At 69.7% G+C, this 57671-nt stretch carries 46 protein-coding genes; 20 read left to right on the top strand and 26 right to left on the bottom strand.

What is annotated here, in order from left to right:
- Positions 1–2: 2 nt before the first annotated feature.
- The 3 genes from AB0M67_RS39485 to AB0M67_RS39475 all read right to left on the bottom strand — a co-directional run bounded on the left by AB0M67_RS39485 (position 3) and on the right by AB0M67_RS39475 (position 2932).
- The gene (locus AB0M67_RS39485) at positions 3–1241 is read right to left on the bottom strand and encodes an MFS transporter (RefSeq protein WP_365752786.1); all 1239 of its coding nucleotides are present in this window, start codon (positions 1239–1241) and stop codon (positions 3–5) included.
- A 246-nt stretch (positions 1242–1487) separates the two neighbouring features.
- Entirely contained in the window at positions 1488–1685 is a 198-nt protein-coding gene (locus tag AB0M67_RS39480; RefSeq protein ID WP_365752785.1) for a ferredoxin, read from the bottom strand.
- The gene (locus AB0M67_RS39475; protein ID WP_365752784.1) at positions 1685–2932 is read right to left on the bottom strand and encodes a cytochrome P450; all 1248 of its coding nucleotides are present in this window, start codon (positions 2930–2932) and stop codon (positions 1685–1687) included. Before AB0M67_RS39475 ends, AB0M67_RS39480 begins: the two co-directional genes overlap by 1 nt.
- Before the next feature lie 181 nt (positions 2933–3113).
- On the opposite strand from AB0M67_RS39475, the gene AB0M67_RS39470 reads away from it, so the two are divergent.
- Positions 3114–3737: a TetR family transcriptional regulator gene (locus AB0M67_RS39470; protein WP_365752782.1), complete on the top strand. Its 624-nt coding sequence runs from the start codon at positions 3114–3116 to the stop codon at positions 3735–3737.
- 15 nt (positions 3738–3752) lie between these two features.
- Here AB0M67_RS39470 and AB0M67_RS39465 read toward each other — a convergent pair whose 3' ends face one another.
- Together AB0M67_RS39465 and AB0M67_RS39460 are read right to left on the bottom strand one after the other, a co-directional pair.
- Entirely contained in the window at positions 3753–12068 is an 8316-nt protein-coding gene (locus tag AB0M67_RS39465) for a type I polyketide synthase (RefSeq protein ID WP_365752780.1), read from the bottom strand.
- Between the two features lie 200 nt (positions 12069–12268).
- Positions 12269–13177 (bottom strand): aminoglycoside phosphotransferase family protein, encoded by a 909-nt coding sequence (locus AB0M67_RS39460; RefSeq protein ID WP_365752778.1) that lies wholly within the window; start codon positions 13175–13177, stop codon positions 12269–12271.
- 203 nt (positions 13178–13380) lie between these two features.
- Here AB0M67_RS39460 and AB0M67_RS39455 point away from each other — a divergent pair, with 203 nt between their 5' ends.
- Positions 13381–14103: a VOC family protein gene (locus AB0M67_RS39455; protein WP_365752777.1), complete on the top strand. Its 723-nt coding sequence runs from the start codon at positions 13381–13383 to the stop codon at positions 14101–14103.
- Positions 14104–14159: 56 nt separating this feature from the next.
- Here AB0M67_RS39455 and AB0M67_RS39450 read toward each other — a convergent pair whose 3' ends face one another.
- Positions 14160–14510, bottom strand: a complete 351-nt coding sequence (locus tag AB0M67_RS39450) for a hypothetical protein (RefSeq protein ID WP_365752775.1) — start codon at positions 14508–14510, stop codon at positions 14160–14162.
- 76 nt (positions 14511–14586) lie between these two features.
- Complete coding sequence (locus tag AB0M67_RS39445) at positions 14587–17976, bottom strand: tetratricopeptide repeat protein (RefSeq protein ID WP_365752774.1); 3390 nt, start codon at positions 17974–17976, stop codon at positions 14587–14589.
- A gap of 140 nt (positions 17977–18116) precedes the next feature.
- On the opposite strand from AB0M67_RS39445, the gene AB0M67_RS39440 reads away from it, so the two are divergent.
- Together AB0M67_RS39440 and AB0M67_RS39435 are read left to right on the top strand one after the other, a co-directional pair.
- Positions 18117–19022 carry a hypothetical protein gene (locus AB0M67_RS39440; protein WP_365752773.1) on the top strand — a complete coding sequence of 302 codons (906 nt, stop codon included), beginning with the start codon at positions 18117–18119 and terminating at the stop codon, positions 19020–19022.
- Between the two features lie 289 nt (positions 19023–19311).
- Entirely contained in the window at positions 19312–19851 is a 540-nt protein-coding gene (locus AB0M67_RS39435) for a putative immunity protein (protein WP_365752771.1), read from the top strand.
- Between the two features lie 150 nt (positions 19852–20001).
- On the opposite strand, the gene AB0M67_RS39430 is transcribed toward AB0M67_RS39435, so the two are convergent.
- The 6 genes from AB0M67_RS39430 to AB0M67_RS39405 all read right to left on the bottom strand — a co-directional run bounded on the left by AB0M67_RS39430 (position 20002) and on the right by AB0M67_RS39405 (position 25398).
- A complete protein-coding gene (locus AB0M67_RS39430; RefSeq protein ID WP_365752770.1) occupies positions 20002–20691 on the bottom strand; it encodes a restriction endonuclease in 690 nt (229 codons plus the stop codon).
- Complete coding sequence (locus AB0M67_RS39425) at positions 20688–20897, bottom strand: hypothetical protein (RefSeq protein WP_365752768.1); 210 nt, start codon at positions 20895–20897, stop codon at positions 20688–20690. Before AB0M67_RS39425 ends, AB0M67_RS39430 begins: the two co-directional genes overlap by 4 nt.
- Before the next feature lie 670 nt (positions 20898–21567).
- Positions 21568–21987 carry a hypothetical protein gene (locus AB0M67_RS39420; protein ID WP_365752766.1) on the bottom strand — a complete coding sequence of 140 codons (420 nt, stop codon included), beginning with the start codon at positions 21985–21987 and terminating at the stop codon, positions 21568–21570.
- Positions 21988–22628: 641 nt separating this feature from the next.
- Positions 22629–24455 carry a hypothetical protein gene (locus tag AB0M67_RS39415; RefSeq protein ID WP_365752764.1) on the bottom strand — a complete coding sequence of 609 codons (1827 nt, stop codon included), beginning with the start codon at positions 24453–24455 and terminating at the stop codon, positions 22629–22631.
- Positions 24452–24823, bottom strand: a complete 372-nt coding sequence (locus tag AB0M67_RS39410) for a hypothetical protein (RefSeq protein WP_365752762.1) — start codon at positions 24821–24823, stop codon at positions 24452–24454. The genes AB0M67_RS39415 and AB0M67_RS39410 overlap by 4 nt, the downstream gene beginning before the upstream one ends.
- 5 nt (positions 24824–24828) lie before the next feature.
- Complete coding sequence (locus AB0M67_RS39405; protein ID WP_365752760.1) at positions 24829–25398, bottom strand: hypothetical protein; 570 nt, start codon at positions 25396–25398, stop codon at positions 24829–24831.
- Between the two features lie 39 nt (positions 25399–25437).
- Here AB0M67_RS39405 and AB0M67_RS39400 point away from each other — a divergent pair, with 39 nt between their 5' ends.
- Positions 25438–25788, top strand: a complete 351-nt coding sequence (locus tag AB0M67_RS39400) for a helix-turn-helix transcriptional regulator (protein ID WP_365752758.1) — start codon at positions 25438–25440, stop codon at positions 25786–25788.
- A gap of 200 nt (positions 25789–25988) precedes the next feature.
- Here AB0M67_RS39400 and AB0M67_RS39395 read toward each other — a convergent pair whose 3' ends face one another.
- Together AB0M67_RS39395 and AB0M67_RS39390 are read right to left on the bottom strand one after the other, a co-directional pair.
- A complete protein-coding gene (locus tag AB0M67_RS39395; RefSeq protein ID WP_365752757.1) occupies positions 25989–26354 on the bottom strand; it encodes a hypothetical protein in 366 nt (121 codons plus the stop codon).
- Between the two features lie 438 nt (positions 26355–26792).
- On the bottom strand, positions 26793–27377 hold the full coding sequence (locus AB0M67_RS39390; protein ID WP_356518328.1) for a TetR/AcrR family transcriptional regulator: 585 nt from the start codon (positions 27375–27377) through the stop codon (positions 26793–26795).
- 81 nt (positions 27378–27458) lie between these two features.
- On the opposite strand from AB0M67_RS39390, the gene AB0M67_RS39385 reads away from it, so the two are divergent.
- From AB0M67_RS39385 to AB0M67_RS39335, 11 genes are all read left to right on the top strand, one after another.
- On the top strand, positions 27459–28319 hold the full coding sequence (locus AB0M67_RS39385; RefSeq protein ID WP_365752756.1) for an enoyl-CoA hydratase/isomerase family protein: 861 nt from the start codon (positions 27459–27461) through the stop codon (positions 28317–28319).
- Between the two features lie 469 nt (positions 28320–28788).
- Positions 28789–29577: a DeoR/GlpR family DNA-binding transcription regulator gene (locus AB0M67_RS39380; protein WP_365752755.1), complete on the top strand. Its 789-nt coding sequence runs from the start codon at positions 28789–28791 to the stop codon at positions 29575–29577.
- 626 nt (positions 29578–30203) lie between these two features.
- On the top strand, positions 30204–31808 hold the full coding sequence (locus AB0M67_RS39375; RefSeq protein ID WP_365752754.1) for a beta-N-acetylhexosaminidase: 1605 nt from the start codon (positions 30204–30206) through the stop codon (positions 31806–31808).
- Between the two features lie 780 nt (positions 31809–32588).
- The gene (locus tag AB0M67_RS39370) at positions 32589–33860 is read left to right on the top strand and encodes an extracellular solute-binding protein (protein WP_365752752.1); all 1272 of its coding nucleotides are present in this window, start codon (positions 32589–32591) and stop codon (positions 33858–33860) included.
- A 268-nt stretch (positions 33861–34128) separates the two neighbouring features.
- Positions 34129–35010, top strand: coding sequence for a sugar ABC transporter permease (locus AB0M67_RS39365; protein ID WP_240045926.1), 882 nt, complete (start codon positions 34129–34131; stop codon positions 35008–35010).
- Between the two features lie 65 nt (positions 35011–35075).
- Positions 35076–35945, top strand: coding sequence for a carbohydrate ABC transporter permease (locus AB0M67_RS39360; protein ID WP_365752789.1), 870 nt, complete (start codon positions 35076–35078; stop codon positions 35943–35945).
- Positions 35946–36013: 68 nt separating this feature from the next.
- Complete coding sequence (locus AB0M67_RS39355) at positions 36014–36964, top strand: sugar isomerase (protein ID WP_365752751.1); 951 nt, start codon at positions 36014–36016, stop codon at positions 36962–36964.
- Positions 36957–37940 (top strand): ROK family protein, encoded by a 984-nt coding sequence (locus AB0M67_RS39350; protein ID WP_365752749.1) that lies wholly within the window; start codon positions 36957–36959, stop codon positions 37938–37940. The genes AB0M67_RS39355 and AB0M67_RS39350 overlap by 8 nt, the downstream gene beginning before the upstream one ends.
- A complete protein-coding gene (locus AB0M67_RS39345; RefSeq protein ID WP_365752748.1) occupies positions 37928–38872 on the top strand; it encodes a 1-phosphofructokinase family hexose kinase in 945 nt (314 codons plus the stop codon). Before AB0M67_RS39350 ends, AB0M67_RS39345 begins: the two co-directional genes overlap by 13 nt.
- A complete protein-coding gene (locus tag AB0M67_RS39340; protein WP_365752747.1) occupies positions 38850–39695 on the top strand; it encodes a class II fructose-bisphosphate aldolase in 846 nt (281 codons plus the stop codon). Before AB0M67_RS39345 ends, AB0M67_RS39340 begins: the two co-directional genes overlap by 23 nt.
- A 473-nt stretch (positions 39696–40168) precedes the next feature.
- Positions 40169–40672 carry a hypothetical protein gene (locus AB0M67_RS39335; RefSeq protein ID WP_365752746.1) on the top strand — a complete coding sequence of 168 codons (504 nt, stop codon included), beginning with the start codon at positions 40169–40171 and terminating at the stop codon, positions 40670–40672.
- 185 nt (positions 40673–40857) lie between these two features.
- Here AB0M67_RS39335 and AB0M67_RS39330 read toward each other — a convergent pair whose 3' ends face one another.
- From AB0M67_RS39330 to AB0M67_RS39320, 3 genes are all read right to left on the bottom strand, one after another.
- A complete protein-coding gene (locus AB0M67_RS39330; protein WP_365752745.1) occupies positions 40858–41031 on the bottom strand; it encodes a hypothetical protein in 174 nt (57 codons plus the stop codon).
- A 415-nt stretch (positions 41032–41446) separates the two neighbouring features.
- Entirely contained in the window at positions 41447–41887 is a 441-nt protein-coding gene (locus tag AB0M67_RS39325) for a VOC family protein (protein WP_365752744.1), read from the bottom strand.
- A gap of 175 nt (positions 41888–42062) precedes the next feature.
- Positions 42063–42692 (bottom strand): SMI1/KNR4 family protein, encoded by a 630-nt coding sequence (locus AB0M67_RS39320; protein WP_365752742.1) that lies wholly within the window; start codon positions 42690–42692, stop codon positions 42063–42065.
- Between the two features lie 225 nt (positions 42693–42917).
- On the opposite strand from AB0M67_RS39320, the gene AB0M67_RS39315 reads away from it, so the two are divergent.
- From AB0M67_RS39315 to AB0M67_RS39305, 3 genes are all read left to right on the top strand, one after another.
- Positions 42918–43190 (top strand): hypothetical protein, encoded by a 273-nt coding sequence (locus AB0M67_RS39315; protein ID WP_365752741.1) that lies wholly within the window; start codon positions 42918–42920, stop codon positions 43188–43190.
- A gap of 103 nt (positions 43191–43293) precedes the next feature.
- A complete protein-coding gene (locus AB0M67_RS39310; protein WP_365752739.1) occupies positions 43294–44799 on the top strand; it encodes a hypothetical protein in 1506 nt (501 codons plus the stop codon).
- 160 nt (positions 44800–44959) lie between these two features.
- A complete protein-coding gene (locus AB0M67_RS39305) occupies positions 44960–45550 on the top strand; it encodes a TetR family transcriptional regulator (protein ID WP_365752738.1) in 591 nt (196 codons plus the stop codon).
- Between the two features lie 118 nt (positions 45551–45668).
- Here AB0M67_RS39305 and AB0M67_RS39300 read toward each other — a convergent pair whose 3' ends face one another.
- A complete protein-coding gene (locus tag AB0M67_RS39300) occupies positions 45669–46019 on the bottom strand; it encodes a VOC family protein (RefSeq protein WP_365752736.1) in 351 nt (116 codons plus the stop codon).
- A 271-nt stretch (positions 46020–46290) separates the two neighbouring features.
- Between AB0M67_RS39300 and AB0M67_RS39295 the strand changes: the two genes are divergently transcribed.
- Complete coding sequence (locus AB0M67_RS39295) at positions 46291–46725, top strand: VOC family protein (RefSeq protein ID WP_365752734.1); 435 nt, start codon at positions 46291–46293, stop codon at positions 46723–46725.
- A gap of 253 nt (positions 46726–46978) precedes the next feature.
- Here AB0M67_RS39295 and AB0M67_RS39290 read toward each other — a convergent pair whose 3' ends face one another.
- The 7 genes from AB0M67_RS39290 to AB0M67_RS39260 all read right to left on the bottom strand — a co-directional run bounded on the left by AB0M67_RS39290 (position 46979) and on the right by AB0M67_RS39260 (position 57656).
- The gene (locus AB0M67_RS39290) at positions 46979–48553 is read right to left on the bottom strand and encodes an MFS transporter (RefSeq protein WP_365752733.1); all 1575 of its coding nucleotides are present in this window, start codon (positions 48551–48553) and stop codon (positions 46979–46981) included.
- A gap of 43 nt (positions 48554–48596) precedes the next feature.
- Positions 48597–49316 carry an alpha/beta fold hydrolase gene (locus tag AB0M67_RS39285; protein ID WP_365752731.1) on the bottom strand — a complete coding sequence of 240 codons (720 nt, stop codon included), beginning with the start codon at positions 49314–49316 and terminating at the stop codon, positions 48597–48599.
- A gap of 86 nt (positions 49317–49402) precedes the next feature.
- Complete coding sequence (locus AB0M67_RS39280) at positions 49403–50584, bottom strand: class II histone deacetylase (RefSeq protein WP_365752730.1); 1182 nt, start codon at positions 50582–50584, stop codon at positions 49403–49405.
- Positions 50581–50889 (bottom strand): hypothetical protein, encoded by a 309-nt coding sequence (locus AB0M67_RS39275; RefSeq protein ID WP_365752729.1) that lies wholly within the window; start codon positions 50887–50889, stop codon positions 50581–50583. Before AB0M67_RS39275 ends, AB0M67_RS39280 begins: the two co-directional genes overlap by 4 nt.
- A gap of 134 nt (positions 50890–51023) precedes the next feature.
- Complete coding sequence (locus AB0M67_RS39270; RefSeq protein WP_365752727.1) at positions 51024–55064, bottom strand: bifunctional SDR family oxidoreductase/pyridoxal phosphate-dependent aminotransferase family protein; 4041 nt, start codon at positions 55062–55064, stop codon at positions 51024–51026.
- Positions 55061–56182: a DNA alkylation repair protein gene (locus AB0M67_RS39265; RefSeq protein WP_365752726.1), complete on the bottom strand. Its 1122-nt coding sequence runs from the start codon at positions 56180–56182 to the stop codon at positions 55061–55063. The genes AB0M67_RS39270 and AB0M67_RS39265 overlap by 4 nt, the downstream gene beginning before the upstream one ends.
- Complete coding sequence (locus AB0M67_RS39260; RefSeq protein ID WP_365752787.1) at positions 56175–57656, bottom strand: type I polyketide synthase; 1482 nt, start codon at positions 57654–57656, stop codon at positions 56175–56177. Before AB0M67_RS39260 ends, AB0M67_RS39265 begins: the two co-directional genes overlap by 8 nt.
- Between the last annotated feature and the right edge of the window lie 15 nt (positions 57657–57671).

The raw sequence follows: 57671 nt of genomic DNA, 5'->3' as shown, positions 1-57671 counted from the left end.
CCCTAGCCCACGGCGTGCCGGGAGCGGGCCATGACGGCGATACCGACGGTCGCCACAAGGCCGTACAGGGCCGGTGCGAGGAACACGAGCGGCAGCCCGAACAGACCGACGCCGAGGCTGCCCGTCAGCCCGCCGAGGGCGCTGGCGATGGCGGTGGAGCTCATGAAGATGGCCGAGGCGGTCGCGACGGCTTCGGGCAACAGCCGCTGGGCGACGATGATTCCCAGGGCGGCGAAGACACCCCACACACCGCCCATGAGTATCTGTCCGGCGAACATGCCGACCGCGCTGCCGGTCAGGGCGAAGCAGAGGTTCGCTCCTACGCCGAAGGCGGCGGCGAAGACCATCAGGCGCATCATGCCGATCCGGCGTGCGACGATCACGGCCACCGGCATCAGGATCAGTTCCACGAAGGGCTGGATGCCGATCACCGCGCCACTGACCGCCGTCGGCAGGTGCATGTCGTTGTGCATGTAGAGCGTCAAGTAGCCGTACTTGATCGGCTCTCCCGCGTAGACGAGCACATACAGCCCGGTGAAGGCCAGCAGGGGCAGCATGGCGCGCGTGCCCGGGCGCTCGGCCGGCGGCTGTGGTGTGGCCGTGCTCGTGGTGTCAGGGCGTGCCGAGCGGGTGCTCCTCATGCCCATGGGGACGATCTGCGCGAGGGTGCACAGTCCGGTGGCCACGAACATCGCGCGCGGTCCGGCGGCGGCGGCCAGCAGCGCGCCTGCGACCGGGCCCACGATCCAGCCGGCCGTCAGCGCCATGCGCACGATCGAGACGATCCCGTCACCGACGGGGCTGGCGGTCGCCTGCAAGTCGTCGTGCACCGCGGCGAACAACTGTGATCCGGCCGCACCGGAGAAGGCCAGGACCACGGTGCCGATCGCGAACGGCATCCACACCTGGTCCGACAGGGCCATGGCGGACCAGCCGAGGAATCCCATCAGGGCGCACAGCCGGAAGAGCCCGAGCCGTCTCCCCGTACGGTCCGAGCGTGCGCCGATGAGGTATCCGGCGACCGGGGCGGTGATGCTCGTGAGGTAGTACAGACCGGCCGTGGTCAACGAGACGTGGAGCTCGTCCACGAGGAACAGGGTGATCTGCGGGGCGGCGGCCGAAGCACCCAGCCCGGACAGGAACAGCGCGAGGGTCGCCCCGCGGTAGAGGGGCGAGTTCCACACCGCGCGCACCGCGGACGGAGTGGCCGCGACGCCGTCGGCGGCGAGTGCTCGTGACAAGGCAGGCCCCCCGGGCAGATCAAGCACAAGAGGTCACACACCATATCTATGAACAGTCAGGACATCAACGATGTTCATAAGACTGCCTTTAGATCAGGATCCTTGTTTGTTATCGGCACGGCGATTCCACGCCTCCGGACGGATCACCGCTGCTTCCCGCGACGGCCGAACAGAGCGGAGCGCCGCCCTGTTCGGCCGTCGCCGAGGGAAATGAGACTCTCTGCGGAACGCCCGACCGGACCGTCCTCACGCGTCCGCGGTCAGGTGGATCACGGCCGCCGGACAGCGGGCTGCCGCGTCGAGTACCACCTCTCGCCGCTCGGACGGGGGGCTGTCGTCGAGTACGACGACCAGGCCGTCGTCGTCCTGGTCGAACACGTCAGGGGCGGCGAGCACACAGACTCCCGCCGCCACACACTTCCCGGTGTCGGTGTGAACACGCATCAGAGCACCTCGTCCCAGGTGACCGGGAGCGCGGCGGGCCCGGTCACCACGGTGTCGGTCTTGAACTCGATCTGCTCGAACGGAACGGCCAGACGCAGGCTGGGTATCCGGCGCAGCAGTGTTTCGAGCACCGTTCTCAGTTCGAGTCGAGCCAGCTGCTGGCCGGCGCACTGGTGCGGGCCATGGCCGAATCCGATGTGCCTGCCTGCCTCACGGGTCACGTCGAGCCGGTCGGCCCCCGGGAACTGCTCCGGGTCGTGATTGGCGGACTGGATGGCGGCGATGACGAAATCGCCTGCCAGAACGGGCCGCCCGCCGATCTCGGTGTCGCGGGTGACCTCCCGCATGATGCCCACCCCGACGCCGAGGAACCGCACCAGCTCCTCCACCGCACCCGGCACCAGCCCGGGGTCGTTTCGCAGGGCCGTGAGCTGGTCGGGGTGGTGCAGGAGTGCCAGCACACCGTAACTGATCATGCTGGCCGTGGTGTCGAAGCCCGCGACGAGCAGACCCGCCGCCGTCGCGACCAACTCGGTGTCGGTGAACGGCCGGTCACTACGGTCGCCCCGTTCGATCAGATTGCTGAGGATGTCACCACCGGGCTCATCCCGCCGCCGGCGCACGAGGATGTGCAGGTAGTCGAAGAGCGCCTCGAACGCGGCGGCTTTCTCCTCCGGGTCTGCGGTCGCGGTGAACAGCGCGGCCCCTGCCTTCTGGAACAGCGAGTGGTCGGTGGCGGGGACTCCGAGCAGTTCGGCGATGACGGTGGAGGTGAGCGGTACGGCGAACTGCTGGTAGAGGTCCACCGGCGGGGCCGACTCGCCGAGCGCGTCCAGCCGTTCGTCCACGATCCGCTGCACTGTGGGGCGCAGCCGTTCGATGCGCTTGATCATGGAGAGTTCGGGCCCCAGGATCCGGCGGAACCGCAGATGCTCGGCCCCGTCCATCCGGGAGAACGCGCCCTCCGCCACAGGCGCGTCGGGCGGCATGTCGGCCAGGACGTGGCCCGCCTGTCCCGAACGGTTGCTGAACCGCTCGGGATCGCCGAGTACGTCGCGTACGTCGGCGTAGCGAGTGACCAGCCACGCCTCGATGCCCGTGGGGCCCACGACTCTGGCCACCGGGAGGTCGGTCCTGAATCCGGCGACCTCCGGCGCCGGACGGAAGGGGCATTCCTGTTCACGTGGAAGCGGCAACGGAAGCGGGGCCTCGGCGCCGGAGAGGGTGCTGTGAGGGGAAACAGCCATGGCATTCCCGTCAGTTGGGGGCATTGATGCACGACATGCAAAATGTCCGCGTCAGACAAATTAGCACTCGTGACTGTGCTCCGCACCCACAAGACCGAAGGCGGACCGATCAGTTGCAGCGGAGTCCGGCCGGGGGTACGTTGCGGCGACGCGTCATCCACAGGAAAGGTCTGGGCTGTTCGTGAGGACGGATGTCCCGGAGACGGCGGGACTGCGGGAACGGAAGAAGCTGCTCACGCGCCGGGCGCTGATGGAAGCGGCGACCGAACTGTACGAGCGGAAAGGCTTTCACGCCACGTCCCTGGAGGACATCGCCGCGGTGGTGAACGTCTCGCCCCGGACCCTCACCCGCTACTTCGGCTCCAAGGAAGGCGTGATCCTGGGGTACGAGGACGACGACCACGCCGCCCTGCGGCGTGAACTCGCCGCGCGTCCGGCCGCGGAATCCCCGCTGGAAGCACTGCGGGCCGCCACCCTCGCCGTGATCGACGGCAGTTCGGGGGAGGACGGCGAACGCTACCTGCGCGTCCAACGGTTGATCTTGGCCAACCCTCCCCTGCTGGCCAAGAGCCTGGAACGGACCACGGAGCAGTGCCACGGGCTGGCGGGTCTGCTTGCCGAACGCATGGGGGTGGACCCCGACACCACCATGTACCCGCGGCTGGTCGTCGGCGTGGTGGGGGCGGCGGTACAGACCGCGAAAGAGCGCTGGCTGCGCCTCCCGGGCGAGCCGGCGGAGCGGTTGCCGGATCTGGTCAGGGAAGCCCTCGACCTTCTGGCGCCCCAGGGCGTGTCCACCGACTGAGGCCGGCTCGAAGACTCAGCCGGTGCGGTCCGCGAGCCCGTCGACCCAGGTGCGGACCGTCCTGGCCGTGGTGACGGCGTGTTCCTCCACGATCGTCCAGTGATCGCCCGGGACCTCCACGGTGTCGCACGGACCGGGCCAGGAGTCCTGCCCCGCGCGTCCGGCGGAGGTGCCGCCGTGGGTGTCCGCCTCCGGCGGTTGGCCGGCGGCGCGGACCAGCAGGATGGGCACGTCCGGGGGTTCGGGGTGCCACCCCCGGAGCATCCGGGTATACGCGCCGAACGCGGTCAGGGCCATGTCGTCCACCGCCGTGTCGAACTCCGCTCCCATGGCCAGCGCCGTGCGGGCGGGCATGGCGAGCAGCCACGGTTCGGCCTCCCGTTCGGGGGTGACGTGGTAGGTGTCGAGGAGGATCAGTCCGGCGGGCGGAGTGCCCGTGGCCGCGAGTCGCGCGGCGACCGCGTGGGCCGGGCACCCGCCCATCGACCAGCCCACCAGGACGGGGCGGCGCCCGTCCAGCCGCTCGCGCAGGGTGGCCGTGTGCAGGTCCACCAGTGTCCGCCAGTCGCGGGGCGGTGCGTCGCCCGAGGTGACCCCCGGGTGCCGCATCTCCCACACGTCCCGGTCCTCCTCGAAGTGGCGGGCGAGCGTGGCGTACCAGGGCCTGCCCAGGGCCGGGGAGAAGCCGGGGAAGCACACCAGCGGCGGCCGGTCGGCCTCTCCCTTGGCCAGGTGGAGCGGGTCGAGGGCGTGCGCGGCGGAATCCTCGGGACCGAAGCCGGGGACCGCCAGTGAGGCGGTCACCAGCAGATGCATCGCCGAGACGACGTCACCCGTCGCACACACGCGGCGGTAGAGGGAGGCGAGGGTCTGGGGGGACCGGGCTCTCGCGGGACGCGCCGGCCCGGCGGCGGCCGCCTCCTCATGGGGCGGCGCCGCGGACAGCTCGGCGAGCAGATGCTCCGTCAGCTGGTCGCAGGTGGGCAGGTCGAAGGTGAGAGTGGGGGGCAGCTCCAGACCGGTGAGCAGGCTCAGCCGGTTGCGCAGCTGAACGGCGGCCAGGGAGTCGAGGCCGAGTTCGCTGAGGGCGCGGTCGGCCGTGACGGCGTCCGCGCCGGTGTGCCCGAGTACGTCGGCGACCGCCTCACGGACCAGTGCGAGCAGAGCGGGGCCGTGGTCGGCTACGGGTAGCCGCGCCAGCCGTTCGCGCCACGCGCCCGGCGTCTCGTCCGGACCGGGGCCGGTACCGGAGGCGGCTCCCCCGCCATCACCGGGCCCCCCGCCGTCACCGAGCCCCCTGCCGTCACCGGCTCCTCCACCGTCACCGGGCCCCCCGCCCTCACCAGGGTCCCCGCCGTCACCTGGGCCCCCGTCCGCGCCCGATGGAGTGCCGGACGGACCGGACAGGTCCCGCAGGGGCGGCGGGAGGGGCCGCCGGGAACGCGAGGCCGCCGGGTCCAGCGGCAGCGGCGCGAGGACGGGCTCGCCCGTCGCCAGGGCGGCGTCGAACAGCGCGAGGCCCTCGGCCGCGGTGACGGCTCGGACCACGCCGTCACCCGTCCGGCCGGTGCGGGCGGCCATCCCCTCGCCTCCCGCCCACGGCCCCCACGCCAGCGAGAGCGCGGGCAGTCCCCGGGCCGTCCGGTGCAGCGCGAGGGCGTCGAGGAAGGCGTTCGCGGCGGCGTAGCCGGCCTGGCCGGGGTTTCCGAGCAGGCCCGCCGCCGAGGAGAAGAGCACGAACCGCGACAGGGGCAGCTGCTCCGTCAGCTCGTGCAGGTGCCAGGCCGCGTCCGCCTTCGGCCGCAGGACGGCCGCGACACGCCCGGCTGTCTGGGCCTCCAGCACACCGTCGTCGAGGACGCCCGCCGCGTGCACCACGGCGGTCAGGCCGACGGAGCACGTGGAGATCACCCCGGCCAGCGCGGAGCGGTCGGCGGCGTCACAGGCGACCACATCGATCCGGCCGCCGGCCCGCTCGATCCGCTCCCGCAGCCGCCGCGCGGCGGGCGCGTCCGGGCCGCTGCGGCTGGCGAGTACCAGCCTGCGTACCCCGTGACGCTCCACCAGATGACCGGCCAGCAGGGCGCCGAGCGCCCCTGTCCCGCCGGTGATCAGCACCGTACCGTCCGCCTCGAACCCGGCCGCGCGGGCGGGCTCGGCGGCCGTCGGCCGGGTCAGCCGGGGCATGCGCACCGTGCCCTCGTGCACGGCGAGTTGGGGTTCGCCCGTCGCCAGGGCGGCCGGCAGCCGGTGCACCGACTCCGGGTGGCCGTCGATGTCGACGAGGGTGAGTCGGCCGGGGTACTCGGACTGGGCGCTGCGCGCCAGCCCCCAGACCGCGGCGGCGGCCAGGTCGGGGTCCGCGCCGGTGGCACCCCGGGTCACCAGGACCAGGCGGCTTCCCGGGGCCAGGGCGGGCAGCCGATCGCGCAGCAGCTTCAGGGCCCGCGTGACCAGGTCGTGCGTGCCGGCCACCGGACCCGCGGACGGGCCGGGCGGAGCCAGGGAGACGACGAGGACGGGGGCGGGCGCCGCGGCGGATCCGGTGGAGGGCACCTCGGGCCGCGGCCCGGGGACGGACGCGCCGCCGCCCGGGGCTGTGCCCGCGGCCGGCACGGGCCGCCCGGCGCCGGACAGCGTCGCGGCCAGGCCGAGGTCGTCCGGCGCGCCCACCTCCCAGGCGGGCGGGGCCGAGCGGGCCGGGGCGGCGGACGTCCAGTGCGGCCGGTACAGCGGTTCGGGCCGCGGGATCCCGCCCGCGCCGTCGGGGCCGGGTATCGCGCGGGTGGTCAGTTCCGCCACCCGCAGCACCGGCCGCCCGGCCGGGTCGGTGAGGTCCGCCGCGACGGTGTCCCCGGTGTGACGGAGCCGGACCCGCAGGGCGGTCGCGCCCGCGGCCTGGCGGCTGACGCCCCGCCAGGCGAACGGCAGCCGACCGGTCCCACCGGGCTGTCCCGGATCCGCGGGGAGCAGCAGCGACGCGTGCAGGGCGGCGTCGAACAGCGCGGGATGGAGGCCGTAACGCTGTGCCTCGGCCACGGCCTCCTCGGGAAGCCGTACGTCGGCCAGCAGGTCGTCGCCCTGCCGCCACATCGCGCGCACGCAGCGGAACGCCGGGCCGTACTCGTGACCCGCCTCCGCCAGGCGCTCGTAGGCTCCGGTCAGATCGACGGGCACCGCGCCCGGGGGCGGCCAGGACTCCTCGTCGCCATGCGCCGGCCCGGGCCCGTCGGCCGACGCGCCAACGAAAGGCCCCAGACGACCGGTGGCGTGGTGGGTCCATGCCCCGAGAGGGCCGCCGTCCCCGGGGCGCGCGTGCAGGTCGACGGTCCTGCGGCCGGCCGGGTCCGGCGCGCCGAGCGCCACCTGTACCTCTACGCGCCCGCCGGAGCCTGGCAGGTGCAGCGGGCGCAGCAGCGTCAGTTCCTCCAGTTCCGTCAGGCCGCAAGCCGCGCCGGTGTGGAGCGCCAGGTCGGCGAGAAGGGTGGCGGGCACCAGTACCCGGCCGTGTACGACATGGTCGCGCAGCCACGGCTGCCCGGCCTCCGACAGATGGCCGGTGCTCAGCACACGGTCCGTGTCCGGGAGGCTCGTCGTCGGGGTCAGCACCGGGTGCCCGGTGGCGTGCGCGGTCGTGTCCGCGGGGCCCGCCGCGGTGGCGGAGGGCTCGGCCAGCCAGTGGCGCTCGCGCTGGAAGGGGTAGGTGGGCAGGTCGACCTGCCGGGCGGGCGGGCCGGGGTGTCCCCGCCTGACCGCTTCCCAGTCGACCGGGAGGCCGTGCGCGTGCAGCCGGGCGAGTGCCGCCAGGAGCGTGCCGGGTTCCCGTTGGCCGGGCCTGGTCGTCGCGGTGAACACGCGGTCCTCCGGCTCCCCGACGGTGCTCAGCGCGGCCGAGGTGAGATGGGTACCGGGGCCGGCCTCGGCGAAAGCGGTCACCCCCGCTTCGTCCACGAGATGGCGTACGGCGTCGGCGAAGCGCACCGTCTCACGGGCGTGGCGGACCCAGTACTCCGGGGAGCGCAGATCGTCCCCGGTGGCCGGGCGCCCCGTGAGGGCCGAGACGACCGGGACGCCGGGCTCGTGAAAGGTGGCGCGCGACACCACCTGGGCGAACGCCGCCAGCACCGGTTCGACCAGCGGCGAGTGGAAGGCGTGGCTGGTCCGCAGGCGTTCGGTGCGGCGCCCGCGGGCCTCGAAACGTGCCGCGACCGCCGTGACCGCCCGCTCGGCCCCGGAAACGACGACCGACCGGGGGCCGTTCACCGCCGCGACCGCCACCGGCCCGGCCGCGGCCGGGATCCTCGCGAGTTCCGTTGTCGCCTCCACCTCGGTGGCATCCAGGACGACCATGGCGCCGCCGGCCGGAAGGCGTTGCATCAACCGTCCCCGAGCGGCGACCAGATGGACGGCGTCGTGCTCGGTGAGGATCCCGGCGGCGTGCGCCGCGGCCAGTTCCCCGACGGAGTGTCCGGCCAGGACGTCGGGCCGTACACCCCAGGAGACCAGCAGCCGGAAGAGGGCGACCTCGAACGCGAACAGGCCTGCCTGGACGACATCGGTCCGGTCGAAGGCGTCCGCGTCCTTCCCCGGCTCGGGCCACAGGCTCTCGCGCAGCGGCCGGTCCCCCGCGCCGACGGCGTCGAACCGGTCGCACAGCGTATCGAAGGCGTCGGCGAAGACCGGGTAGGCGGCGTGCAGTTCCCGGCCGAGGCCCGGCCGTGCGGCGCCCTGGCCGGTGAAGAGCAGGGCCAGCCGAGGGCCGGTGCGGACCGGTGCGGCCGCGGTCGTCCCGGCGGCGATCCGGTCCAGTCCGTTCAGCAGGCCGGCGCGGTCGTCCGCGGGTACCGCCGCCCGGTACCGGAGCGCGGCGCGCGCGGTGGCGGCGGAGAACGCCACGTCCCCGAGGGGCTGTTCGGGCCGCTCCCGGAGGAACGCGGCCGTACGGCGTGCCTGGGCCCGCAGAGCGCCCGCGTCGGCGCCGGACAGCAGGAGCGGTGGGTGCGGGGCGGCCGGGGCGCCGCCGTGCTGCCCCGCGTCCCTGCCCCGCTCCACGACGGGCTCCTCCAGAATCACATGGGCGTTGGTGCCGCCGATACCGAAGGCCGACACCGCCGCGCGGCGCGGCTGCCCGGGGGCAGGTCGCCATGGCTGCTCCCGGGTCAGTGGCCGTACGGCGCCGGAGGTCCAGTCGACCGCGGGGGACGGCTCGTCGAGGTGCAGCGTGCGCGGCAGCACGCCGTGCCGCATCGCCAGTACGGTCTTGATGACCCCGGCGACACCGGCCGCGGCCTGGGTGTGTCCGAGGTTGGACTTGAGGGATCCGATCCACAGGGGCCGGTCGGCCGGGCGGTCGTGCCCGTAGGCGGCGAGAAGCGCACCGGCCTCGATGGGATCGCCGAGCGGGGTGCCGGTGCCGTGCGCCTCCACGGCGTCGATCTCGGCCGGGGTGAGCCCGGCGGCGGCCAGGGCGTCGCCGATGAGCCGCTCCTGGGCGGGTCCGCTGGGCGCGGTCAGGCCGTTGGACGCGCCGTCCGCGTTGACGGCGGAGCCGCGGAGCACGGCGAGCACCGGATGGTTGTCGCGCCGTGCGTCGGCGAGCCGTTCCAGCAGGACCAGTCCGACGCCCTCGCCCCAGGCGGTTCCGTCGGCCGCCGCGGAGAACGGCTTGCAGCGGCCGTCAGGGGAGAGCGCGCGCAGCCTGCTGAACGCGGCGAACGGCACCGGACTGGCCATGACGGTGGCGCCGCCGGCCACGGCGAGGGAGCACTGTCCCGAGCGCAGCGCCCGCGCCGCCCAGTCCATGGCCACCAGCGACGAGGAGCAGGCCGTGTCCACGGTCACCGCGGGCCCCTCCAGGCCAAGGGTGTAGGCGATGCGCCCGGAGGCGACGCTGCCCGCGGATCCGAGCGCGAGGTGGGCCTCGTACGCGTGGCCCCCTCGGTGCAGCAGACGGCCGCCGTAATCGCCGTGCATCACTCCGACGAAGACGCCGGTGTCGCTGCCGCGCAGGGCGGTGGGGGCGATGCCCGCCCGTTCCACGACCTCCCAGGCGGTCTCCAGCAGCAGCCGCTGCTGGGGGTCGGTGGCCGATGCCTCCCGGGGGGACATACCGAAGAAGGCCGCGTCGAAGTCGGCGGCCCGGCGCAGGAACCCGCCGCGCCGGGTGACCGAGGTGCCCGGCCGGTCGGGGTCGGGGTCGTAGAGGGCGGTCAGGTCCCAGCCCCGGTCGGCGGGGAACGCGGAGGTGGCGTCCGCTCCGTCGGCGAGCAGCCGCCACAGCTCCTCCGGCGTGCGGACGTCGTCCACGGGTCCCGGGAAGCGGCAGGCCATCGCGACGACGGCCACCGGCTCGTCGGGTGGCCGGACGTCGGCGCGGGTGCCGGCACCGGCCGGGCGGGGCGCCGGGGGCGGGGCGTCACCGCTGGTGCCGGGACCGGCCGGGCGGGGCGCCGGGGGCGGGGGGCCGAGCAGCGCGTCGTGCAGGAAGCCGGCCACCGCGTCCGGTGTCGGACGGTCGAAGACCAGGGTCGGGGGCAGGTCGAGGCCCGTGGCCCTCCCGAGCCGATCGCGCAGCAGCACGCCCTGGAGGGAACCAAGTCCCAGGTCGGCGAAGGTCTGTTCGGGATCGGGTTCGGTTCCCCGGGCCTCGTCCGCCTCGGCGGTGGCGTCGAGGACGAGGCGCAGCACGGTACGGCGCCGCTCCGGGGCGGGCAGTGCGAGCAACCTGGCGCGCAGCCCTGCACGGATGTTCGCGTCATCGTGTGCGAGGGCCTCGGCCAACTCGGCGGCGAGGACGGTCCGTCGGATCTTGCCGGAGGAGGTACGGGGCAGGGGCGCGCTCTCCCTGATCTCGTCCGGCACCTTGAACGCGGACAGCCGCTCGCGGCACGCGGCCCGTAGTCCGGCGAGGTCGATGCCCCGCGGGCCGGGGACGACGAACGCCACCGGGACCTCTCCCAGCACATCATGGGAGCGGCCGACGACCACCGCCTCCGCGACTCCGGGGCAGGACAGCAGCACCTGCTCCACTTCCACCGGGTTGATGTTCTGGCCGCCACGGATGATCAGGTCGCCCACACGGCCGGTGACCCGCAGCCCGCCGCCCGATGTGCGGTGGCCGAGGTCGCCGGTGCGGTACCAGCCGTCCCGCAGGACCCGCGCCGTGCTCTCGGGGCGGTTGTGGTAACCGGTCATCAGACCGGGGCCCCGCACCCAGATCTCGCCCTCGTCACCGTCCGCGACGGTCTCCGCGGAGACCGGGTGGGCGATCCGGACATCGACGCCGGGCAGCGGCCGGGGCACACGGTCCGGGCCCGGTGTCCCGGGCCGGGCGAGCGCGATCTTGCCGCTGGTCTCGGTGGCGCCGTAGCCGTCCAGCAGCGGTGCGCCGAGCAACTCCTCCACCGAGGCGCGCAGTTCCGCGGGGCAGGGTGCTCCGGCGGTGACGCACACCCGCAGCCCGCCGGGGACCGGCCCGGACCGCCGCAGTGCGCTCTCCATCAGGTGGTAGGTGGCCGGGACCCCGGCCAGCATCGTGAAGGGCTCGTCGGGAGGCTGCCGCCGCAGAGCCTCCACGATGTCCACTCCCCGGTCCAGGAGGCAGGCGCTCGCGCCGGTGGCGACCACCGCGACGACGCTCAGCGACTGCGCGTAGGCGTGGTGCAGCGGCAGCGGCCACAGCAGCCGGTCCCGCTCGGACATGCCGAGGAGCGGTGCGTACCCGGCGGCGGTCGACCACAGTGCCGCCCGCTGGCTCGTCACCGCACCCTTGCGTGTACCGGTGGTGCCGGAGGTGTAGAGGATCCACGCCGGCTCGTCCAGGCCGAGGTCGTCGCGCGGCGGTTCCGGCGCGTCGGTCCCGGCGAGTTCCTCGTACGGCACCGCGTCCGCGGGCGGCCCGGTCGGCGGTGCCACCGGGCCCACGACCACACTGGCCCGCAGCGGAGGCAGCCCGGCTCCCAGCCGCGTCAGCCGTTCGAGGAGCGGCGCCTCGGCCATGGCCGCCACCGCGCCGCTGTCGGCGAGGACATGGGCCAGTTCGTCGTCGGACGCCCCCGGGTCCAGTGGCACTCCGATGGCGCCGGTCCGCAGGGCCGCCAGACAGCTCTCCACCATTTCCACCTGGCTGGGCAGACAGAGCAGCACCCGGTCCCCGCGCTGTACGCCCAGTCGTGCCAGATGCCCCGCGAGGCGGGCCGTCCGGCGCTCCAACTGCGCCCAGGTCACCTCCCGTTGCACGTCCCGGAAGGCGGTCCTCTCCCCCGTGCGTCCAGCGTGCGCCCTCAGCGCCTCGGCCAACGGGCGGACCAGTTCCTCGCGAACGTCCGCCATGCGTACCCCTTGTGTGCTCCCCGGCCCCCCGACCCTCAACGACTATAGGGTCAGCGGGCGTTCGGGCACGTCAGGCACTCCGGACACGGCTCGTCCGGCGGGTCCGGAGTCGTTCTCCGGACCTCGGTGTGTCGGACGAGACACGGAAGGGGCAGGCGATCGCCGCGGATGCGAAGGACGGCGCCGGCGCCTGGGCCCGATTACGCGAAGCGTTCGTAGTCAGCCAGTACTTCGTCGATCACACGAAGATGGATGGCGACCCGTTCGTCCCGGGGATCCGGGCACTCGGCCACCGTCAGCGCGGACTTCCACAATGCCCAGCCCCTGGCTCTGGCCCACGTGCCGTCGTCCTGTCCGACCGCTTGGCGGAACGCCTCACGGCTGTCCTCACGGAACAAGGTCCAGGCGATGGCGAGGTCACAGGCCGGATCGCCGACACCCGAGGTGCCGAAGTCGATGACGGCCGACAGCTTGCCGCCGTCGACGAGCAGGTTGTTGCTGCCGAAGTCGCCGTGGAACCACACCGGCTTTCCGCGCCATTCGGCGGCGAGTGCGGCCTGCCAGACCTCGGTGGCACGCCCCTGGTCGATGCGACTGCCCAAAGCGGCGATGCACCGGTGTGTCTCGTCGTCGTAGTGAGCGGGTGACGCGCCTCGGTAGAAGCTGTGTTCCCCCGCCAGGGGGCCGTGGGTGGCGTCGCAGCGCTGCAGGGCGAGAATGAACCGGGCCACGTCGGTGGCGAACCGGGACAGGTCGTCGATGCGTTCAGGGGAGGCCGTCTCGCCAGGGAGCCAGCGGCGTACCGACCAGGAGTAGGGATATCCCTCGCCCGGGGCCCCCTTGGCCAGGATGGTGGGCACAGCCGCCGGCAGAGAGGGAGCCAGGCGGGGCAACCAGTCACATTCCTTGTCGACGGCGGGGGCGTAGCCGGCGGCGGTGGGCAGACGCACGGTCATGTCGTCACCGAGGCGGTAGGTGCGGTTGTCCCAGCCGTCCACCGCCACCGGGACGACCGGCAGATGCCCCCATCGCGGGAACTGCGTGGTGATCAGCCGCTTAACCAGGGCCGCGTCGATTCCTGCGCGGCCGTCGGGAACAGTCGAAAGCATCCGCCGATCATCACTGGTGCGAGCTTATGAGGCAACGGAATAACCGGCGTGACGCACATCCCAGCGCGATCGTCCTCGTGTGGGGCACCGGGCTCCCGCGACGGAAACTCGGATGCGGATGCCGCACGGCCACTCCTAAGCTGCGCTCGCGGGAGCGTGCGAGGCGCCGCCTCGACCGTCAGTGGATCGGAGACGCACGGGGTATGACCAGTCAACTGTTCGCGATCTGCTTCAATACGCCCCGGCCGTCGGCCCTCGCGCGGTTCTGGTCCGGAGTCCTGGGCTGGGAGCCGGCCGACGGACCGGATGACGACATCGCGATCCTGCCCCCTGATACCGCCGGTTTCCGCATCCGTTTCCTGCCGAGCCAGGAGCCGAAGACCGGCCAGAACCGGGCACACTTCGACCTGACGAGCGCCTCACCGGAGGATCAGCAGCAGACGGTGGCCAGGGCGCTGCAATTCGGCGGGAAACACATCGACGTGGGCCAACTCCCGGAAGAGGGGCACGTGGTGCTCGCCGATCCGGACGGCAACGAGTTCTGCGTCATCGAGGCGGGCAACCAGTTCCTCGCCGACACCGGCTTCATCGGAGCACTGGCCTGCGACGGTACACAGCGGGTCGGATACTTCTGGAGCGAGGCGCTGCGATGGCCGCTGGTCTGGGACCAGGACCAGGAGACCGCGATCCAATCGCCGAACGGCGGTACGAAGATCACGTGGGGCGGTCCTCCGGTGGCACCGAAGAAGGGCCCGAACAGGCTGCACTTCGAACTGGCGCTCCCCGCCGACGCGGACTGGGAGGCGGAGGTCGACCGCCTGACCTCACTCGGCGCGACGCGCACGGACACCAGCGAGGGCCACGGCGGCGGGGCGAGGATGCTCGACCCCGACGGCAACGAGTTCTCCGTACGGAAGCCCGGGTAGCGGGGCTGGCGTCGGGCGGGCCGTGCGTCATAGGCGTCCGCCCGTGAAACGCACGGTCACACAGCAGTCCACCTGCCTGAGGGGGCAGGAGGCTGAGCGAGAAACAGTTCGCGAAGCTGGAGGTGGAGTTGGCCAAGAAACCGGACGCGCGGGTGGCCGAGCTGAGGCTCCCTGACCCGATGCCCGTCGCTGTCGCAGCGAACGCGCTCCTCGGGCCCGCCGTCGGTGGCGGCCGGTTGATCAGGTAGTTCGAGGAGCCTGCGCAGGTCGTAGCCGGGGTAGCAGCAGATGCGTGGAACGCCGGAGGTCTGCGTGGTGGTGCGGATGACGAGGTCGCCGCCCCCACTCTCCCGGGCGTTCTTGCCCGCGAGGTCGCCCGGCAACTGGATCAGCGTGGTGTCACTCAACGAGCCGAATCCGACGCCGACACCCGGCCGTCCAGCCGCCCCAACACCGCCCGGCCCAAGTCCCGGCCCGCCGGAATCATCCCCTCTTGGCTGTCAGCGCACTCAGGGTCTCCCGTGTACTGACTGTGTCCGGATGCTTGTCCCCCAGCACGTCCACCCGCAGCGGCAGTAGTGCCCTCAGGTCTTCCGCGGCTTCTTCCTCTCTGCCGGTACGGATCAGCAGACTCGCCAGCCGGGCCCGGGTGGTCATCGTCTGAGGATGGGGGTCGCCCAGCGCCGCGCGTTGCAGGCGCGATGCCTCGCGCAGCATGCCCTCGGCTCGGCCGGCCGCCGTCCCGGGAGCTTGTCCGCGGCCCAACACATCACCGAGGGCGGAGCGGGTGAGCAGCACGTCGGGGTGTCCAGCGCCCAGTACGCGCTCGCGATCGGCGAGCACCGCCTGGAGCGAGTCGGTGGCCTCGTCGAGGTGTCCCGTCGACGCACGGAGCATCGCGATGCCGAATCGCGTGGTCAGCACCTCGGGATGATTGTCGGCGGGATAGCGGGCGCGCCGACGCGCCAGGAGCTCACGGAGTTCTTCGAGCGCCCCCTCGGTATCTCCCAGCTCTGCGTTCAGCATGGCGATATTGAAACGGGTGATCATGACGACGGGATGGTTGTGGTCGCCGAGTACGCGCCGCTGGTCGCTGACCAGTTTCCGGTGCAGGTCGAGCGACCGCACCGCGTCACCGTACTCCCAGGTGAACCGTGCGGTGTAGAGGCGGACGAGCAGCGTGGTGGGGTGGTCCTGGCCCTTCTGCCGCTCCATCCTGGGCAGCAGGACCCGAAGCTTGTCGAGCGCCTCGCGGAGCCGCCCGGCCTCACCGGTGAACCGGGAGATGTTCATCAGGCTGTAGATGATCTGCTCGTGGTCCTCGCCGAACGCCTCGATGCGATCGCGCAGCAGTCGGTGGTGCATGGCGAGGGCGTCCTCGTACCGGCCGAGCCGCCCGTACCAGTAGGCGATGTAGTGTCGGCTCTCCAGGACGTCCCGGTCGGTCGGACCGAGGACGCGCGTCTGGTCGGGCAGCAACTCCTCGTGCAGACGGAGGCTTTCCTCCATTCGGCCGCCCCTGCCCGTCCAGTAGGCGAGGTGGTGACGGGTGGCGAGGGTCCGCCGGTCGTCCGCACCGATGAGGCGGGTCTGGTCGGCGAGGAGTGCGACGTGCAGGTCGACCGCCGTACCGAAATCGCCCACCTCACCGGTGGCGTAGGCGATGCGGTGTCTGCTCTCCAGAATGTCCGGGTCATCGACAGGAAGTGCGCGGACCTGCCTTGCGAGCACCTTCTCGTACATCTCCCGGGAACGGCGGTACGAACCGGCCCGGCCCGCCCAGTAGGCAGCCTTCTGCCAGGCCCTGAGCGTGGGCCGCTCCTCCGGTCCCGGGCGTCGCGCCAGCCGGTCGCCCCAGGCGGCCCACCGGTCCCGGTTCGCCGCGGCATCCGCGGAGCCGCGGCTGTCCAGGCTTTCGAGGAGGCGATCGTACGAGCCGATGTGCCAGAGGTGAACGGGTTCCGCATCGGTGGCGTACGCGTGCAGCGGGTCGTCGGGATCGTGCCGGTCCATGGGAGCCATGCTCTCAAGTGCGGTCATCAGCGCCGCATGGCCGGACCTCACCTCCAGGTGATACTCCGCCTCCTCGATATGCTCCACCAACGCTTGGTGGTGCGCTCCCAGGAGTTCCCCGGCAACCGGGTGCACCGCCCGTTCGACGAGCCCCGCGAGCAACTCCAGTATGTGGTCGACGTCTTCGGCGCCCGGCCCCTCGATGGCGGCGGACGCCGCAGCCAGCAGCGGCTTGGGCAGTACGGCCCCCTGGCCTGCCGCCGCGAGGACCGTGACAACGGCGTCGACCCAGGTCGACCGCCCGTCCGGCGCGCGTCGACGCGCCTGATCCAGAACATCCCGATAGAGCAGTTCGTAGGTCACCAGCCGGCCTGGCTCCCGTGGCCCGTAGTCGGCCAGCAGTGCTGCCATGTACCAGTTCCCGGCTGCTTGGCTGACGATCGGCGCCCACTGCTCATCACTGATGTGACGAGCGTTCAGGTAGCCACTGATCTGTTCTTCCCGCGCGGCCTGCACGGACTCCGGATGCCATTCCGCCGGCAGCCGTACCCCGTCCCGAGAAGTGGCGACGATACCGAACCAGCCGGGCGCGCTGTCGAGCAGCAGCGTCAACTGCTCGATCACCTTGAGGCGTGCGCTCCGATCCAGTTGGTCGACGGCGTCGATGACGACCCGGACCGGCCGCCGGGCCGGCATGAGGCCGAGCGGTCCCCCGACATAGCGTCGCGCGGGCGGCAGTCCCTGGCGTTCGGCAAGCGGTGTGATCCGCTCGAACTCGTCTCGCGCCCGTGCGAAGCCCGGCAGGAAGAAGACCAACTGTCGGGCCATCGCCGCGAGTGTGCTCTCGTCGGTCCAGCTCTCCCGGAGTTGAATCAGAGCGCACACCGCCGACCCCTCGCTCATGTCCTCATCCGCCGGGAGGAGTTCGGGACGGGAGAGCGCGGCGACAAGGGTAGTCTTCCCCGATCCCATCGGCCCTCGCAGCGCGACCGCTCGGTGGCCCAGGACGGACTTCGTGAGCGCGTGGAGTGAGGGAGGTGGCTGGAAATGCTTCAGCCTGGGCAGCAAACCGCCTCCAGGGGTGGCCGCGACGACGCTGAGGTTGCCGTTGTGTGCCACATTCCGCGCGACCCAGTGCGGCATTCTGGTGCCGGTCCCGCTCACGCCGTCGGCTCCACCCCCAGCCGCGTGGCGGCTGCCGCTCCAGGTCACGGCCTGGGGCCGTTGATCCTCCAGGGTGTCTCCCAACGTCAGCGCCAGCGGCCGACTGTGCATCAGCCTCTCCAGCCGGGCGTGCCCGTGCCGGATTGCACGGTTGAGCGCCCGGGAGAATCTCAGCCCGTAGGCGGGCCTGCCATCGGTGGACGCGAGGACTTCGATCTCACGCCCGGTGTGCATCGCGGACGGGAACCAGTCCTGTGCCGCCGCCAGCGCCGCCGTTCCGGCCGAGCAGGCGTCGATGACAACGGTCAGGCCGGAGACGGCGCCATGGTCTGCCAGAAGGGTCCGAAGGCGGGCCGGAACGGCGAAGGCGGTCGTGGGGTCCGGCCGGACCGGGCTCGTTGTCACGGGGAAGACGAAGCCGCTCTGGGGCGAGACGTACCCATGTCCGAGGAAGGCAAGCACCATCGGCGAGCGAGCTGCGTTGGCCCGCTCAAAGGCGGCCTTCACCGCCGCGAGCACCTGCGTCACCGTGCCCGGATCGAACAGCAGTCCGTCCCCATGGGCCGGCGCACAGTGGCCACGGTCCGGGTCCAGCAGCAGGTCTCTCAGCTCTTCTGCCTCGGCCCGGAGCGTGTCCAGACTCGGATGAACACCCCACTGGGAGGCCACGACGAATGCGTAACGCTGCTTGTCCACCTGATCATTATGGGAAGAACCCGCTTCAATGGAAGGCGGTTTGGAACCGCGGTGATGTCCTCACACGTTCTTTCACACACATCAGATGTGTCGCGCGGCGCAGAGGACGCGGCGCGCCGACCGAGGAGTGAGGAGGGTCCGTGACGGAGGTGGTGATGGTGCACGGCATCGGCCCGCTGGACGAGTCGCCCGACGAGATGCGGGCCGACTGGGTCGGCGCGCTGACCGGGACGCTGCGGAAGGCTGGTCACACGGCACACGCCCAGGGGCTGGAGTCGGGCCGTACCTCGGTCTCGATGGCGTACTACCGCCACCTGTTCAAGCCGTTCGAGCCGAAGAATGAGTGGGACTGTCCGCTGCCGGAGACGCTGGCCCGTATCGGAGGTGACGCCGCGCAGGACATCCTTGGGAACGTCGCCAGGCATGCCACCGACCCGATCGACCGGGCCGACGCCGACCGGGAGTTGGCGGCGCTCGGCAAGGACACCGGACCCGAGCAGGGAGTCATGGAGATCTTCCGGCTCGCCGTCGCGGGGCTGGCCCATGTGGGGCCGCTCGCGCAGTCGGGGTTCGCGACGCTGAGCAGCCGGGGTATGTTCCACCTCGGCCAGGTGGCCGGCTATCTCGGCGACGAGTCGGTACGCAAGCAGGCGGTGGAGTCGGTGCTGGCATGTGTGACTCCGCGGACGAGAGTGGTGTTCGCCCACTCGCTGGGGACCGTCGTGGCGTATGAGGCGCTGCACCGGGTCAACCACCCCCTGCCGCTGCTGGTCACCTTCGGATCACCGTTGGGCATGCGCACTATCGTGCGCGAAAGGCTGCGGCCGAACCCGCTGCGGGTTCCGCCGCGTCTCGAACGATGGGTGAATGTCGTCGACCGTGACGACTTCATCGTCGCGAAGCTCCATCTGGAGCGGCTCTTCCCCTGCGACGGAGGGGTCTTCGAGAGCAGTCGCAAGGTGAGGAATCCGAACTTGAACCCGCACGCGGCGGTCCACTACCTCGGGCATCCGGAGACAGCCCTGCCACTCACCGAAGTGCTCTGAGCCGCGTCGAACAGCTCCGCGCCGAGGAGCACGAGATCAGGGACGAGGACATCGTCCGGCTCTTCCCGCGCAAACGCCGCAACCTCAGCGTGCCCAGCCGCCACCGCTTCGCTCACTCCCCCCGGCCGCCGGGGCCCTGCGGCCCCTGCGCGCCCCGGACGTTCCTGGACAACCCTGGACTCGACGAGGACGGAGCGAAGGACTGACGGACGGATGGGGCGCCGACGTTCCAGCAACAGCCACGAAACGCCACCGGGACAGCAGTCCAAGGAGTGGGAGGATCGAGTCCATGACGACTGCCTCCGGTGATTTCGAGTTGACCATGGACGAGCTGCGAGTTGTGGCGCGCTACGTGGCTGAGAGCGCCCAGGAAGTCCTCCCCGTGTTCGAGGAATCCGTTCCCGGTGATACTCGTCCCCGCGCAGCCCTTGATGCCGCATGGGAGTTCATCAACGGCGCGAGAAGGACCAAGCTGCAGCGTGTCACCTCACTGGACGCACACCGGGCCGCGAAGGATGCGGGCACCGAAGCGGCACGTCTTGCCGCACGGTCCGCGGGCGACGCCGCGGCAGCCGCGTACCTGCACCCGATAGCGCGAGCCACCCAGGTAGGACACATTCTGCGCGCTGCCGCGAGCGCCGCGCGCATCGCCGAACTGAGCGCGGGCGACGACCCCGTGGTCGGAAACCTGCGGATTGAACAAGCCCGGACGCGTGCGACGCCGGTTCTGATCGCCGTTCTGTCCCGGTACCCTCTCGCACCGACCGCCAAGAATCGCGTCGCGCAACTCATGAGTGCCCTGGACACGTCCCTACGCGCCTCCGGCTGAGGGACTGCCCCACGCGACGCGGCCCCGCCCCAACGGCACGACACACGCACTCGGACCGCGTACTCACACCGTCTCAGCGAAGATCTTGTCCCGGGGGCTGTTCTTCGCGGCGAGCGTATCCAGCTGAGACTGGAACCCTGGAACTCCTGACTAAGGCGGTGGGACGGCTCGGAGCAGCTCCCACAGGGGGCGTGAGCCCGATGCCCATACTCCCAGGGTGTGGCGGTCGACCACGTGAAGTCGCTGCTGCTCGGCGAAGGTTACGGCGGGTGCGGTCACCCGGCCGTTCGTCACGATCACCGCGATGTCGGCGCCGTGGACCTGGCGGGCGGTGCCGTTGAGGACCTGAAGGTCCGGCGTGCCCACCGCGGAGCCGGCCAGGCCGTTGCGGCGGTGCTTGCACTGGATCACCCAGTGCCGCCCGTAGGGATCGGTAGCCTTCACATCCGCTCCGAGGTCGCCGCCGCCCCCGACACGGACCGCGTCCCGGCAGCCGTCACGGCGCAGCAGATCCCGCACCGCGTCCTCGAACCGCGAGTGGTGCAGGGCGTCCAGCTGGGGCAGCCGGTATCGCAGGCCCCGCGTGCGGACCGCTTCCCACCGCGCTCTCTGCCGCTTCTGATGGAGCCAGCCGCCGCTCGCCAGTATGGCGAGCGTGCCGATGACGATCAGGATCCACCAGTGGGCCAGCAGCCAGTTGACGGCGGCCACCATGAGAGCGACGGCCAGGGCCGCGGCCACGAGGAGTCCGATCAGCCGGTCGTCGGCTCGCTGCCGCCGCTTGCCCGGCCTCCGGGTACGCCGCCGCGCCGGCGGGCGCCTGCGTGCGCGGGGGCTCATCGGCCGGCCTGTGTGACGCTGCTCGTAAGCTGGCCCAGGATGTCCTGGATTCCCTGGCCGACCGGCGTCGGGGCGAGAAGCACGCCCAGGGCCAGCACGATGACCACGGTCATCTTCTCGTCCTTCCTGCTCCTGGCCTCGGTGCGACGACGCAGTCGCAGAATGACGATGACGGTGAGCAGTACCGCCACGTTGATCGTCAACATCCGTCCAGCCCCCGATCAAGCAACGTCAGCCGTCTTCGCGTGCCTGCGGCAGACGGAAATCCCCCTTCCCTGTGTATCCCGAACTCCCCATCCACCTCACCCAGTTACTGATGATTGACGCCAAGTCACCTCCTGGCCGAATGCCGCGCGGCGAGTCGGTCGTGAACGTGTGCGGTGACGCCGCTTTCTCGTCTTCTCTGGTGGTTCTCTGGTGGCGCTTTGCGGGAGGGTAATCGCTAGGGGAGGATCGCGCCGTCCGCGGCTTCCGCGTGGCTGACGACCACCTCGCCGGCGATGTCGCGACCACGGCTGGGTGGAGCGTCACCGAAACGCCGGTCGTGGCAGCCCCGAGCTCAAAGAAGCACCCGGCATCGCCGCGTTCGGTGAGAACCAAAGACGGCTGCCTCACCGCCCGCCATATGGCGCCTCCTGTTCTGGCGGATGGATGGTGCGGCCGTTCCGGCCGGTCTCCTGGCTGGGATACGCCGGCCGGGGCGGTGATCAATCGGTTGCGTAGACCCTCGGGCTCACGCCCGAGCCCGAGGGCGCCCGCGTCGGCGGGGACGGCGGGGGGTCTGTGTTCGCGCCACGTAGCCACGGGTTTGGGGCGGCACCGGCGAGGGTGCCCAACACCGCTAAGAGTGCGGACCACCTGGCGCCTCCTGGGTGGTTACGGCTTGTCCGTACGGCGGTAGGCGCGGCGGTTCTTCAGCTCAGCGGCGACGGTTCGTCCGTACCAGCGGTGTGCGTGCTGGGTGGTGTCGTCGGGGGCAGGCCAGCGTGGTGTACCACTCGCGCGGACCTTGGTCTGGTCGGCCCGGATTGTCGCAGCGCTGATGCCGGTGGCGGCCTCGATCTCGCGGGCGGTGTAGAGCCGGTTGGGCTCCAGGTTGGGGGCGGGGCGCTGGTAGGCCTCCGATGCGATGGGGTCGACTTCGGCCGGGTCGTACACGTAGGCGCGGCCCCGTTTCCCGATGTGCTCGGGCCAGCCGGGGCGTTTGGCGAGGGCTCGTACGGTCTCGTAGTCGCGGTCGTAGCGGGCGGCGATCTCGCGGAGGGTTTCACCGGCGGCTGGTGGGGTGTCTACCATGGTCGTAATCCTTTCGAGGAGGGTTGGTGACCGGCGGGTTTTCGCGAGCGCCTTCGGGTGTCTGGGCTTCGGCTCGGGCCTGCCGGTCTTTTGCTGTTCGGTGTGCGGGGGGGGGGACCTCGGCCGGATGCCGGGGCCCGCTCCTCCACCGTGGCATCCGCCACGATCTCGGCCTCGTCTCCGATCAGCAGATGAACGCGTACGGTCACTCGCTCGCTCATCACGAACTCGTCTCCAGTCTCAACTGCACTGTGTACAGGTCGGATTCAGATACCGCGTCGTCATTCTCGGCCCCGGGTGCCGGCGCCCCAGGTATGCGGGCGGCCGGCGCCCGGGGCCCGGCTTGGGACTTCCCCCGCGCGCGGGGGCCGCGGGCCAACCCGGGCCGCAGCGAATCCCCTCACGGCCGTGAGCACGACTGTTCTTGAGTTAGCTCGGGATGGTTGACGAGTTCCCGTCCGATCGGTTGATCGGGCGGGATTTCGTCGTTTCCGGGGTCTGTTCGAGGCGGTGTCCGAATGCGGGCGAGGCAGGTGGCCGTATGGCGGACTCTGGCCTGGGGTTCGGAGGTGGTTCGGGTGCTGGAGACGTGCCGGGGCCGTCGCCGGGCGCGTGAAGGTTCGTTGTGTGTTGCCGGGGTGTCAGAGACTTGAGTGGACTGCGGCTCTGGTCGGCGGTGGAAGTCCCGTCGCCGCGACGGGCCGCGGCGCGCGCCGGATGGTCTCGGTGATCTCAGCAGGCTCACCGGTGCTGATGGTCTGCGTGGTCGTGTTGTCCCAGGCGAAGAGGATGTGCAGGTTGATGCTGCAGATCATCAGGGCGAGGAGGATGGTCTGGGCGACCCGGCCGTGCGCAAGCCGTTTCCTCGGGTCTGCGATGTCGATGTGATGGCCTTTGGCTCTGCCGTTGAGTCCTTCGATGTTGGCTCTGCCGGGTCGGTAGGCGTCTTGCCAGGTGGGGTGGAGGTAGTGCCGGTCCTGGCGGTATTTGTCGAGCTTGCCGAGGTCGCCGGGGCGGACGGTGAGGGTGGGTTTCCGGCAGATCCGGGGCAGTTCCTCGGTGGCCGGTGGCCGCAGCCTTTCGGCTTGGGGGATGGGGACGGTGGGCTTGGCCGCAGTGTGTGCGGCGGTGGCCCGGCGGCTGGTGAGGTCCACGGTGGCTGGCCGTGGCGGTGTGATGTGGTGGACCCGGTTGAAGCGTGGGCAGGCCACCGAGGGCGAGGGGCCGGCGGCCGGGCATTGGAGCCGGATCGCACCGCGCTCATCTGCGGACTCCTTGACCTTGAGGAAGTACGGCTCGCGGGTGGAGATCAGGTCGGTCAGGGGGACGTTGTTGTCCAGATCGCGTACGGCTTTGTCGTTGAGGCCGGTGGTGGCGTGTGCGAGCGCGGTGGGCATGGCCGGGCAGGCGAGGGATCCGTCGACGAGGAGGGCGCCTTGATGGGTGCCCTGGACGCCGCGCTGATCCTTTTTGTAGTCGAGGACGAGCTGGTAGCCCAACTGTCGTGCGGGCTGGGCGAAGTGGGCGGTCCTCTGGTCGGTGTAGGCGCGGTCGGCGGCCAGCAGTCCGGTCGGGAAACCGAACGGAATGAGCGCGGTGAGGGCGCGGATGGCGTTCGGGCCGACTCGTTTGCCGGGCGTGTCCAGGACGAGGCCGAGCGTGAGTTGCGGGTGCCGGCTGACGCGCAGGCCCGCTTGTGGATGATGTGCGGGGTGGCGACGGCCGGCGGCGACGAGCAGGGTGGCGCTGTGTCCGAAGATGCCTTCCTCGGAGCCGCCGCAGTAGTGCCAGCCGGCGGTGTGTTCGACGGAGGCCAGGTCACGGCGTTCGCTGGGCGGATGGTGCCAGGCGGGGACGGGGGTGGTGTCGGCGCCGATGTCTCCCCGCCATCCTTTGAACAGGCCGCGGCGGTGTGCGAGACGGACGGTGACCAGCAGCAGACGGTCACTGATCTCCTGCAACAGGCCCCGACGGCGGACGCGTTCGGAGTCCGTGTCTTCCCAGGCCGCGATCACCTGGGCTGCTTCGTCTCGGGGCAGGCGGCGGCGCCGGTCACAGCGGTAGGGATCAAGGACTGTGGTGAGCCGGTCGAAGGCCCGGTAGACACGGCGGGAGAACGCGATCCGGGCATGATCGTCGTGCTGTGCGATGCCGGGGACGCCCAGCCATCCCCGCGCGGGCTCATGCAGTTCGTTGAGCAGGACCCGGCAGGCATCCGCGAGGCTGGCACTGTGGTGGTAGTGCAGCGACAGCAGCAGCCCCATCAGCACGGTCCGCACCGGCAGCCCGTCCGGCCCGGGGCATCCGGCCAGTTCCGCGTCGATCAGTTCCAGCACGCCGGAGGAGTGCAACAGCGCGTCGAGCTGGCCCACTTTCGAGTCCGGGATCTTCGCCGGGGCGTCGGTACCCGGCCTCGGCCGACACGGCTTGATCTTCTCCGACTTCCGCCAGGCCCGGGGCTTTGTCACCGCTCCGGTCCCCGCAGCAGCCGTGCAGCGGTGGCCTCGTCGAGGGGCGGCACCAGGTGCTGGTAGCGGGCAAGGGAGGCAGCCGAGGCGAGTCCGGCGGCCTTCGCGATCAGGTCGTGGTCGATGCGGGCGGCCATCAGCTCGACGATCCAGGTCGCTCGCAGCCGCCGTACCGACAGCGCGGGCAGGTGGCCGGGCGGCCGGTGGACAAGGCTCCAGGAACCGATCAGGTTCTTGGCGTATTCGGCGGTGCGGCGGGGCCGGAACAGGTACCTGTCCCCGGCCCGGTCCGCCAGTTCGCCAGTTCGCCAGTTCGCCGAGGATGTCTTCCCAGACGGCGCGGGCCACGAGCGGGACCGGGCTGTCAACGCCGTTATGCAGCAAGGGACCTTGCTGACGAATGCGCCGCAGATGACGGCCGCGGCTGGCCGCCACCTCCTTCGGGGCGAGTCCCAGGCCGGCGCCGAGCCCCCAGCAAGGCGAGCGCGTCCCTGCCCTGCTGGCGTGGCAGTTGCGTGGCCCAGTGCCGCAGTCCCGCCAACTCCGCTGTCGTGTAGGGCTGGTGGGGCTGCGGCTCAGCGTGCAGCCGTGCGGGGGCCGCTTCTCCGCGCTCGCTCCAGGCCAGCGCATCGCGCACCCGCAGCAGCCAGGTCCGGTACGTCCGCACCGACGACGCCTCGATGTCCCCGGCGCGCGAGAGCACGAACGCGTCGATGACCTCGTTTCGCAGCCACGCGTCAGGGGCCTGCTCCAGCCCCGTGCCCTCGGCCCAGAGCGCCAGGGACGCCGTAACGTGCAGCAGCCGCTCCACGTCATACGGAACCGCCGTCACCACCGCGGCGACCACGGACCGCACCAGGGGCGCGACCTTGTCCCAGGTCGGCGGTGCGTCCTTCGGCCGGTAGCGGGTGATCTTCGCGGAGGTATCGGGATCAAGGGCCACAGTCCATGAGTACCGGCTGGACAAGCAGCCATTCCAGGATTGATCAACTTCGACGGACAGGATGGTGCGCGCATGGTCGGCGGACGCGCCCGCGCACGCTCCCCCCGGCAACTGACCGGAGACCCGGAAACCTGGCCCGAACAGCCGAGCCCCGACCCCGGAGCCGAAGCCGTCCGCCAGATCTCCCGCGCTCTCGCCCAAGCTATTTCCGATCAGGGGCTGAGCCTGCGCGCGGCCGCGGCCGGCTCCGGCGTCAACCGGCAGGCCATCGCCGACCTTCTGGCCGGACGCTCCTGGCCCGACGTCGCCACCGTCGCCCGCCTGACCGCCTTCACGGGAAGCACGCTGTGGCCACGGAGCATCACTATCGATCGAACTGGGACACATTGAGCCTCGATTCGCACCGGAAACCGCACAACGGTGACCGGGCATGGCGATTTCGTGGCTCCGCGCTCCGAGGGGAAAGAGCGTCTACTACCTTCGGTCACGCGGGAGCCACCGTTCGCATGGGCGCTCACGCAACCGGCACCGCCGAGCTGAACCCTCGGCGGTGCCAACCTTCTTCGTGCCGCCCACCGGCGGCCGTCACCTCAACTCCATACCGGTTCCCTCCTTCCGGCCGTCGTCGTTCGTGGCCACGATTCACGGGCCTCTGCCCAGCCCAGCCGGCCCGCAGACGGATCAGGCTTGTCCGAGGACGTACCGTCTGCCGATCCGGAGGAAGTGCCCGGCTCGTGGGGCGAGTTCTCGGAGCCAGGCGCCTGCTCGGGCTCTTCCGGCTCTGTCCCGGAATCCTCGGTGACCCCGCTGTCTCCCAGAAGTGATGCCGCAGTCTCCCGGGTGATGGCCAGCCGCACGAGCCGCTCCTCGGCGACCGCGATCTTCTCGCGCAGGGCGGACAACTCCCGCCGCACGATGGCCTCTTCCTCGTCCAGACGCTGGAACAGCGACTTCATCAGGATCCTGCCCGTCACCTTCAGCCGACAGCCGGCTTCCACGGACCTCGAAGCCCCGCACCAACCGTAGAAGGGACCACAGCAAGATCACAGAAGGTGACCGCAAATGTCCCCAAGCGACCACTTTCGCCCGCCTTATGTCCACCATTTGATATGGACGGACTGCCTCCGTCTGAGGCGTCACCCGGATGAAGCGTCCACGCCGCCGGGTGTGCGTTGCGCGAGAAGGTCATCCGGCGGTTCTCCCTCGAAGGCGCCGCCCCGCGCCGGGCCGCCGCAGCCTCCCAGTGGCATGTCACGCAGGTGTGGGGTGGGCGTCCCGTAGCTCACGGGTCTCCGCGCCCGGCCGAGATATCGCGTGCCGTGGCCCTGCGATCTCCGAGCCGTTCCGGCCCGCTGTCAGAGCGGAGACTGCGACCCACGCCAACTGGGAAACGATCACAAGCAAACCTGAGGTTCCCATGCGAAGATCCCTGCCGTCGCCATCGTTGTCCGACGTCGCGCCTTCGTCTCGTCGTCACCGAAACGGTCGATGCCCCAGGACAGGGCGAGGACCAGTTCGAACACCTCGTCCGCGGTGATCTCGCCGGCCACCTCACCGGCCGCCTTGGCCGTGTCCAGCAGGACGCCGACCCGCTCCACCAACGGCGCATTCGCCGATTGCAGCGGCGAGGCGTCGTCGTGGTGCGCGGTGGCGAGACAGGCCGGCAGGTCGTGCCAGATCCGCATCCCCCAGCTCACCCGCACCAGCCACTCGACGAGCGCCCCGCCCGGCGGCAGCGTGCGGGACAACTCGTCGGCCTCCGTCAGCGCTCGGATGAAGAAGCCCTCGATGACCGCGGCGAGCAGGTCGTCCCGGGTGGGGAAGTTCCGGTAGAGGGTGGCGTTGCCGACACCGGCGCGCAACGCGATCGCGTCGAGCGAGGCGAACACTCCGTCCGCCTCGAACGCTTCGCGTGCTGCGATCAGGATCGCGTCGCGGTTGCGCTGCGCGTCGGCGCGAAGCGGGCGTGCTGTAACCAAGATCACTCCTCATTGACTAAATGGGGAGAGTCCCCACATACTCATTACCGGGGAAACTCCCCACTTATCGAAGGAGTCTACATGCCCTACGACGACCTGACCGGTCTGCGGATCACGGTGGACAACGGTGTCGCAACCGTCACCCTCGACCACCCGCCGCTGAACCTGATGGACGGTGTCCTGCTGCCGTCACTGCGCGGCTTCGTCAACCGGGTGCGCCACGACACCGACGTCCGCGTCGTTGTGTTCGACAGCGCCGACCCGGAGTTCTTCAGCGCGCACGGCGACATGGCTTACCTCACCGATCCGGAGGCGCTGCCCGCCGCCACAGCCGCCGCGGTCGCCGCCGCGCCGGACGTGCCCGTCCCGGACGGCATGAACATCCTGGAGGCCGTGAGCGACGAGGTGCGCAGCCTGCCGCAGGTCACCATCGGCAAGATCGCCGGCTTCGCCCGGGGCGCCGGCAACGAGTTTCTTATGTACCTCGACATGCGGTTCGCGGCGATCGGCCGGTCCGGCCAGGCCCAGCCCGAGGCCGTGATGGATATCCTTCCCGGCGGCGGCGGAACGGTCAACATGACCCGCCTGCTCGGCCGGGGACGCGCACTGGAACTGCTCCTCGGCAGCGAGCTGGTCGACGCCGAGCTGGCCGAACGCTACGGCCTGGTCAACCGCGCGGTCCCTGCCAACGAGATCGACGCCTTCGTCGACCGGCTGGCGCGCCGGATCGCTCGCCTGCGCCCCGAGGTCGTCGCCGCCATCAAGGCCACCGTCGAGACCATCACACCGAAAATCCCCCACCAGGCGTACGCCGTGGAGAACGCCGCGCTGTACTCCCTGTTCACCGACGATATGGTCGCGTCGGCCCACAAGCAGCTCGCCGCGGGCGTGCAAACCCGAGAGGGCGAACGCGACCTGGAGCGCATCCTCGACAGCCTCTGATCAGCGGCCGTCCACGACATGAGCGCGGTCCCTCTCGCTCGGCGCCGAGCGAGAGGTGGAGTTCACCTGTGGAGCAAACCGTCGCGTCACAATGAATTGCAACGAGCCATCAAGGAGCCTTTTCATCCTCGGTGGGCCTCCCAGCCCCGGCCCCGCTGACCCACCATCTGGGAAACGATCAACCACCAGACGGGAAGCGATCTTCAATTGCCTCCGACCCCGCAGGTGGGACGTACCCGTGAACACCCGACAGCAGTGCCATTGAGGTCCCCGCCCGGTCCGTTCTCGTCCTGGCGGTCAATGCCTTGGCCGCGCCCGCCACCTTGCCGTCGTCCTCGGAGTGGCCAACTTTCTGCGACCGGTGACGATTTGTGCGCGAAACACTGAAGAAATGAACTCTACTGGACAGGCCCATGCCTGTCGGCCTGTGGTTTGATTACTGGTAGGTACACAGACAAGGGGACTGCGGATGGCGTCAGTGCAGGCACGGTGGAGTGCCCTGCTGGAAATGTTGACGCGTGACGGCCGCATCGAGGTCGACGCTGCCGCAACGGAACTGGCCGTCTCCACCGCGACGATCCGCCGGGACCTCGACGAGCTCGCCCGGCAGAACATGGTCACGCGCACCCATGGCGGTGCCGCGATCAACGCGATCGCATACGATCTGCCCCTGCGCTACAAGGCGGCCCGCAACGCGCCGGAGAAGGGGCGGATCGCTCAGACCGCGGCGGGCCTGGTGAGGGCCGGTGCGGTAGTGGGTCTGAACGGCGGCACCACGACCACCGAGATCGCGCGAGCCCTGTCCGCCCGCGCCGATCTGACCTCGAATGGCGCCGAAGCCTCGTTCACGATCGTCACCAACGCGCTGAACATCGCCAACGAACTGGTGGTACGACGCCATGTGAAGCTCGTTGTGACCGGTGGCGTGGCACGACCGGCGTCCTACGAGCTCGTCGGCCCGCTGGCCACCGAGTTGCTGGCGGAGATCACCCTCGACCAGGTCTTCCTGGGTGTTGACGCGATCGACGTCACGCATGGCGCGACGGCGCGGCACGAGGGTGAGGCAAGCATCAACCGGGCGCTGGCCCAGCGGGCCCAGCAGGTTGTGGTGGTGGCGGATTCGACCAAGCTGGGCCGGCGGGCCTTCGCCAGGATCTGTCCGGCGCGGGACATCGATGTGCTGGTGACGGACAAGGGCGCGGCGGCCGAACTCACCGAGCCGTTCAGCGCTGTTGGCGTGGACGTCATCCGCGCCTGACGTCCGGGACTCGTAGTCCCGGCCTGACGCCCAGGACTCGTCGCCCCCCGAGGCGCTTCCTCTCCCGGCTTGTCACTCCCGGGCTCTCAAGACCGGCGCCGTCGTACGCCCACGGTCCCGCTCCAGCGCCTGCCGAGCGGCACCCCGCCGCCTCGCGTCCGAGTCCCGGCCGGCGCCGGAGTGTCGGAACCTGTCTGGTTCGGCTCAGCACTGCCGGCCGCCGCCGATCGCGCCGGGCCCGCCATCACCTGTGGGCGGAATCAGGCCTATCGGAACGATGTGGCCTTCCAACTGGGAGAACACCCTTCGCTGTTCCCCGACGCGAGCCGGAAGTATCAGGGTGAGCTCCAGTAGCGCCGGTTGCTCATTAATGCTTGTTTGGCCAGCATCCTTGACAGTATCGAGCATGAGGGTGGAGTCTCGCTTCACCGTACGGTCACATAGCCCCTACACGTCATGGAGTTGCTATGCAGTCCCGTCCACCTCGGCATCGATTCAACCGACGCTCACTCACTTCTCCGGGTTCCCTTGGAAGCCTCATCTGCGTGACGGTCCTGACCGGAGCGCTCGCCTACGTTGGTATGCCCGGGGCAGTCGGTGCGCCACATACCCGGAGCACTGCCGCCGTGCTGCCGCCGGTCGTGCCGCAGCCGGAGTCCGAGCGGGCTCTCAAGGGGCCCGGGTTCACCATCGGGGCGGAAACCCCCATCATCGTGAAGAGCCCTGACCCCGACTCGCGAGAGGTGGGAAGGTACCTGGGTCGCCTCCTCCGTCCCGCGACGGGTTACGACCTCAAGGTGGAGGCGGGCAGGCAGGATTACCGTCCCGCCATCACCCTGAACCAGGGCGGACCGAAGTCGCTGGGCGAAGAGGGCTACATACTCACCTCTCGCGCCGAGGGGGTGCGGCTCACCGCGCGCGGTGCCGAAGGTCTGTTCCGCGGGATTCAGACGCTACGTCAACTGCTGCCCGCCGCAGTCGAGTCGCGGACGGTCCAGCGCGCCCGCTGGACCGTCGCCCCCGTCCACATCACCGACAAACCGCGCTACAGCTACCGCAGCACGATGCTGGACGTGGCCCGACGCTTCTACCCGGTTGCCGACGTCAAGCGCTACATCGACCAGGCCGCCGCGTACAAGATGAACACTCTGCACCTTCATCTGACCGATGACCAGGGCTGGCGGATCGCCATCGACGCGCTCCCCAACCTCACCAAGGCCGGAGCCAGTACGCAGAGCGGCTTCAGGGGAGGTTCCTGGTTCTACACCAAGGCGCAGTACCAGGAGATCGTCGCCTACGCGAAGTCGCGGTTCATCACCGTGGTCCCCGAGATCGACGGCCCTGGCCACACCAGCGCCGCGCAAGCCTCGGTGCCTGATATCAACTGCGACGACAAGGCCATTCCGCCGTACTCGGGCTTCGACGTCAAAATCAGTGTGGTGTGTCTCCGCGATCCGCAGCACATCGCCAATGTGAGCAAGTTCCTGACCACAGTGATGACCGAAGTGGCCGCGCTCACCCCCGGCCCGTACATCCACGTCGGTGGTGACGAGGTCCCGGCGAGGCCTGCCGAGGAGTACAAGGCCTATGTCCAGGCGGCGACTTCCGCCGTACAGGCGCAGGGCAAGAAGGTGATCGGCTGGCACGATCTCAGCGCGGGCACCATCCCCGCCGGCAGTCTCATGCAGTACTGGGGCGACGAAGGCGCAAGGGAAACGATCGGCACGGCCGAGGAGCACAAGGACATCCTCCTGGCGAGGAAGGGTGTCGCGCAGAACGCGTCGTTCATCATGTCCCCGGCCGACCGCTCCTACCTCGACATGAAGTACGACGGCTCCACACCTTACGGGCTGAGGTGGGCCGGCTATGTGCCGGTCAAGAACGCGTACGACTGGGATCCCACTACGGTGACCGCGAAGCCGGACGGGACTTCTCCCGTTGTCCCCGCCAACCGGATCGCGGGCGTGGAAGCGGCGCTGTGGGCCGACCGTGCGTACACCGGCAGCAATGAATTGCCGACGTCGACGTCACAGTTCGTCGAGCCTTCGGTCTACACGGACTTCATGGCCTTCCCTCGGCTGCCCGCGGTCGCCGAGATCGGCTGGTCTCCGAAGTCCACGCACGACTGGACGCGGTTCAGCTCCCGTCTGGCAGCCCAGGGTCCGCGCTGGAAGGCCGCGGGAATCGGCTTCTACGCCGCGCCTGACGTCCCCTGGGCGAACGTCAGCTGACGTGCCGTCAGTTCCGTAGAGCCAGAAAGTGACCAGGATGGTCGGGCACCCGTCGACACCTCCGGTGTCCGTGCTGCCCGGTAGTGGCCTCGCCGGTCGCTCGACGGGGCGGTCAGGTAGTGGTGGTGGACTACCCATCGCGCCGTGAATCCCCGGTTTCGGTGACCGGGGATTCAGCGTTACCAGGCCCCGGGGTATGGCCGCCACGCACGGTGCGACGGCTCGGAACAGGGGAGAGGCCGGCATCACACCTGCGCGGACCCGGCAAGTCGTTGTGATCGCCGAAGCGTCCAACTGTCCACGCGGGCCTTCGCCCACATATGCGCGCGGCATGCGCGATGCAGTTCATCCTTTGGTCTGAACAAGCAGCTACACACATCGGCCACGCCTGCGCGTGCGACGAGCCAGGGCTCACATCCGTGTCGTGACCTCCGAGTTGATGCCGAAATAGCCCGCTCCCGACGCATCGCACCTCTTGACATGGTGACGTTTACTGCAAGAATTGGCTTTGAAAGCAACAGAGTTGAGCATTCTTGATCGATGATCGACGTTGGGCCACGTGCCCTCGCTCGCACCTGTGAATCAGGGGCACATCGCTTGAAGGTGTCGCTCATTGATCGAGCACCTCCGAGCGTCACGTTTCAGGAACCAACACGCCGAGGCCCGGTCCGGGTGCGGTCAAGACCGCCGTGGCCGCCGTCCGAGCGGCATGGTTCGAAAGCCGCTTCCGTCGCGCTCCGCGAGTGCGCACAGGAAGCTGTCTTGAAAGAGGTAACTGTTGTGAACAGGCAGGTGCTCACCCTCGTGGCGGTCTCCACGGTCGGTGCTCTCACGCTCACGGCGTGCGGCGGCGGGGGTGACAACGGCGCTTCCGGCGACGGAACCGTCACCCTCAAGGTCGTTGCGGCCGACTATGGCGACAAGGCGACGAACAGCTCCCAGATCTACTGGGGCGATGTGGCCAAGAGATTCGAGGCCGCGAACGCGAAGATCAAGGTCGATGTCCAGATCGTCAACTGGAACGACATCGACAAAAAGGTCAAGACGATGATCCAGAGTGGCAACATGCCGGATGTACTGCAGACCGGTGGCTACGCGGAGAAGGTTGCCGACGACCTTCTCTACCCGGCTCGCGACGTGCTGTCGCCGGCCACGCACGCCAACTTCCTCGACACATTCTCGAATGCCGGGGAAGTCGACGGTGTCCAGTACGGCATCCCCTTCGTGTCCTCGACCCGCGCGTTCTTCTACAACAAGGCGATCTTCGCCAAGGCCGGCATCACCGAGGCCCCGAAGACCTGGGCAGAGGTACAGGCTGCCGCCGAGCTCATCAAGGCGAAGGTCCCCGGCATCACCCCCTACGCCCTGCCGCTCGGCCCGGAGGAGGCGCAGGGCGAGAGCATGATGTGGGAACTGGGCAACGGGGGTGGCATCACGGACGCGTCCGGAAAGTACGCCATCAACAGCCGGGCCAACGTGGAGACATTCAACTGGCTCAAGACCAATCTGGTGGATCCGGGGCTCACATACACCAACCCCGCGACGACGGACCGTAAGACGGCGTTCGCGGACTTCGCCGCCGGCAAGACCGCGATGCTCAACGGGCATCCGTCGCTGATCCAGATGTCGCGGGACGGCAAGATCGACTATGCCGTCGCGCCGATCCCCGGCAAGGCCGGGGCCCTCAAGTCCACCCTGGGCGTGGCCGACTGGATGATGGCCTTCAAGGACAACGGCCACAAGGAGCAGATCAAGAAGCTCCTGGACTTCGTCTACTCCAAGGAGAACATCACCAAGTTCGACGAGACGTACAACCTGATGCCGGTGACCAAGGACAGCCTGCGGGAGATGAATTCCGGCGGGAAGCACAAGGACTTGGAGCCGTTCTTCGCCCTGTTGCCCCAGGCGGCCTTCTATCCACTGGGTGACACCAGCTGGGACGCCGTCTCGGCCGAGATCAAGAAGACGGTCGGCACCGCCCTTTCCCGCGATCCAGGCGAGGTTCTGGGCGACCTTCAGAAGAAGGCGGAGGAAGCCTCCGCCGGAAACTAGGCCCTGTCCGGTCGGTCTTCATGGGCCCGCGACGCCTGGCACGCACCTCGTGGCGTTGCCGGAGTCGCACTGCTCAGGAAGCGCCTGCCCAGGTGCTGTGATAGTTCCGGCACCCGGGCACGGCCGGAGGCCGCGGAGGAGCCTCCTCGCACCGTCCTCCCTCAGCACGTCGCTCACCGCGCGGTATCTGCCGCACACACGGAAGGCACAGACCGTGTCTCTCAGTTCTGCCACCACCACATCCCGGGGATCGCGCCCGGAAAGGCCCGTGGGCAGGCGATCGGGCCTTGCCGCACTCGGTCCGCTGCCCTGGATAGCCCCTGCCGTCCTGCTGATCCTGGGTGTTGTGGTCTGGCCCGTCTACGAGATGGTCCACACATCCTTTCAACGGATCAGCGCCAGCGGATTCGTTCGTGGCTCAGCCGGACTGGACAAGTACCGCGAGCTGTTCGACGAGCCCGGGCTCGGCAAAGTCCTCATCTCCACCGTGGTCTGGACGGTCGGCGTTGTCGGGCTGACAATGCTCCTCTCGCTGGCGCTGGCCCAACTCTTCAACCAGCGGTTCCCGGGGCGGCGGCTCACCCGCTGGGCGCTGATCGCACCCTGGGCCGCATCCGTGCTGATGACGGCCATCGGCTTCAAGTGGATGCTCAACCAGACCGCGGGGGTCCTGAACACCGCGATGACCGACCTCGGTCTCATCGACAGCCCCAAGGACTGGCTCGGTGACCCCGCCACCGCGTGGCCGTGGATGATGTTCGTCGCTGTCTTCGTGTCGCTTCCCTTCACCACCTACACACTGCTCGCCGGTCTCCAGACCGTGCCCGCGGAGGTGTACGAGGCCGCGAAGGTCGACGGCACCAGCACCTGGCAGACCTACCGGCTGATCACCTTGCCGCTGCTGCGCCCGGCCTTCCTGGTCGGCCTGGTCATCAACCTGATCAATGTCTTCAATTCCTTCCCCGTCATCTGGGGCATGACACAGGGTGGCCCGGCCAGCGAGACCGCCACCTCCACCGTGTTCATGTACCAGCTCAAGGACACGGACATCGGTGAGTCCGCGGCGATGTCCGTGGTGAACTTCGCACTCGTCGTCGTGATGGTGCTCGTGTTCCTCAAGGTCAGCCGCTGGAACGAGGAGGAGAGCTGATGGCTCGGCAAGCACAGACGATCAGCGGCCTTACTCGCCCATCGGTGACATCGCCGGCTACGGCGGTGCGGAAACCCGCGGCATCCACTGACGGTTCGTCGAACAGCGGTCGACGTCGCCGTATCAGGCCCCGCACACTCGTCATAGCCTCGACCGCCTGGCTCCTGGCAGCCGTGTTTCTGCTGCCGTATGTGCAGATGGTGATCACGGCTCTGCGTCCGGCGACCGAACTGCGCGACGCCACGTATCTGCCGCGGCAGTTCGCCTGGTCCAACTTCATCGACGTGTGGCGCGAGTCGAGCCTGGGCGCGAACCTCCGCGTCACACTGCTGGTCGCCGTCGGCGCGACACTGCTCGTGCTGCTGGTGGCACTGCCCGCCGCCTACTACACCGCGCGGGTGAAGTTCCGTGGCCGCACGCTCTTCCTGCTCCTGGTCCTGGTCACCCAGATGTTCCAGCCGACCTCGCTGCTGGTCGGTCTGTACCGCGAGTTCTATCAGCTGCAGATGCTCAACTCGGTCTGGACGCTGATCCTCTGCAACGCCGCCTTCAACTTGGCTTTCGCCATCTGGATTCTCACCGCCTACATCAGGTCCATCCCGGTGGAGCTGGAGGAGGCCGCGATGATCGACGGTCTCGGCCGGGTTCGCGCCCTGCTCAAGGTGACGCTGCCGCTGGCCATGCCTGGCGTGGTGACCGCGGTGATCTTCACCTTCGTCGCGGCCTGGAACGAGTTCGTCATGGGCCTGACCCTGTCGACCGTTCCCGAGAATCAGCCGCTCACCGTCGGCATCAACAACTTCATCGGCAACTACACCGTCCAGTGGAACTACTTGTTCGCCGGATCGGTCGTCGCCATCGTGCCGGTGGTCGTGCTCTTCGCTGTCATCGAGCGCCATGTCGTCTCGGGGCTCACCGCCGGATCGGTGAAGTAGCGACCACTCCACGCTCCATCCGCGTATCCCTCTTCATCCGGCCCACGGTCCCTCGAAGGAGCCGTCGCATGTCGACCACCAGGTCATCTCTCAGCACAGCCGAGATCGCTTCCCAGCCCGTCTGCTGGAGCAGAGCGGTGGAGGCGCTTCCCCAGCACACCACGGCCCTGCCCCGCCCGGGCGAACGGGTCGCGGTCGTGGGCTGCGGCACCTCCTGGTTCATGGCGCAGGCGTACGCCGTCCTGCGCGAGAGTGGAGGCCATGGCGAGACGGACGCCTTCGCGGCCTCCGCGTTCCCCGAAGAGCGCGGCTACGACCGGATCCTGGCCATCACGCGCTCCGGGACCACTACCGAGGTGCTTGACCTGCTCGACCGGGTGCGTGGCCCGGTGCCCACCACCGCGATCACCGCGGCCCCCACGACACCGGTGACGAAGGCCGCCGACGCGGTCGTGGTGCTTGACTTCGCCGATGAGGAATCGGTCGTACAGACCCGGTTCGCCACCACCGCGCTGGTCCTGCTGCGGGCCCATCTGGAGTCCGACGGCATGCTGCCGGCCGGTGTGAGAACCGTCGCCGAGGCGGTGGAGGACGCCCGGCGCGCACTCGCCGAGCCGCTGGCACCCGCGTGGTTGCGCGCCGGTCAGATCACATTCCTCGGCGCCGGTTGGACATACGGGCTCGCGCTGGAGGCGGCGCTGAAGATGCGCGAGGCCGCCGGCGCGTGGACCGAGGCGTATCCGGCGATGGAGTACCGCCACGGACCGATCAGCGTCGCCGGTCCGGGCCGGCTGGTCTGGGGATTCGGCTCGCTGCCCGCCGGTCTTGTCGATGACATCGAGCAGACAGGAGGAACTCCGGTCACCGCATCCCAGGACGCTGCCGGGGACCTCGACCCGCTTGCCGATCTGATCAGGACTCAGCGCCTCGCGGTGGCGACCGCCGACGCCCGTGGCCTCGACGCGGACCGGCCCCGCAACCTGACCCGTTCCGTCGTGCTCGGGGGCCGTGATGCGTGACGGGTTCGGTCCGGGCGAGTGTGTGGTGGGTCTCGACGTAGGGGGCACTGGAATGAAGGGCGCGCTCCTGGACCGGGATCTGCGGCCGTTGTTCGTGACACGTCGCCCGACCCCCCGGGGCGAAGGACCGGACGTGGTCGTCTCCGAGATCGCCGCCACGCTGACGTCGCTGGCACAGGAAGCAGCTGACCAGGACCTCACCGTCCGCGGTGCCGGGGTCGTCGTGCCCGGAATCGTCGACGAGGACATGGCCCGGGCGGTGTGGTCCGGGAACATCGGGTGGCGCGACCTGCCGCTCGCCGAACTGCTCGAATCACGTACAGGGCTCGCGGTGACACTCGGACACGACGTGCGCGCGGGTGGATGTGCCGAGTCCGAGCGCGGAGCCGCTCGTGGCGCGAAGGACGTCTTGTTCGTGGCCATCGGTACCGGCGTCTCCGCCGCCGTGATCTGCGACGGCCGTCCCGTCGTGGCCGGCGGATTCGCGGGGGAGCTGGGCCATCTCGTCGTCGAGCCGGGCGGTTCACTGTGTGTCTGCGGTGTCCAGGGGTGCCTGGAAACCGTGGCTACCGCATCGGCCATCGCCTTGTCGTACACCGCCCGCACCGGCCGTACCGTCAAAGGCGCCAGTGATGTGACCACTCTGCTCGGCGAGGGCGATGCCGAGGCACAGAGAATCTGGGACCGCGCGACCGATGCGCTCGCGGCGTCCCTCGTTATGGCCACGACACTGCTCGGCCCCGAGCTGATCGTGCTCGGAGGCGGCCTCGCGGAAGCGGGGGATCTGCTGCTGGAGCCGGTCCGCACTCGACTGGAGGAACGGTTCACGTTCCAGCGGCGCCCCGCTGTCGTACGTGCCGCGCTGGGCGATGCGGCCGGGTGTCTGGGCGCCGGTCTGTATGCCTGGCGAGCGGTGTACGACGCCCCGGGAACCCAGCCGGCCGAATCGGTGGAGGCGACGGTGTGTCCGCTGTGATTCTCACCGTCACCCTCAATACGGCACTGGACGTGACGTACGTCGTCGACAGCATGGTGCCCCGTACCTCGCACCGGGTCCGCGAGGTGCACGAACGAGCAGGCGGCAAGGGCGTCAATGTCGCCAGGGTACTCAACGCCCTGGGGCATCCCGCTGTCGTCACCGGATTCTGGGGCGGGACCACCGGGTACCGTCTGCGGGAGGAACTGCTCGACGTCGGGCTCATGGACGAACTCGTACCCATCGCAGCCGATTCACGGCGTACCCTCACCGTCGTCTCGCGCGAGGACGGCGATGCGACCGTCTTCAACGAAGCCGGACAGCTCGTGAGGCCGACCGAGTGGAGCGCCTTCACCCGGCAGTACAGAGGGCTGCTTCGCGACGCCGACGTGGTCGTGCTCTCCGGAAGTCTTCCGCCGGGGCTGCCGATCGACGCATACGGGGTGCTCATCTCGCTTGCCGCGGCCGCCGGTGTGGCAACAGTGCTCGACACGAACGGGCCCGCGCTGCGCGCGGCACTTCCAGCGGGGCCTGATGTGATCAAGCCCAATGCTGCCGAACTCGCCGAGACGACAGGCAGGTTGGAGTTGGTGGAGGCGGTTGCCGAGCTACGGGCGCTGGGCGCCCGTGCCGTAGTGGTGTCCTGTGGCGCCGAGGGACTGTATGCCACCACATCGCGAAGCGGCTGGCGGGCCGCGCCACCGGAGCGGTTGGCCGGCAACCCCACCGGTGCGGGCGACGCCTGTGTCGCCGCGCTCGCACGGGGACTCGCGTCGGGCACACCATGGCCGGACATGCTGCGCGAGGCTGTGGCGCTCTCGGCGGCCGCGGTCCCCTGCCTTGCCGCCGGCGACTTCGATGCCGATGTCTACCAGCGATTCCGTACCGCAGTGCAAGTGGAGGAAACCGATGACGCTCACATTCACCCATGACATCGTGCACATCGCCAGAGAGAAGGGCGTGGGTGTGGGCGCGTTCAATGTCATACAGATCGAGCACGCCACCGCCATCGTGACCGGTGCCGAAGCCGTCGGGCTTCCGGTGATACTTCAGATCAGCGAGAACACGGCCAAGTATCACGGCTCGCTCGAACCGATAGGCATGGCCGCACTCGCTGTCGCGCGGGCAGCGGAGGTCCCGGTGGCCGTGCACTTGGACCACGCCGAGTCGGTGCAGCTTGTCCGGCACGCGGCCGAACTCGGCTTCACCTCGGTGATGTTCGACGGTGCCAAGCTCCCGTACGAGGAGAACGTCGCCACCACGAGGGACGTCACGGCCTATTGCCACGCGCGCGATGTCCTCGTCGAGGCGGAGCTCGGCGAGATCGGGGGCAAGAACGGTGCGCATGCTCCGGGTGTCCGTACCGACCCGGACGAGGCCCGTGAGTTCGTCGCGGCCACCGGTGTGGACTTCTTGGCCGTGGCGGTGGGCAGTTCCCACGCGATGCTCACGCGGGACGCCGTCCTGGACGTCGATCTCATCAGCGTGCTGCGGGAAGCCGTGAGCGTGCCTCTGGTCCTGCACGGCTCCTCCGGAGTCAACGATGTCGGACTGGTCAGGGCCGCCCGTGCGGGAATGACCAAGATCAATGTCTCCACCCATCTCAACAAGGCGTTCACCCGTGCAATCCGGGAGCGTCTCACCGCGAACCCGCAGGTCGCCGATCCACGCACATACGTGGGACCCGCTCGCGACGCCGTCGCGGCGGAGGTCGCCCGCCTTCTGAGGGTCTTCGGCGGTGCCGAACTGCACTAGGGCGTGTCTTCAAAGTCCCGCCTGGCCTGCGGGCGGACGGCGCTGCTTTCGCAACACGCCCTGGCGCGGCAGCAGCGGGATCGTGCGGGGCGTCCCGCGTGTAGCGCCGGGCGATGGACGCGATGACGCCGAACGGTTCCGCGGACATGAGGATGACGCGTTCCCGGTCACTCCTGGATGGGGCGACCACGAGTAGGGCCATGACTTCTCCGCCTGGCCGCTGGTACTGCCGGATGCTGAGGTGGGCGAGTTCGAGTGCCTCTTCGATACGGACGCCCGAGTGACGGAGGACTTCGACGATCGCCCACTCCCGGAAAGCGGCGTCCTCCGCTGCCATGACGTTGATGGACTTACCGCTGATCTGGTCGCGGACACGGACGTTCGCGCTTCCTCCGAGCCTGACGCCTCGCGGGCCGGGTAACGACGGCCCTACCATGGGTGACTGTCGCGTCTTCGACCCGGGGAGTCCGCTCATGCCGTCACCGATGGACGCCACCCACCAGTCGGACTACCCGCCGAAGACTCCGCCCCCGCCGAAGAAGCCTCCATCCCCGCCACGCCCAACGCCCGCCACCAAGCCCAAGGGCACGCTGGCCCGGACAGGCCGGCGCGCGGTGACGATGGCGAGCCGCCGAGGAGTGAACTGGACTCTGGAATCAGCTCCATGGTCTGCTGCCGGGGCGCGCCGGAGGGTGGTGGCGCAGCTGCACGACTGGGGTTACACGAGCGTTGACCAGGCGGCGGCCGATGTCGTCACGCTCCTCGTCAACACCGCGGTGGGTGACGGCGGGAAGCGGGTGAGCCTGCACCTCGCCGATCAGAACAGGCAGGCCCTCATGGTGGTACTCAGCCACCAGTCGGGCCTGGCCGTCGCAGACGAGAGCGTGCTGCCTCGGATCGCGGAGTTGGGCGCGACGAGCTGCGGAACGGATACCGGTGAGGATGGCCGACGCTTGTGGGCGGTGCTCGATCTGTAGCCCGTACGTGGAAGGCCCCGACCGTAGGATTCGGTCGGGGCCTTCGTGTTGCCTGTTCGACCGCGCCACCGCTGGCGGCGGGATTCGTACCCGCGTCGTGCTGATCACGACAGCGGACGGGGGGGCTGTCCCGTGACAGCGACTCTTGAGCGCGTGCCATCCAAGTTCGATCCCTGGCTGGTTCCCTACCAACCCATGTCCTTAGCCAGCTCTTGCTGGGCTGCGGCAACCTCTGCCTCGGTGCACCCGGTGACGTCCACCTCCTCCAAACGTGCGAGCAGGTCTGTGAGGGCTTGCTTCTGAGCCGGGTGAGTGATCGGCACGGTGTTCAGGTCGGTGTTCATCAGCCAGTCGAACACGATGGCGTCGGAACGCCGCAGGCGGAGATCGACGGTTGGTATAGCCCCCCCCCAGGGGAACCCAGTGACGGCCTCGGAACCGGCCGGAGGTGACATCCGCGCTCCGCGACCTGGGTATCAGCGGCGATCGATGCTCTTACCTGCGGCTTGGCCGCCCACGGTTGTCAGTGTGGTCGGACGCGCGGGTGGAACCTTCGGTGGCAAGCGGTCAAGGTTCCGTGGCAGAGGACAACCGGTTGGCGAATCTGGCGTGCTGTGTCGACATCCATAGACTCGAACTCATGTGCGATGCCCTGCCGTGTCTCGCGGCGCTTCGCCTCCTGCTGGGTGCCGGGAAGCGAGCACAACCGATCACCCGACAGGCGGGTCACGTCACGGGCCGGCGGCTCCGGCTGGATGGTTCGGTTCCTCCTTCTCAGCGCAGTTGCTCGGCCAGTCCGACGATGATGCCCTCCGGGCCGCGGACGTAGCAGAGCAGATAGCTGTCCTCGAACCGGGCGATCTCGCCGAGGAGTTCTCCGCCATGAGGGCGCAGGCGGGCAACGGTGTCCTCGATGTCGTCGACGGCGAACATGACGCGGTGCGTGCCCAGAATGTTGTGCGGCCGGTTGCGCGGCCCGGCGCTGGTCGCCTCGGGGCTGCGGTACTTCGCCAGTTCGAGCCGACTGTGACCGTCCGGGGTCCGGACCATCGCGATGTCACAGCGGACGCCGTCGAGTCCGGTGCACTGGTCGGCGAAGAGGCCCTCGACCTCCGCCCTGCCCTCCAGCTCCATGCCGAGTTCCACGAAGAACGCGATGGCGGCGTCCATGTCCTCGACGACGATGCCGACGTTGTCCATCCGCTGAATCGCCATGCTGGTTTCTCCTTCTTCCTCGTGCGGCCGGTAGTGGCCGCTGATGTCCCTGGGACGGAGCCGGTGGCACGTTCTCGACATCGAACCCAGCCGGTGCCAACGGCGGCGGCGAGTGTATCCAGACCGTTGCGGCCAAGACCGACGACGGGTCCTGGCGTGGTGCCGATCAGCCGCGTCAGTGAAGCGGCGCCCAGTCTTCGGCGGCATCCGTCAGCCACGAGCGCTGCGGGTCATCCCAGATCAGGCAGCGATAGACGAGGCCCGGCACGCCGGACGAATCCATCAAATCAGCGGGCCCCGCCGTCAGGGTGCGGTGAACGGCCTCCAGATAGGCGGCGATCGACGGATACCGTGGATCGTCGATCCCCTCAGGGAGCTCCCAGGAGCCAACACCGTCAGGGCCTGCGTAGTGGCCGGACTCAGGTCCGGCTTCGTCCCGTGTGAGCCAGGGAACAACCGGTGCGCCCCACCCGCTGCTGCCGCCGAGAAGCACCGCGGACATGGCCTGCTCCGGAGTGAAGATGATTCCGCCGGGCAGGAAGGCCCCCGAGCCGACCTCCCCCTCCTCGTCGCCTTCGATCTCCTGGTGCTCCACCCCACCGCAAAGCCGCCACAACGCCTTCAACTCGGCAGGCAGCCCGTACCCGAGGCGTTGCCTCAGCTGATCGTCCGCCGCGACGATGTCCTCCTCCGGCGCCGGCGGTAGCAGGGAGGCGTATGACGTAGGAGCATGTTCCGCCAACCATTGGGTGAGGGCCTCCCATGCCTCAGCAAGGGCTTCGTCCTCGTGTCTCTGTATCGGCATTCACCCACCGTAGCAATGGCTGAAACCCTGAAGCTCAGCCCTCCCAACTGGCCTCTTTGACACCAGAGTTGCGCTCCGAGAGCGCATTCGATCGCTCCCCCGCATCTGCCGGCCCCCGGCCCCGAAGGACACGGAATTGTTGAGCGCGCCGGGTCGGCGCACGTCCACGTCGTTATCGGCCACCGTCCGGCCGTAACCGGGTGGGCCGAGCCGCGTTGTCAGGGCATGCGAAAGATCATTACGTGCGGCCTGCTGACCGCCTCGGTCCTCTCAGTCGCCGCGCCCGCGTTCGCCGACAACGACAGCAACTTCGGCAGCGGGGTCAACGCCGCAAACAACTGGAACTTCACCGCCGCCGACGTATGCATCCAGGAGCTCGCGGTCGTACCCGCCCTAAGCGACTGGACGGGCAACCACACCAACAATTGCTCCAACGGCAATGTCATCGACCACGCCACCCACGGCATCCGCTCCCTGACCAGTCCCTCCAGTCCCTGACCTCGCACGGTGTCTCCGCAACCGGAACCGCGTGCCATACGGGCGCTGTTCGCGCTCCGGCCGCCGCTCGACGCGGCGCCTTGATCGCTGGCACGATGTCCCGATGTCCTCAACCGTTCTTCCAGAACTGTGGTTGCGCGGGGTCGCGGCCAACCCGGCCGCGCCGTCCGAGGTCCTGCTGCGTCTGCTGACCGCACCGGCACGCCCCGCGTGGACGATCCTCTGCAAGGAACGCGACCTTCCCGCAGACGTCGTCGAGGCAGTGGTCTCGCACCCGGAGCGAGCGGTCCGCCGCGGCTTCGCCCGTAACCGACACGCGGCTCCCGAGCAGCGCGGCCGGCTGGTCAACGACTCCGACGCCCATGTCCGTGCGGCCCTTGCCTCAGGCCCTCGCCCCCTTCTGAGCAGGGCCGAGGCACTGCCCGACGACGTCCTGGAAACCCTTCTGACCGCGAAAGACGACAACAGCCAGGGCCAGATGCTCACCGCGGACGAGATCAGACAGGAGCTGGTGATCTCCGGGCAGATCTCACAGTCGTTCCGCCGTAGGATGATCGATCACCCGAACCCCGAACTGCGAGCGCAGGCTGTCGGCTTGTGGCTGTGGCTCACTCCCAGTCAGCGAGACGCGCTCCTGGCCGATCCGACTCCCGCGGTACGCGAGACCGCGCGCCGTCAGAGTCGTATTCTGGACCCGGCAGCGATGGAAGCGGACCTGCCGGAGCAAGACTGCCACTACCGCGCTCTCCTGCTCGTCAACTACGCGGTCTCCCTCGCCGTGGCCGAGCGGTGTCTCGCGGACCGGCGCGACCTTTGGGCGCTGGCCCAGAACCCCCACACTCCCAGCGATGTCGTCAGCCGCCTCGCGCACGACCCCGATCCCCACGTGCGTGAACGAGTCGCCGCCAGAGCTGATCTGGATCCGGCGCTGATGGCAGAACTGGCCCAGGACCCGGACGGCACCGTACGGAACCGAGTCCTGCTCCAACCACTTCCGCGTGCCTGGTCGGAGTGTGCTGCCATCGATCGGATCATCGGCAACGCAGCCCAGAGCATCGGCCCTGTCGACGAGATGCTCATCGAACCGGAGACAAGCTGGTACGAGACATGCGCCGTATCCCCGGATCCCCTGCTGCGCCGAATTGCCGCGACGTGCCCCCGGCTGCCGGCGGAACTGGTGCACCGCCTGGCCGATGACACCGACACCGATGTGCGCCATCTGCTGGCCTACAACCACCCGCTCGCGCCGCCCACGATCGTCCTCGACGCCTTCATCGCCACGCCGCGCCAACGCCCCTACCTGCTCACGCTTTCCCGTCTTCCCCGCACCGGGCTGCACCACCTCCTCGACCACGACGACCCCGGCGTCCGCGCCCTTGCCGCCGCTGACACCAGCCTGCCCCGGCCGCCCGTCCAGCTGCTCGCCGACCCCGAGCCGCGCGTTCGTCGGGCCGCGGCTGCCAACCCACTCCTTCCCTACGCCCTGATCTCCTCACTCCTGAACGCCCCGGAACATGCCGAAGGAGCCGCGGCCAACCCGAGCCTTCCCACGGAACGCCTTCACGCGTTGCTCGATCTCAGCGGACTGCTCCAAGTGGCTGCGCGGTGAGCTCGCGTCTCACTCCAGCCGGAGCCAGGGTCCGCACTTCTTCAGGAGACTTCGGCAGCACACCCGCGCCCTGAGGCCTCACACACGGGTGGCTCCTCCCACCAGCGGCGAAGTACCGTGTGCGTATGGCTTCAACAGGCCGAAGACGGGGGGCGCAACGATGACGAACGGGGTTCGCGCACAGCAGCGGGAGCAGACGCGGCATACGTTGCTGCGGGAGAGCCGACGGCTCTTCTCGAAGCTCGGTTACGCGTCCGTGGGGCTGTCGGAGATCGTCGGGGCCGCCGGGGTGACCAAAGGCGCGCTGTACCACCACTTCGACAGCAAGGCCGAACTGTTCCGCGCCGTCCTGGAGCAGGTGCAGCAGGAGGTCGCCGCGCATATCGCGGCGAAGGCGGATGCCCAGGAGGACGCCTGGGACCAGTTCACCTACGGCTGCCAGGCGTTCCTCAGCGCCTCCACCGACCCCGCGATCCAGCGCATCATGCTCGTCGACGGACCGGCGGTGCTCGGCTGGCGGGACTGGCGGGCGATGAATGAGGCCACTTCCGGCCGCCATCTGGCCCAGGCTCTCACCGTCCTGGTCCACGAGGGCACCATCGCCGCACAGCCGGTCGCGCCGCTCGCGCATCTGCTGTCGGGGGCGATGAACGAGGCGGCGTTGTGGCTGGCGACGTCGGAGGACTCCTCGGATCTTGAGGACACTCGGCAGGCGCTGGCGCGGATGCTGGAGGCGCTGCGGGCGAAGTGACCGCGCGGGTCGGGCAACCGCGGTGCGCGCGGCTCATGTTGTCGCCGGATCAGGGTCAACTCTTCTGGGGACGGTGCGGCTTTCCCCTTCGGCGGGCGGTCCCTGAGGCTCCCGGTGGTCAGGTCGGTGCGATGACATCGATGCGGACCCCGTTGGGGTCGGTGATGACGAGGTGTCTCCGATCCAGGCGCTCTGCCGCCCCGAGGACAGCGATCCGGTCCCACTCCTCTGCCGTGCCGTCCACTTCAAGGGTAAGCCGTACGGCGCGCACCGGCCGGAGGAGCGCTTCCGGCAGTGCCGGGTGAGTGTGATCGAGCAGAGCGAGCTCGTGCTGTCGCCCCCCGGGCCGGCTGAGACCGGCGTACCACTGGGTCGTGTACGTGGCGGTGAAGCCGAACAGTGCCTGGTAGAAGCTGCGCGACTCCCCCAGCCGCGAGGTGCAGATCACCGGACAGAAGCTGGTCAGCATGGGGTGCCACCTTACTCACGTACCAACGGTATGCGAACCGAACCTAATGGCATACCGATGGCATGTCAACACGGGCCTTCCCCTCCAACAGGCCTGACTCGCACGGAACATGACGGTACGCCGACCGGCTCGGTGCGGCTGGTCCGGCGGGCACCCGCGCACCGCCGAGGTCATGTCGACCCGCCTTCGGTCCCGCGGTCGTGACGCGGGGGCGGATGCCTCGTTGAGACAAGATGACCGTATACCCGCCCCGCCCCAGAACGGTGCTGTGATGACGCCCTCTGCCGTGACCAGCTTCTATCCCGTGCTCTGCACCGAGCGGCTCAGTGAGTCCGTGGCGTTCTACAGCACACTGTTCGGATTCGAGACGACCTATACGAGCGACTGGTACGTCAGCCTGCGGCGGCCCGAGCCGCCGCACTACGAGCTCGCCCTCGTCGCCGCCGGGCACGAGACGGTGCCGGAAGCCTACCGTCGGCCGGTTCAGGGCCTGCTCCTCAACTTCGAGGTGGCCGACGTCGACGCCGAGTACGCACGGCTCGTGACCGGCGCCGGGCTGAGGGCCGAACTCCCCCTGCGCAGCGAAGCGTTCGGCCAGCGCCACTTCATCGTGGCCGCCCCCGACGGCGTACTGATCGATGTCATCACGCCTATCGACCCCACGGAGGCGTACGCGGACGCCTACCAGGATCGGTCCGGCGCCTAGGTCCTGTCCGGTCGATCTTCGCGGATCAGACCGCGGCGTCTGGTGCCGTGCATCGCAAGGCGGAGGATCGCCCATGTACTGGACGTACTTGGGTGACTCCGACAACGCCGCGAGGTGCGGTGCCAGGCGTCGCGGGCCCGCGAAGATCGGCCGGACAGGACCTAGGCGCTTGCGCGGCGCTGTGCGGCCCGCGTCGCGTGACGCGGGCCGCACAAGGGCCGCCGGTCTGACGTGGCAGGGTTGGCGCGGTGCGTTAGGGCGTGTCCACCTTGACGGCGGGAACGACGCCGTCGGCCGAACCATCCGTACCGTCGGAGTCCTCGCTCCCTCCCGTGGCCGGAATCTTGATGACCACTGCCACCAGTACGGCGGACGCGAGCGCGACGAACGCCCCGATGCCACCGATGATGTTCATGCCGTCGGTGAACGCCTCCCGTGCGGAGTCGAGCAGCGCGGTCGCCACGTTCGGGGACAGGCCCTGCGCCGTTTCGACCGCTCCGGCGAGCGTGTCATCGGCGCCCGACACCCCCGCCGGGACGTCCACCCCGGCGCGGTACACGGCGGCGCCGAGGCTGCCGAGCAGGGCGACGCCGAGCGCCATGCCGAGTTCGGTACTGGTCTCGGAAAGGGCCGCGGCGGACCCGGCCTGCTCGGGCTGGGCCGTTCCGACGACGATGTCCGTGCCCAGGGCGATGAGCGGGCCACCACCGGCGTAGACGAAGGCGAAGCCCGTCACCACCTGCGCGATGCCCGACGAGCTGTCGGCCAGGCTCAGCATCACATGGCCGATGCCCGACAGGGCGAGCCCCGCGGCTACGACATACGCGGGACGGAACCTGCTCGCCGCCATCGGGGACACCACAGCCGTCACGATCAGCGCGAAGGCCGCCGGCAGCAGATACAGACCGGCCTTCATCGGGGACAGTCCGCCGACGAGCTGGAGGAACTGCGTCACCATCAGATACGTGCCGCCGGCCACCAGCATGCTGAGCAGCAGTGTCAGCAGGGCCGTACGGAAGGTGGCGCCGGCGAAGAGATCGAGGTCGAGCAGCGGGCTCCGCAGTGTGCGCTGCCGACGGACGAACAGCACGCCGACGACCAGACCGACGACGATCGCCGCGAGCGGGACCGGGCCGACCCCGTCGTTGGCGATCTCCTTCAGTCCGTAGATCACCGGGAGGATCGTGGCGAGCGACAGTGCCACGCTGGTCAGGTCGAGCCGGCCGGCCTCCTCGTCGCGGTACTCCGGCAGCAGGATCGGGCCCGCGATCAGCAGCAGGCCCATGATGGGCACGCCGAGCAGGAAGACCGAACCCCACCAGAAGTACTCCAGCATGGCGCCGCCGACCACCGGGCCGAGCGCGATGCCCACGGAGAACATGGTGACCCAGACCGCGATCGCCACGCCTCGCTGCCGCGCGTCGCGGAACATGTTGATGATCAGGGCAAGGGTCGAGGGCATCAGGGTGGCTCCGGCGATGCCCATCGCGGCCCGCGCCGCTATCAGTGTGGCCGAGTCGTCCGCGAAGACAGCGAGCAGCGACGCGAGGCCGAACGCGGCGGCGCCGATCAGCAGCAGCTTCCGGCGGCCGATCCGGTCGCCCAGGGTGCCCATGGTCACCAGGAAGCCGGCGATCAGGAAGCCGTAGATGTCGATGATCCACAGCATCTGGGCGGCGGAGGGGTTCAGCCCCTCGCTGATGTGCGGTACGGCCAGGTGCAGCACGCTCACATCGATGGACAGCAGCAAGGTGGGCAGCGCCAGCACGGCCAGGCCCAACCACTCACGGGGTCCGGCCTGCGAGGTGGTTTCGGCGGTGGTACTCACATGTTTCCTTTCGAGGATGGTGCACATCGGTGCCCGATCACGGTCATCGGGCGAGGGGGTGTGGGAGGGACGGCTCCGACCGGGGGTGGTCGAGGCCGGGGACCAGACGGGCCGCGACGGTCGCCGCGTTGGCGGGTGTGTAGAGGTAGAAGTGACCGCCCGAGAACGTCTGCCGGCTGAAGCCGCCCGAGGTCTCCAGCGACCACAGGTACATCCGCTCGTCGATGACGACCGGGTCGTCCACCGCGCCGAGCGCCAGGATGGGGACGTGGGTACCGAACAGCGGGCGCCGGTAGTTCTCCATCGCTTCCAGGTCGGCCCGGATCGCCCGGAGCGACGACTGGACCAGGTCGGCACGGTCCACCAGCCCGGGAGACATCCCGCCCATGTCCATCAGATGCTCCAGCAGCTCCGCGTCGCTCCTGAGATGCGCGAACGGCGGCTCGCTGGGGAAGCACGGCGGCTGGCGCGCGGACACCGCCAGCAGGGTGGGGGGCAGACCGTTCCGTTCCATCGCCCGGGTGAGTTCGTATCCGAGCACGCTGCCGAAGCTGTGCCCGATGACCGCGTACGGCAGGGGTTCCAGCTCCGCCAGATCTCGAACGAGGGCGTCGACCAGCGGCTCGACGCGGTTCACCAGAGGCTCGTTGATGCGTGTGCCCCGGCCCGGCAGCTGGGCGACGACACACTCCACGTCCTCCGGCAGCACCTGCCACCAGGAGCGGAACGCCGACGGCCACCCACCGGCGTGCGGGAGTGCCACAACCCGGAACCGGGTGCGGGGCCGCGGTCCCGGACCGGTGCCGGCTGTCCGACGCACGCCGCTCCCCACCGTCATCCACCACCCGCTCATCGCGGCACCCCGGTTTCGGACGCGGACCGCCCGGCCACCCCGGACCGACCGGCCGAGGGCGCCAGGGGTGCCGAGCCCGCGAGCAACGGATGGTGCTCCTCCAGGTGGGCGATCACCCGTTCCTGATGACGTTGGAGGCGCTGGCCCGGAAGGTGTTCGAGCGAGTGCAGGAACGGGTCCTGAGGGGCCGGCAGACCGGCGATCGCACTGGCCGTGCCCAACACCAGCATCGGCTGGTACCACGCCGAGTAGCCGCCCTCGTGGGCGAAGACGATCCTGCCTCCCGTCAGTTCGTCCGCGAGCCGGCACATCGTCGACGTCATCGTGTGGAAGGTGCGGCTGGTGCAGAGCATCCGGCCCATCGGGTCGTGGCCGCTCGCGTCGACGCCCGCCGCCACCAGGATCAGATCGGGGGTGAAGGCACGGACCGCCGGCTCCACGATCCGGTCCATCACCGCGAGATAAGCGCCGTGGCCCGAGCCGGCGGGCAGCGGCACATTGAGGGTGCTGCCCGCCCCCGCGCCCGCGCCGGTCTCCAGAACGAGACCGGACGCCGCCGGAAACAGCCCTTCCTGGTGCACCGAGATGTACAGCACGTCGGGGTCCTCGTAGAAGGTCCGCTGGATGCCGTTGCCGTGGTGCACGTCCCAGTCCAGGATCACCACGCGGCGCGCCCCGTGGCGCTGAGCCGCGCGGGCGGCCACCGCCAGGTTGTTGTAGAGGCACAGCGCCATCGCCCGGTCCGGCTCCGCGTGATGGCCGGGCGGCCTCACCAGGCAGTAGGCCCGGTCGAAGCGGCCGTCCAGGACGCCCGTGGCGGCCTGCGCGCAGGCCCCGACGGCGAGCCTCGCGGCCTGCGCACTGTGGTAGTTGACGTACGCGTACACACCGGCATCGCCGGCGCCGGCCGCCGAGGCCGCCTCGACCCGCTCGATGTGATCGGGGACATGCACGAGGAGCAGGTCCTCGTCGGAGGCCGGCGTCGGGGTGAGGCCGGTGAACCGGTCCATCACACCGGACGCCTTGACCAGCCCCTCGGCACGCCGGAGGTCCGGGTCGACCGCGAACTGCCGCAGCGGCTCGACACCCGGCCCGACGGGCACGTACCCCGATCCGGGACCGGGGTCGTGCCAGAAGCAGATCTCGTGGCTGTACCACGCGAGACGGGAGGTGTTCACCAGCCGGACAGACTCAGCGAGGCCCGGCTGATCCCGGCGACCTTCTCGATGTACTGGAGGTAGTACTCACGCTCCTCGTCCGGCGTGCGCTTGGTACGCAGCGTCGTCCCCAGGAGACCGAGCACCTCCTCGGCCTCGGTGAGCGTCAGCCGCCGGTCACCGACCTCCTTCTCGACCGCGCGGATCCGCGCGGCCGGCTCCAGCACGCCGGACACGTACGCGTCCTGGTCGGTGCCGTGGTTGCGCGTCGAGGCGATGGTCTTCAGAACCGCTCCGAAGAACGCCGTGGTGTCGATGTCGGTCATGGTCGATTCCCCCCTGGTTGCGATGCGGTGGTGGGCGTACGGCGGTGTCCGTTCAGCGGACCGCTCTGTTCCTGTGGACCGCCGCGATCCTGTGGACCGCCGCGTTCCTGTCGATCGCTCCGTCGGTTCGGTGCTCAGCGGATCAGGCCGCAGGCGCGGCCAGCTTTCTCCAGCGTCACGACGGCCGCGTCCAGATCGGCGTCGGAGTGGCTGAGGTTGACGATGGTCCGCAGCCGGGGCAGCGTCCGCGGCACTGCCGGGTAGACGATCGGCTGTACGAAGAGCCCGTCCTGCTGGCACAGCCGGGCCATCGTCCCCGCCTGCTCCGCGCTGGTGCAGATGACGGGCACCACCGGTGTCTCGCTGGCCAGTGTGTCGAAACCCAGGGCACGCAGCTGCTCGCGGTACCGGGTCGTCCTCGTCCGCAAGTCCCGGGTGAGGGACGGGGCTGCCGCCATCACCTCGATCGCCGCCTTGGCCGCCGCCACCTGGGCGGGGGTCGCTGCCGCGGAGAACATCCAGCCCCGCGCGTTGTTCTTCAGCGCGAACACCAGGTCGCGGGACCCGGCGACATAACCACCCGCGCTCGGCACCGTCTTGGAGAGCGTGCCCATCTTGACGTCGACCCGTGCCGGATCGATGCCGAAGTGCTCGGTGATGCCGCGGCCCGTGGCGCCGAGGACACCCAGGCTGTGTGCCTCGTCGACCATCAGCGGAGCGTCGTACCGCTCACACAGCTCCACGATGCCGGGCAGCTCGGCCACGTCGCCGTCCATGCTGAAGACGGCGTCGGTGACCACCAGCCGGCCCGCGTCACCCGCCTTGCGCAGGGCGCGTTCCAGGTCGGCGAGGTCGTTGTGGGCGTAGGTGATGACGGACGCACCGGACAGCCGGTAGCCGTCCAGGATGCTGGCGTGGTTGTAGACATCGCCGATGACGACGTCACCGGGGCCGACGAGGGCGCCGACCGTCGCCACGTTCGCCATATAGCCGCTGGAGAAGACGATGGCGTCCTCGGTGCCCAGGAAGCGGGCGAGCGCCAACTCCAGCTCCCGGTGCAGATGCAGAGTGCCCGCCAGCAGCCGTACCCCGTGCGCGCCGGTCCCGTGCCGCTCCACGGCGCGCAGGACCTGGTCGTCGATGTAGTCGTGCCCGATGAGTCCGAGGTAGCTGTAGGAGGCGAAGTTGAGGAACCAGCGTCCGTCGAACTTGATCCGGGGACCGGTGGCCTCCTCGATGACGGGCTCGTAGAAGTACTCGTCCTTGGCGACGATCAGGCGGTCGTCCGCCGACAGGGCGTCGATGCGCCGGTCGAGGAACCTGCCGTGGGGGGCGTCGGCCAGCCGGCCCGGCAGGGTGCGCCGCGGTATTCGGTCGCTCGCCGGGGCAGGAGCCGGGGCAGGAGCCGGGGACGGCAACGGGGCCGGTGCCGTTGCCGGGGCCGGGAATGGGGTCGAGGTCAGGGATGGGGGCGGGGTCGGGGCCGGGGCACGAGGAGGCGACACCGGCGGGGCCGCCGCCGCGGGCGCCGCGTCCCTGAAGCGGTCCCAGTCGGGGACGAAGGAGTCGGCGGGGCCCGGGGCAGCCATGGTGGCCGACGGCCGTTCCACCGCCACGGCCGGCCGCCGCGGCGGCTGCACCGGGATGTGCGACGCACGGGCCGGAGGTGCCGCGGGCGCCGGGACGGCAGTGGGGACATGGGCGGGGACGGGCGCCGGAACGGCAGCGGGGGCGGCGGCCGGAGCGGTGCGCGGCAGCGATTCGAGGTGGGCCAGCAGCGCGCCGACGTTGGTGCGCTCGAAGAACACCATCGGGTCGATGTCGAGCCCGTCGCCGCTCAGCGACGCCGCCAGCTCGACCGCCATCATCGAGTCGAGGCCCAGCTCCAGCAGATCGTCCTCGGCGGACACGCCGTCGAGATGCAGGACCTTCGTGAGCGCGTGGGTGAGCGACGGCCACAGCCCGGATTCCGGTGTGACAGCGGTCATGGGTGCATCCTTCGCTTCAGCTGCGGCGGACAGGACGTAATGCGCGGGTGGTCGGCCCAGGGCCGTGCGGAGCAGGTCGATGCCGTCGTCCTCGGTGAGTGCCGGGATGCCGTGCGCGGCGGCCTTCGGGGCGATGGACTCGCCCATCCCGACGGTCCACAGGCCCCAGCCGAGGCTGTACCAGGCGTGGCCTTCGGAGCGTTGGCGGGCGGCGTAGCCCTCCAGGTAGGCGTTGGCGGCGGCATAGGCGCTCTGGCCGAGGTTCGCCCGTACGGCCGCGACGGAGGAGAACAGGGCGACGAAACCCGGCTGTTCGTGCCCGGACACCAGGTCGGTGAGCGCGTGTACGCCGCCGACCTTGGGCCCGAGGACGGTGTCCACCTGTTCCGGCGTCAGGCCCCGCGCCAGTCCGTCGCGCAGGACTCCGGCGGCGTGGAACACACCGTCGTAGCGTGCGGCGCCGGCCAGTTCCTCGCGAAGCGAGCGGACGTCCGCCGCCACGACCGTCAGATCGCAGCGTGCTCCGAGCCGATCGAGGCGTTCCCGGGCCTCTCCCCGGTTCGGCACGGTTCGCCCGACCAGAGTCAGCTGGGCGCAGCCCGCGTCCGCGAGGAACTCCGCGACGCACAGGCCGATGCCGCCCATGCCGCCGGTGATCAGGAAGCGGCCGCCGTCGTAGCGCACCGGGTCGGTGGTGTTCGTGTGCTGCGGCTGTACGGAGGGCTCGTACCAGGCGTCGTCGCGCCGGGCGAGTTCCGGCCGGTCCTGGCCGAGCGCCTCCCAGAGGACAGCCACATCACCGTTGTCGGGGCCGATCTCGTTGTCGGGGCCGAGATCGACCAGGCGGACCCTGGTACGGGGATGCTCGACGCACAGCGTGCGGCCGAGGCCCCACAGGGCGGTCATGAACGGGTCGACGACATCCTCCGCCGCCACCTGGTGTGCGGACGAGGTGACGATCAGCAGGTCGGACATCGGCGGGCGCGCCGCGAGCCGGCGTACCAGCGCGAAGACCCCCTGCAAAGCCTCCGTCACCTGTGCCTCGCCGCTCAGCCCGCGCGGTGCCACGTACACGACGTCCCGGAAAGCGGCGTCGGCCGGCAGTGTGTCGAGGCCCCCGTCCGAAAGCCGCGCCGGCGTCATCTGTACGCCGTGCCGGCCCGCCGGTGGACGGAGCTCGTGCGTGGACACGATCAGCACGGGCCCTTCGGGCGGGGCCGGGTGTACGGGAGCGACGTCGGCCTTCTGCCAGACGACGGTCTCGATCAACGGGACCGCCTGGGGCTCCTGTTCCGAGTCGGCGGGTGTCGGTGTCGAAGCGACCGTCGCGGTGGACACGGTGGCCGCGGCGGACGGCGCGGATGCCTCGGACACCGTGGACGCCTTGGACACCGTGGACGCCGGGGGCTTGGCGGCCTTGAGGGTGATGCGGTCCAGTTCCAGCAGGACCTCCCCCTGCTGATTGCAGAGCGTGGCCCGTCCCCGTACGGCACCCCCCGTGCCCCCGGACTCGCCCGGCTCGTCCCGCTCGACCAGGGCGATCACCGTGCCGGAGATCCTGCGGCGGGCCACCACCCGGCCGGCGTACCAGGGCAGGCATGCCCCGGCGGCGCCCCCGTCGAGCATCCCGAGCGCCTGGAAGACGCTGTCGAGAAGTGCCGGCGGTACGAAGGGAGGAGCCGACGTCGCGTTCGCGTCGTCCCCGGTCCTGAGCATCAGCAGCATCCGGCCCGGGCCCCGGTGCGCCGATCGGATCACCTGGTACGCCGGCCCGTACGCGATTCCGCTCGCCTCGCGCCACGCGGCCACGTCCGACAGCGGCACATGCTCCGTGCACCCGGCCCGCAGCGCGGCCATGTCGGCATAGCGGGGCGGTGGCAAGGGGCTGCCGGACACCCGGGCGGTGCTGTGCACGACCGGTACGCCGTGTTCGGACGGCACGGAACGGACCGCGCAGCCGCCGTCCTCGGCCGTGTGGACCTCCAACTCCGCCTCGTCCCCCGCCACCAGCAGCGGCACCCGGAAGGCGACCTGCTCCAAGGTCCACCAGCAGTCGGGGCGGCGGGCGTCGCAGGCGGACAGCATGGCGTCGATCTGGGCGGCGGCGGGTAAGACCGGGATGCCGCCGATCCGGTGGTGGGAGACCAGCGGATCGGCAGCGCTGAGAATCGATCTGACGCCCCTCATGTGCGCAGGTCGAATCGCTCGGTGGCTCTGACGAGACCGTTCACCTGGATGTCGACGGCGTGCTCACCCGCGTAGTACCGGCGGGTCTGCACCTCCTTGATGGCGTGGGTCTTCTCCAGGGATCGCCGCTCTCCGGGGCCGAGTTCGAGGGTGGTCAGCTTGAAGACCTTCGGGATGCTGCGCCCGTTCTTGCGCACATGGTGCACCACGTAGTCGATCGCGATGTTGTGCGCCCGGTCGTCGGTGTTCTCGATGTCGAAGCCGATGACGAGGGTGTCCCCGATGGTCACCGACCCGGGGGTGATGCTCAACCGGGGTACGCGGACATGCTCGCCGCCCGTGGCCCCGAGAAGGGCGAGGGCCTGCTGATCGCCCTTCTTCACCAGGGTGCGCAGTCCGTGCTTGACGATCCAGTTGGTCTCGGGGGTGGGGCTCTCCTCCAGCCACCGCAGCGCGGTCGCGAGCGCGATATCGGGGGTGTCCTTGGAGATGTCGTTGAGGTTGTTGGCGACGGACTTGCGCACATACTCCGAGGGGTCGCTGCGCAGTGGTTCGAGGATCTCCAGGACCGGCCGGGGGTCCTTGACGAACACGGTCAGGGTCCGGGCCCAGGGCAGCCGGGAGCGGACTCCCTCGCTCGCCAGGCGCCGCACATTGTGGCTCGGGCTCTGTGCCCACAGGGCGACGCGGTCCATCGTCGGCGCGTAGTGCTGTTCGAGGTAGGGCCGGATCGCGTACTCGCCGGTGTGCCGCTTGGTGATCTCCTCGATGGCGTCCAGCGACAGGTCGGGGTGGTCGAGGCCGTACTCCTCGACGAATCGCGCCACCGGCATGAGGAACCAGCTGGAGTTGAACATGCCCTCCCCTTCGGCGAGTTCGTCGCCGAGGATGGTGAGGAGGATCGGTACGGCGTGGGTGTACTCGGCGGGCAGGCGGGTGCGCAGGCCCTCGGCCAGGACGAGGACGCGGTCCTTCAGTTCTTTGCCGGGAATGAGTGACTCGACCTCGGCCGCGTAGCCCTCCACGTCGAACTCGGGATGGACGGCTCGGATCCTGCCGCCGATCAGGCGTGCCGCGTCGCCGTTGAAGTGCCGCTTGAGTGCGTAGTCGCTAGCCATGGTTCTGGTGCCTCTTCATCTCGTTCTTCTGGTTCGACGTGGTCTCGTGCGGACTGGAGGAGATCCAGAACCGCTGTCGGTTGAAGGGATAGGTGGGGATGGTGGTGGTACGTCGGCCCTTGCCCCGGTGCAGACCGGCCCAGTCCAGATCCGCGGAGGTCTGATGGACATACGCGGCGACCGCCGCGTGCAACTCGACCTGATCGGTACGCTCGCGCCGCAGTGTGCTGAGCCACACCGGCTGTGTCTCGCCCCACGACGCCCGGGCGAGAGGGGTGAGTTGGGGATGGGAACCGATCTCCCACACCGATCCCGCGCCGGTCCCACTCAGCGCGGCGACGGCCTGGGAGAAGCGCACGGGCTCACGAATGGCCCGGCCCCAGTAAGCGGGGTCGGAAGCCGTCAGGGCGGTATGCCAGTCTCCGGTCACGGTCGACGCGAACGGAATCAGCGGAGCCGAGAGTGTCCGGCCGGCCACCGCCTCGACGAACGGCACGACCGCACCCTCCATCGCGGCCGAATGGAACGCATGGCTGACCGTCAACCTCTTTGTGCGCAGCCCCGACTCCTGACAGAACCGCCCCACCGCGTCCGACGGGCCCGTGATCGTCACCGCGCGGGGCGCGTTGAACGCGGCGATCTCCACCCCGGGATGGGCGGCAATAGCACCGAGGACAGCCTCGGTGTCCGCGTGCACCACCGCCATCGCACCCTGACCCGGCCCCGACTCCATCAGCCGGCCACGGACCGCCGTCAACTCCAGCAGATCCGCCAGACCCAGAACACCAGCCGCCCACGCGGCCGTCAACTCACCCAGACTATGACCCACCACAGCATCCGGACGCACCCCCACCGACTCCAGCCAGCGCACCAAACCAACCTGAACACTCACCAGAGCCGGCTGCACATACCGCGTCCGATCCAGCAGACCCCCCACCTCACCGAACAACACATCCCGCAACGGCACATCCAACTGCCCCGCCAACAACTCCGCACACTCGTCCAACGCCGCCCGGAACACCGGCTCCACCGCATACAACCCACGCCCCATACCCAGATACTGCGAACCCTGACCCGTGAACATGAACGCGGTCGGCGCGGGTGCAGCGCCCCGTCGGGACCCGGAGACCCGGCCTGTGGCAACATCCCTGAGACCGGCCGCCAGTTCACGAGCGTCGCTGCCCCGCACGACGGCGCGCAGGCGGTGGGCGGCTCGTCCGGTGTTGGCCGTGAACACGAAGTCCCCGAGCTCCTCCTCGGACGTCCCCGCCAGAGCCCCGGCATACGAATCGGCAAGAGCACGCAACGCGGTCTCATCCGCCGCACTGACCCGCACCACATACGAGTCCTGCGCCAACGTCTCCCGCACCGGCGGGACAGGCGCTTCCTCCACGATCACATGAGCGTTCACCCCACCCATACCGAACGCACTCACCGCAGCCCGCCGAGGCACCCCACCCCGAGGCCACTCCACCACACGATCCGCCAG

The organism is Streptomyces sp. NPDC051662 (assembly GCF_040681655.1).
GTDB lineage: Bacteria > Actinomycetota > Actinomycetes > Streptomycetales > Streptomycetaceae > Streptomyces.
The sequence above is the reverse complement of the archived record's forward strand: the minus strand, read 5'-3'. Positions and strand labels throughout refer to the sequence as shown.

Bases quoted from the DNA above. Each gene is read 5' to 3' on its own strand.
- AB0M67_RS39480 (WP_365752785.1), bottom strand. From the start codon at position 1,685: ATGCGTGTTCACACCGACACCGGGAAGTGTGTGGCGGCGGGAGTCTGT.
- AB0M67_RS39475 (WP_365752784.1), bottom strand. From the start codon at position 2,932: ATGGCTGTTTCCCCTCACAGCACCCTCTCCGGCGCCGAGGCCCCGCTT.
- AB0M67_RS39465 (WP_365752780.1), bottom strand. From the start codon at position 12,068: ATGGCGGACGTTCGCGAGGAACTGGTCCGCCCGTTGGCCGAGGCGCTG.
- AB0M67_RS39460 (WP_365752778.1), bottom strand. From the start codon at position 13,177: ATGCTTTCGACTGTTCCCGACGGCCGCGCAGGAATCGACGCGGCCCTG.
- AB0M67_RS39455 (WP_365752777.1), top strand. From the start codon at position 13,381: ATGACCAGTCAACTGTTCGCGATCTGCTTCAATACGCCCCGGCCGTCG.
- AB0M67_RS39435 (WP_365752771.1), top strand. From the start codon at position 19,312: ATGACGACTGCCTCCGGTGATTTCGAGTTGACCATGGACGAGCTGCGA.
- AB0M67_RS39430 (WP_365752770.1), bottom strand. From the start codon at position 20,691: ATGAGCCCCCGCGCACGCAGGCGCCCGCCGGCGCGGCGGCGTACCCGG.
- AB0M67_RS39425 (WP_365752768.1), bottom strand. From the start codon at position 20,897: ATGTTGACGATCAACGTGGCGGTACTGCTCACCGTCATCGTCATTCTG.
- AB0M67_RS39420 (WP_365752766.1), bottom strand. From the start codon at position 21,987: ATGGTAGACACCCCACCAGCCGCCGGTGAAACCCTCCGCGAGATCGCC.
- AB0M67_RS39395 (WP_365752757.1), bottom strand. From the start codon at position 26,354: ATGAAGTCGCTGTTCCAGCGTCTGGACGAGGAAGAGGCCATCGTGCGG.
- AB0M67_RS39385 (WP_365752756.1), top strand. From the start codon at position 27,459: ATGCCCTACGACGACCTGACCGGTCTGCGGATCACGGTGGACAACGGT.
- AB0M67_RS39380 (WP_365752755.1), top strand. From the start codon at position 28,789: ATGGCGTCAGTGCAGGCACGGTGGAGTGCCCTGCTGGAAATGTTGACG.
- AB0M67_RS39355 (WP_365752751.1), top strand. From the start codon at position 36,014: ATGTCGACCACCAGGTCATCTCTCAGCACAGCCGAGATCGCTTCCCAG.
- AB0M67_RS39350 (WP_365752749.1), top strand. From the start codon at position 36,957: ATGCGTGACGGGTTCGGTCCGGGCGAGTGTGTGGTGGGTCTCGACGTA.
- AB0M67_RS39340 (WP_365752747.1), top strand. From the start codon at position 38,850: ATGACGCTCACATTCACCCATGACATCGTGCACATCGCCAGAGAGAAG.
- AB0M67_RS39335 (WP_365752746.1), top strand. From the start codon at position 40,169: ATGCCGTCACCGATGGACGCCACCCACCAGTCGGACTACCCGCCGAAG.
- AB0M67_RS39325 (WP_365752744.1), bottom strand. From the start codon at position 41,887: ATGGCGATTCAGCGGATGGACAACGTCGGCATCGTCGTCGAGGACATG.
- AB0M67_RS39320 (WP_365752742.1), bottom strand. From the start codon at position 42,692: ATGCCGATACAGAGACACGAGGACGAAGCCCTTGCTGAGGCATGGGAG.
- AB0M67_RS39315 (WP_365752741.1), top strand. From the start codon at position 42,918: ATGCGAAAGATCATTACGTGCGGCCTGCTGACCGCCTCGGTCCTCTCA.
- AB0M67_RS39310 (WP_365752739.1), top strand. From the start codon at position 43,294: ATGTCCTCAACCGTTCTTCCAGAACTGTGGTTGCGCGGGGTCGCGGCC.
- AB0M67_RS39305 (WP_365752738.1), top strand. From the start codon at position 44,960: ATGACGAACGGGGTTCGCGCACAGCAGCGGGAGCAGACGCGGCATACG.
- AB0M67_RS39300 (WP_365752736.1), bottom strand. From the start codon at position 46,019: ATGCTGACCAGCTTCTGTCCGGTGATCTGCACCTCGCGGCTGGGGGAG.
- AB0M67_RS39295 (WP_365752734.1), top strand. From the start codon at position 46,291: ATGACGCCCTCTGCCGTGACCAGCTTCTATCCCGTGCTCTGCACCGAG.
- AB0M67_RS39275 (WP_365752729.1), bottom strand. From the start codon at position 50,889: ATGACCGACATCGACACCACGGCGTTCTTCGGAGCGGTTCTGAAGACC.
- AB0M67_RS39270 (WP_365752727.1), bottom strand. From the start codon at position 55,064: ATGAGGGGCGTCAGATCGATTCTCAGCGCTGCCGATCCGCTGGTCTCC.
- AB0M67_RS39265 (WP_365752726.1), bottom strand. From the start codon at position 56,182: ATGGCTAGCGACTACGCACTCAAGCGGCACTTCAACGGCGACGCGGCA.